The organism is Rhodoferax sp. LS1P39 (assembly GCF_056521425.1).
Genome location: NZ_JBWMAV010000005.1, coordinates 1 through 57,033, shown reverse-complemented (window position 1 = coordinate 57,033; position 57,033 = coordinate 1). Strand labels below are relative to the sequence as shown.

Here is a 57,033-nt window from a genome sequence, read left to right as displayed (position 1 = left end):
GGCAGTTCGGCCCAGGCGCGCAGCACGGCGTAGCTGCGCCAGGGTTTCCAGGCCTGGGATGCCGCCTCGGCTGCCACGCTGGCCAGGCGCACGTTCGGCGCATCCTGCACCCCAAGGGCTTTGTGCAGGGCCACGTCGCCTGCAGGAAACGCATCCGGCCAGCGCAGGGCGCGCATGGCGATGTACTGGGCCGTCCAGTCGCCGATGCCGGGCAGGGCTTTGAGTGCTTCGATGGTGGTATGTACTTGGACTCCGCCGTGCAGGGTGAGCTGGCCGCCATCCACCGCGCGGGCCAGCGCCAGGATGGCATTTTGCCGCTGCTTGACAATGCCGAGTTGGCCCAGCGCGTCGCCACTCAGCGTGGCCAGCACGGCGGCGCGGGGGAACAGCCGGGTCAGCGCGGGAAAAGGCGTGGCGATGGGGTCGCCAAATGCGTCCACCAGCCGTTGCGCCAGGGTGCGTGCGGCTGCCACGGTGATTTGCTGGCCCAACACGGCACGCACCGCCAGCTCAAAGCCGTCCAGCGTGCCGGGCACGCGCAGGCCTGCGCTGTCGGGAAAGCGGTGCTGCAGCACCTGGTGGATGGCTGCGGGGTCGGCATCCAGGTCCAGCCAGGCCCGCACCCGGCGGACCAGCAGCGGCAGCACGCCGTGCAGGCTGTCGCCCACCCGCAGCATCACGTGGTGGCGCTCTGGCACGAACGAGGCCTGCAGCCAGCCTGCATGGGTGGTGTTGCCGATTTTTATAGAAAAAGTGCGGCTGGCGCTTATTCCATCGGCGCAAGCAGCTATTGATTCAATAGCATTTACCTGCCGCTGAGCCAGAAATGCACCCATGGCTGCCACATCAAAGGGCGGGCGGTAGCCGAGTTGGATGGCCAGGCCTTGTGTGCGTGCTAAAGCGGAACCGCTGCGCCGCAGCTGCGAGGGGTTCAGCCCGTAGCGCTCCACAAACACGGTGTTGAAGCGCCGCACGCTGGCAAAACCGCTGGCCAGGGCGATCTGCGCCACGGGAAGCTGGGTGTCGGCCAGCAGTTGCTTGGCGGTGAGCAGGCGGCGGGTCTGCAGGTACTGCAGCGGGGAGACGCTGAAGTGGGTTTCGAAAATGCGCCGCAGGTGCCGGTCGCTGACCCCCAGGCGGGCGGCCAGCGCGGGCAGGGCGCTACCGTCCTCCGTGCTCCAGGCTTCGGGCTCGTCCAGCATGCGGGCGGCCTGGTGGGCCAGGATGCTGGTGGCATCCTGCAGGGACCAGGCCAGCGCGTGCGGTGCCAGCTCGGGGCGGCAGCGCAGGCAGGGCCGGAAACCCGCGCTCTCGGCCTGCGCCGGGTGGCCAAAGAAGCGGCAGTTTTCGGGCTTGGGGGTTTTGACGGCGCAGACCGGGCGGCAGTAGATGCCGGTCGAGGTCACGCCGGTAAAAAAGCTGCCGTCAAACCGGGCATCGCGGGCTTGCAGGGCGAGGTAGCAGGCGCTGGGGTCGTGCAGGATGTCGGGATTCATGCCCTGCATGTTACGCGGGCGCTGCGGTACAAATAGCCGTTTCCGGACCTGTGACCCGCAGCCAAAATCTGCCTCCGAACCGCCCTCAAATAACCAAACCCGACCCCTTGGCGGCCAGCAGCACCAGGCTGTTGGCGGGCAGCGGGAAGATGTCTTTGCCCTTGCCGACCCAGCCGCCCAGGCCACGTGGGTGCGTGCTGTCCAGCACCACCTGCCAGGACCCGGCGGGCAGCAGAAACGGGTCGATGGTGTTGCCCGCGTTGACCAGCAGCAGCAGGGGCGCTTTGGCCTTGCCGGGTTTGCCGATCAGGCAGCCCAGCGCGCGGTACTGCGGGTCGCGCCAAGCATCGCCCTCCAGGGGCAGGCCGCTGCCGCGCAGCCACGACAGATCGGGCAGGCCCAGCACGTCGGCCACGCCGCTGTACCAGTGGTTGGCAAAGGGCAGGGCCTGGCGGCGCAGGGCAATGGTGCGGCGGGTGAAGGCGATCAGGTCTTCGTCGGCGGCGGCCCAGTCGATCCAGGTGGTGGGATTGTCCTGGCAATAGGGGTTGTTGTTGCCGCCCTGGGTATGGCCCAGTTCGTCGCCTGCGCACAGCAGCGGTGTGCCTTGCGCCAGCAAGGTGGTCGCCAGCAGGGCGCGTTGCAGCTTGCCGCGCAAGGTGGTGACGAGCGGGGCGTCGCTGGGGCCTTCAGCACCGCAGTTGAAGTTGAGGTTGTGGCCGTGGCCGTCGCGGTTGTCTTCCAGGTTGGCCAGGTTGTGGCGCTGGTTGTAGCTGACCAGGTCGCGCAGGGTGAAGCCGTCGTGCGACACCACGTAGTTCACCGACTCGGCCGGGGCGCGCAGGCGTGGCTGGTACATATCGCTAGAGCCACACAGGCGCTGGGCCATGTCGGCACGGGTGTTTTCGGCCATGGGCGCACCGGCAGCGGCGGCAGTCTGGATCCAGAAGCCACGCATGCTGTCGCGGAAGTGGTCGTTCCATTCCAGCCAGCCTCGCGGGAAGCCGCCGGTCTGGTAGCCGCCGGGGCCAATGTCCCAGGGCTCGGCAACCATCTTCACCCGCGACAGCACCGGGTCTTGGGCCACAGCGGTAAAAAAGGCACTCTTGCGGTCAAAGCCCGTGTCGGTGCGGCCCAGCACCGGGGCCAGGTCGAAGCGGAAGCCGTCCACGTGCATGTCGATCACCCAGTAGCGCAGGCTGTCCAGCACCATCTGCAGCACACGCGGCTCGCGCACATCCACGGTGTTGCCGCAGCCAGAGTAGTTCTCATAAAAGGCCGGGGCTTCGGGCGGCAGGCGGTAGTAGCTGGCGTTGTCCAGGCCGCGGAAGCTGATGGTCGGGCCGCCGTCACCGGCTTCGGCTGTGTGGTTGTAGACCACGTCCAGCAGCACCTCCAGCCCGGCGGCGTGCAGGGCTTTGACCATGGCGCGGAACTCGTCGCGGGGCGAGACACCGTCGGCACCGCTGGCCAGGCGCGGGTCCACCGCGAAAAACCCCAGGGTGTTGTAGCCCCAGTAGTTGCTCAGGCCCATGCCGCTCAGGCGCTCTTCGCTAAGCGAATAGTGCACCGGCAACAGGCTGACGGCAGTGATGCCGAGTTGCTTGAGGTGGCTGACCGAGGCGGGGTGGGCCAGCCCGGCAAAGGTGCCGCGCAGGGCGGGAGGGATGTTTTCGTTCAGCTTGGAGAAGCCTTTGACGTGGCATTCGTAGAACACCGAGTCGGCCAGCGGCACGCGCGGGGCCTGGTCGCCCGCCCAGTCAAATTGGTCGAAGGTGACCCGGGCCTTGAGCGCCAGCGCGGCGTTGTCGCGGGTGTCCATGTGGCGCGGGTGCAGCCGGTCGCCCGCAAAATGCTCGTCGCGCCACTCGAAGTGGCCCACGATGTCGCGGGCGTAGGGGTCGAGCAAGAGCTTGGATGCATCAAAACGGTGCCCCCGGTCGGGCCGCCAGGGGCCGTGGGCCCGCAAACCGTACACCAGACCGGGCTGGGCAGCCGGCAGGTAGCCGTGCCACACGTCGCTGGTATGGGCGGGCAGCCGGAACCGGGCGATCTCGTGCTGGCCGCTGGGGTCAAAAATGCAAACGTCCATGGCCTGGGCATGGGCGGAAAACACCGCAAAGTTGATGCCGGTGCCATCAAAACTGGCACCCAGCGGCCAGGGCTGGCCGGCTTGCACTTCGGGCAGGGCGGGGCGGCCGGGGAGGGCCGAGGGAGGGGCAGAGGTCGTTGTCAGGCTTTCCATTCAAGCATCACTGTGGCCAGGGGAGGCAGGTTGAGCACTACGGAATAGGGTTTACCGTGCATGGACACTGCCTCAGCAGAAGCCGTGCCAAGTGGCGTGCCGACGTTGCTGCCGCCGTAGTGCGCCGAGTCGGTATTGAGCTTCTCGTAGTATGTACCAGCTTGCGGTACACCGAGCCGGTATCCATTCCATACATTGGGGGTGAAGTTGCATACCACCACGATGAAGCTGCTGTCGTCCACGCCCCGGCGGATGAAACTGATCACCGAGCGCTCGGCATCGTTGTGCTCGATCCACTCAAACCCGGCGGGTTCAAAGTCTTGCTGGTACAGCGCCGGGGTGCTGCGGTAGAGCTGGTTCAGGTCGCGCACCAGCAACTGCATGCCCGCGTGGGGGGCCTCGTCCAGCAGGTGCCAGTCCAGGCTTTGCTCAAAGTTCCATTCGCGGTCTTGGGCAAATTCGCAGCCCATGAACAGCAGCTTTTTGCCAGGGTGGCCAAACATATAGCCCATGAAGGCCCGCAGGTTGGCGAATTGCTGCCAGCGGTCGCCGGGCATCTTGTTCAGCAGCGAACCCTTGCCATGCACCACTTCGTCGTGCGAGATCGGCAGCACAAAGTTTTCGGTGAACGCATACACCAGGCTGAAGCTGATTTCGCCTTGGTGGTGCTTGCGGTAGATGGGGTCGCGCTCCATGTAGGCCAGGGTGTCGTGCATCCAGCCCATGTTCCATTTGTAGTGAAAGCCCAGGCCACCGGCGTAGGTGGGGCGCGATACGCTGGGGAAGGCGGTGGATTCTTCGGCCAGGGTGATGGACTGCGGCCGCTCGGTGCCCACCACTTCGTTCATGCGCTTCAAGAAAGCGATGGTCTCTAAATTTTCGCGGCCCCCGTGCACGTTGGGAATCCATTCCCCGGCCTTGCGGCTGTAGTCGCGGTACAGCATGGAGGCCACGGCATCCACGCGCAGGCCATCCACGCCAAAGCGCTCCAGCCAGTACAGGCCGTTGCCCACCAGGAAGTTGCTGACTTCGGTGCGGCCCAGGTTGTAGATCAGGGTGTTCCAGTCGTTGTGGAAGCCTTCGCGCGGGTCGGCGTATTCGTACAGGTGGGTGCCGTCAAAGTTGCCCAGGCCGTGCGCGTCGGTGGGGAAGTGGGCGGGTACCCAGTCCAGGATCATGCCCACACCTTCGGCGTGGCAACGCGCTACAAAGCGGGCAAAACCGGCGGCATCGCCAAACCGGGAGGTCGGCGCATACATGCCGACCGGCTGGTAACCCCAGGAGCCGTCAAACGGATGCTCGCTGATGGGCAGCAACTCAATATGGGTGAAGCCCATGTCGCGGGTGTAGGGCAGCAGGGTGTCGCCGAGTTCGTCCCAGTCCAGCCACTGGTTGCCTTCCTTGCGCCGCCAGGAACCCAGGTGCACCTCGTAGATGCTGATGGGCGCATTCAGTGCATTGGCCTGTTTGCGTGCGGTGGAGGGCGGCACAAACGGTTGCATGTTGGCCACTACGCTGGCCGTGGCCGGGCGCAGCTCGGCCTGCAGGGCGTAGGGATCGGAGCGGGCGGGCAGTACCGCACCGCTGCTGGTGCGAATTTCGTACTTGTACTTGGCGCCGACCTTGACGCCGGGCAGGAACAGTTCCCACACGCCGCATTCGCGCCGCAGCCGCATGGGATGGCAGCGCCCGTCCCAGAAATTGAAGTCGCCCACCACGCTCACGCGGCTGGCATTCGGGGCCCACACGGCGAACCGGGTGCCCGCCACGCCTTCCATGGACGAGGGTTGTGCGCCCAGCACCTCGTAGGGGCGCAAATGGGTACCTTCACCCAGCAGCCACACGTCCATTTCGCCCAGTACGGTGGGGAAGCGGTAGGGGTCGTCAATGGTGGCGCTGTGCCCGTCTGCCCATTGCACCTGCAGGCGGTAGGCCGCGCCGGGGGCCAGTGTGACCTCGCCCTCAAAGAAACCGGCTTCGTCCTGCAGGGCCAGCGGCCCCAGCACCATGCCCTTGGCCGATTCCACCACCACGCTTTGCGCGCCGGGGAGGAAACAGCGCACCGAGGTGGTGCCGGTGGCCAGCGCGTGCGGGCCAAGTACCGCAAAAGGATCTCCGTGGCGTGCGCCACCAATCATCTCAACATCATGGGCGTGCAGCATAAGAACCGATCTAGAGTGGGTTTACATGGAGTGAATCGCGTAATCGCGCTATTGCGGTGTTGTCTGTCACCGCAGTTTTGGTAGAACATGCGCAAGTCCCCCCGATTGCCCAGAGGGCATCGGGGGGCGCTGCGCATGTTCCATGTTTATAGCGCGTTCGGAGCGTCTGCCGCGATATGCCAGATTTGCTGGGCGTATTCGCGGATGGTGCGGTCGGAGGAGAACACCCCCATACCCGCCACATTGGTGATGGCCTTGGCGCACCAGGCGGACGGCTGGCGGTACAGGTCGTCTACCAGGGATTGCGTGGCCACATAGGATGCGTAGTCGGCCAGCAGCAGGTAGTGGTCGCCGCCCCACAGCAGCGAGTCCACCAGCGCGCGGTAGCGGCCGGGCTCATCCGGCGAGAACTGCCCGCCCGAGATTGCGTCCAGCACAGCCTTGAGGGCGGGTGTGCTGTCGTAGTAGCGCATGGGCTGGTAGCCGTGTTGTTTCAAAGCCTGCACTTCGGGGGTCTTGAGGCCGAAGATGAAGATGTTGTCGTCGCCCACGTTCTGGCGGATTTCGATGTTGGCACCGTCGTCGGTACCGATGGTCAGCGCGCCATTCAGGGCCAGCTTCATGTTGCCGGTGCCCGAGGCTTCGGTGCCCGCGGTCGAAATCTGCTCGGACAAGTCTGCGCCCGGCATGATGATTTCGGCCACCGACACGCCGTAGTTGGGCATAAACACCAGCTTGAGCTTGTCGCCAATACGCGGGTCGTTGTTGATCACGCTACCCACGTCGTGGATCAGGCGGATGATGGACTTGGCCGTCACGTAGCTGGATGCGGCCTTGCCCGCAAAAATCACGGTGCGCGGCACCCAGTTGGCGGTGGGGTTGGCCAGGATGGCCTGGTAACGGGTAACCACGTGTAAAACATTCAGCAACTGGCGCTTGTACTCGTGGATGCGCTTCACCTGCACGTCAAACAGACTGTCGGGGCTGACCTTGATGCCGGTGCTCTTCTCAATCGCGTTGGCCAGGCGCACCTTGTTGGCCCGCTTGACTTCCATGAAGGACTTCTGGAAGGCCGCATCGTCTTTTTTTGCCTTGAGCTTTTGCAGCTGGTCCAGGTCGAGGCGCCAGCCTTTGCCCAGGGTGCTGTCCAGCAGATTCGACAGGCCGGGGTTGGCCTGGGCCAGCCAGCGGCGCGGGGTCACGCCGTTGGTCATGTTGGTGAAGCGGTCGGGCCAGATGGCCGCGAAGTCGGCAAAAATGGTTTGCACCAGCAGTTCGGAGTGCAGGGCCGACACGCCGTTAACCTTGTGGCTACCCACGATGGACAGGTTGGCCATGCGCACGCGGCGCTCGCCCTGCTCGTCAATCAGCGACAGGCGCGCCAGGAAGGCGTTGTCGCCCGGGCGGTGCTGGGCCGCCATTTCCAGAAATTCCTTGTTGATGCGGAAAATGATTTCGAGGTGGCGCGGCAGCACGTGCTGCATCAGGCCCACGGGCCAGGTTTCCAGCGCTTCGGGCATCAAGGTGTGGTTGGTATACGAGAAGGTCTTGCAGCAGATAGCCCAGGCCTTGTCCCAGGGCATGCCGTGCTCGTCGCACAGCACGCGCACCAGTTCGGCCACGCCGATGGCGGGGTGGGTGTCGTTCAGGTGGATGGCGACATGCTCGGCCAGGTTGTCCAGCGAAGGGTGTTCGCGCAGGTGGCGCACCAACAGGTCTTGCACCGATGCGGACACGAAGAAATACTCTTGTTTCAGGCGCAGTTCGCGCCCGGCAGGCGTGCTGTCGTTGGGGTAGAGCACCCACGAGATGTTCTCGTACTCGTTTTTCATGCTCGCCGCACGGGCGTAGTCGCCGGTGTTGAAGGCGTTCAGATCGATGTGGGCGGGTGCCACTGCTTTCCACAGGCGCAGGGTGCTGACTTTTTCGGTACCGTGGCCGGGCACCACCATGTCGTAGGCCTTCGCCGCCACTTCACCAGCGTTGCGCCAGATGGGCTTGCCGTCGACGTGCTCGACCCAGCCGCCAAAGCGCACCGGGTAGCTGATGTCGGCACGGGGAAATTCCCAGGGCGTGCCGTTTTCCAGCCAGGGATCGGGGTACTCCATTTGCGCACCGTTCTGGATGTCTTGCGCAAACATGCCGTACTCATAGCGGATGCCGTAGCCAAAGGACGGCAGGCCGACGGTGGCCATGGAATCCAGAAAACAGGCGGCCAGGCGGCCCAGGCCGCCGTTGCCCAGGGCGGCATCGGGTTCGCGGTCGGCTACCGTCTCCAGGGTTTGGGCAAATTTTTGCAGGCCGGTGGCGGCTTCGCCACGGATGTCCAAAGCGCCCAGCGCATTGGACAGGGTGCGGCCCATCAAAAATTCCATCGACAGATACACCACACGGCGGGCTTTGGCGGCCTGGTCGCGGGCCTGGGTTTGCACCCAACGTTGGGACAGTTGCTGGCGTGCCACTTGCGACACGGCCAGCATGAGATCGTTCGGGGTGGCGTCTGCGGGGCTGACACCGACCGTGTCGAGCAAATGCTGCTCGATACCGGCTTGGATGGAGGTGGCTGTAGGGGCAATACGCTGGGTAATACTCTGGTTCACAGGGGCATCCTTTGTGTGGGTTGGCACAAGCCGGAATCCGATGTTCGGATGGCTTTTTTTCTAGTCTAAGCGCTTTGAATGCGGGTACACCGCTTATTTTCAGAATTCTCGCACGAGGTAACCAGCCGGTAACTGTTTTTTAAATCCTAGGATTAAGATGCTGGCGTTAACCTAAATCGCGGTCAACAATTAGCCCAGGAATTCCGGCAGTTCCCTTGTTCGCCCAGAAGGCATACCAGGGGCGCTGCGTAAATCCTAATCCCTTTTCTGGAGACAAAAAAATGCAGCAAAACAACTTAGCGCTCGGACTGGACCTGCCCAAACGGGCGATTGCACTGGTGCTCGCCGGCGGGCGCGGCAGCCGATTGATGAACCTGACGGACCGCCGCGCCAAACCTGCGGTGTATTTTGGCGGCAAGTTCCGCATTGTTGACTTTGCGCTATCCAACTGTTTGAACTCCGGTATCCGCCGCATTGGGGTCATTACCCAGTACAAATCGCACAGCTTATTGCGCCACATGCAGCGCGGTTGGGCATTTTTGAAGAACGAGATGAACGAGTTTGTTGATCTGTTGCCCGCACAGCAGCGCAACGACAACGAAAACTGGTACCGCGGCACGGCAGACGCGGTCTACCAGAACCACGACATTCTGGAAAGCTACGGTGCCGATTACATCGTGGTGTTGGCAGGTGACCACATCTACAAGATGAACTACGCCCTGATGCTGGCCGACCACGTGGCCCAGGGGCGTGAATGCACCGTGGGCTGCATCGCCGTGCCACGCGCCGAAGCCACTGCGTTTGGCGTGATGGCGATTGACGAGAACCGCCTGATCACTGAATTCCTGGAAAAACCCGCCGACCCACCGTCCATGCCGGGCAACCCCGACATGTCGCTGGCCAGCATGGGCATCTACATTTTCAACGCGGCCTTTTTGTATGCCGAGCTCGAGCGCGACATGGCCGACCCCACGTCCAGCCACGATTTCGGCAAGGACATCATCCCCCGTGCCGTGCGCAACGGCCTGGCCACCGCCCACCCGTTCTCCATGAGTTGCGTGCCCGATGCGGCCGAAGACGAGCCCTATTGGCGCGATGTCGGCACGATCGACGCGTACTGGGATGCCAACATCGACCTGACCGCCACCGAGCCCAAGCTCAACCTGTACGACACCCAGTGGCCTATCTGGACCTACCAGGCCCAGCTGCCACCGGCCAAGTTTGTCCATAACACCGACGACCGGCGCGGCATGGCGATCGAGTCCATGGTGTCGGGCGGCTGCATTGTGTCGGGTGGTGTGCACCGCTCCGTGCTGTTTTCCAATGTGCGGGTGCACTCCTATGCGGATGTCAAATGGTCGGTGCTCCTGCCCGATGTACAGATTGGCCGCGGTGCCCGCATCAACCGCGCCGTGATCGACCGCGGCTGTGTCATCCCTGATGGCATGGTGATCGGCGAAGACGCGGCGCTGGATGCCGAGCGCTTCCACCGCAGTGAAAACGGCATCACGCTGGTCACCTCGGCCATGCTCAAGAAGCTGGCGGGATGAAAGTACTGCAAGTAGGGGCCGAGGTTTTTCCTCTGGTCAAAACCGGCGGCCTGGCCGACGTGCTGGGGGCCTTGCCCCAGGCCCTGGTGGCTGCCGGTGCCGATGTGCGCCTGCTGCTGCCGGGCTTTCCCGCGATCCTGGCCGGTTTGAAAAAGCCGGTGGTGGTGAGCGAGATTGGCGCGGCATTTGGCGCAGCGCGCGTGCGCCTGCTGCGCGGCACCATTGCCGCCAGCGGCATTTCGGCCTATGTGGTCGATGCGCCCTATTACTACCAGCGCACGGGCAACCCGTACCTGGGTGCCGACGGCGTCGAATGGCCCGACAACGCCCAGCGGTTTGCCCTGCTGGGCTGGGTGGCGGCGCATGTGGCGGCGGGCGGGCTCGACCCAACCTGGACCCCGGACGTGCTGCACGCCCACGACTGGCACGCCGGTATGGCCTGCGCCTACCTGGCCTCCAACCAGGCGGCTACCGTGGCCACCGTCTACACCGTGCACAACCTGGCCTACCAGGGCCTGTTTGATGCCAAGGACTTCCACCTGCTAGGCCTGCCGGTGCGCTTCATGGACCCAACCCGGCTGGAGTACCACGGCAAGTTCTCGTTCATGAAAGCCGGGCTGACCCATGCCCAGCGTGTCACCACCGTCAGCCCCAGCTACGCCGCCGAGATTGCCACCAACGAGTTTGGTTGCGGTCTGGACGGCGTGGTGCGCTCGCGCGGTGCCGACGTGTCCGGCATCCTGAACGGTGTGGACGATGCGGTCTGGGACCCGGCGGTGGACAAAGACATCACCACCCCGTACTCTGCCACCGCACTGGCGGGCAAGGCCGTGTGCAAGGCCGCCTTGCAAAAGGAACTGGGTTTGCAGGTGGATGCCACGCGGCCTCTGTTCACCCTGGTGAGCCGCCTGACCCAGCAAAAAGGCCTGGACCTGGTGCTGGCTGCAATTCCTGAAATGCTGGCCGCCGGTGCGCAACTGGCCGTGCAGGGCAGTGGCGATGCCGCACTGGAAAAAGCCTTTACCGAAGCCGCCGCAGCCCACCCGGGGCAGGTGGCCGTGCGCTTGGGCTATGACGAACAGTTTGCCCACCAGATGATTGCCGGAGCCGATGCCATGCTGGTGCCGTCCCGGTTTGAACCCTGCGGGCTGACCCAGCTCTACGCCCTGCGCTATGGCACCGTGCCGGTGGTGCGCCGCGTCGGTGGGCTGATTGACACCGTGGTGGACACCAGCGAATCCAGCCTGCAGGACGATACCGCCACCGGTTTCATGTTCGGCCCGGCCAACAAAGAGGCTTTGGCCCTGGCGGTGCACCGCACCGTACAGGCTTTTGGCCAGCCGACAGTGTGGGCGCAGTTGCAGCAGCGCGGCATGGCGCAAAACTTTTCCTGGGCTGCAGCGGCCACACAGTATCTGGCCCTGTACCAGACACTGTGTTCGCCTGCCAAGGCTAAAAAATAGCCAAAAAGTGCCATGCGGGAGGCTGTCGGAAAAGCACGCAGGGCGTGACTACAATTCCGCCAGCACATCCGGCCGTCCCCTAGGGGGATGGCCGGGTTTTTGATTCACTGACTCCCTCTACCTCCTCCAAACCATGCACATCGCCAGCTCCATCTTCAAAGCCTACGATATCCGCGGCATCGTCCCCACCACGGTCGATGAGGCCGTTGCCGAAGGTATTGGCAAGGCCTTTGGCACGATTGCCCTGGCAGAGGGCGAAACCACGGTGGCGGTGGGCCGCGATGGCCGCCTGAGCGGCCCCTCGCTGGTGGCGGCGCTGATCCGCGGTCTGGTGGCGGTGGGTGTCGAGGTGATCGACGTGGGTACGGTGACCACGCCCTTGCTGTACTTTGCGGCCAACACCCTGTGCCGCAGCGGCATCCAGGTGACCGGCAGCCACAACCCCAAGGACTACAACGGTTTCAAGATGGTCATGGGGGGCCGCGCCATCCATGGCGATGAAATCCAGGCACTGCGCCGCATGATGGAAAGCGAGACCTGGCTGCCTAAAACCGGTGGTTCGGTGCGCAGCGTGGATGTGCTGCCTGCCTACACCGCCCGCATCGTCTCCGACATCAAACTGGCCCGCCCGATGAAGATCGTGGTCGATTCCGGCAACGGCATCGCGGGCGCATCGGCCCCCGACATCCTGCGCGCCATTGGCTGCGAGGTGATCGAACTGTTCAGCGAGGTGGATGGCAACTTCCCCAACCACCACCCCGACCCCAGCAAGCCCGAGAACCTGCTGGACCTGATCGCCGCCCTGAAAACCAGCGGTGCCGAGCTGGGCCTGGCTTTCGATGGCGACGGCGATCGCCTGGGTATCGTTACCCAAGACGGTAGCAACATCTACCCCGACCGCCAGATGCAGCTGTTTGCCGAAGACGTGCTGCGCCGCGTCCCCGGCGGCACGATTTTGTTTGACGTGAAATGCTCGCAGCGCCTGGCCCCGGCCATTGCCGCTGCCGGTGGCCAGCCGTTGATGTTCAAAACCGGCCACTCGCTGATCAAGGCCAAGATGAAGGAAATCGAAGCCGCAGGCGGCCAGGCCCCGCTGGGCGGCGAAATGAGCGGCCATATCTTCTTCAAAGAGCGCTGGTTCGGTTTTGACGACGGCACCTACGCGGGCTGCCGCCTGCTGGAGATCGTCAGCCAGTCGCCCGATGCCAATGTGGTGCTGCACGCCTTGCCGACCAGCTTCTCCACGCCCGAGCTGAACGTGGCCTGTGCCGAAGGCGAGCCGCCGGTGGTGGTGGCCAAGGCCCTGGCCATGGTGGATTTTGCTGCGCCTGCGGTGGTCAGCACCATCGACGGCCTGCGCGTGGATTGGCCCGATGGCTTTGGCCTGGTCCGCGCCAGCAACACCACGCCGGTGCTGGTGCTGCGCTTCGAAGGCCACACGCCCGAAGCCCTGGAGCGCATTCAGCACGACATGCTGGCCCTGCTGCGCCGCGCCAAACCCGATGCCACGCTGGCGGCCAGCGCACATTGATGCCTGTTGCCGCAACAGGGCAGGGCATGCGGGTACTGGTCGTCAAGCTGTCATCCTTTGGCGACGTGGTTCAGACGCTACCCGCCCTGCACGACATGCGCCAGGCTTTGCCTCTGGCCACGTTTGACTGGGTGATCGAAGAAGCCTTTGCCCCCTTGCTCCAGGCCCACGTGCCGCGCCTGGGCCGGGTCATTCCTTTGGCGCAGCGGCGCTGGCGCAAAGCCCGGTTCAGCGCCCGCGTGCGGGCCGAAAAAGCCGCTTTTGCCCAGAGCTTGCAGGCCGAGGCCTACGACGTGGTGATTGACCTCCAGGGCCTGATCAAATCCGCCCTGGTAGCCCGGCAGGCTAGGCTGGCCCCCGGTGGCTGGCGCACCACTTTTGGCAACCGCAGCGAGGACTGCGGCTACGAGTGGCCAGTGCGCTTCATGGTGCAGCGCCCCCAGCCCATGCCGCCGCGCATCCACGCCGTGCAGCGCTACCGCCACCTGGCCGCTTTGGCGCTGGGTTACCCGCCGCGCGAAGACGGCATTGCCTACGACGAATTGCAGGTGGTCCCCGTACAGCCCGATGGCAGCGTGATGCTGGTCCACGGCACCACCCGGGTCGAGAACGAATGGCCGCTGGACCGCTGGGTGCAGGTCGGTCGGCGCCTGGTGGCCCAGGGGCTGCCTGTCAGCGTGCCGCAGGCGAATGCCGCCGAGGAATCCTTTGCCCGCCAGCTCTGCCAGGCGATAGGCCCACAGGCCCGCATGCTGCCGCGCATGGATCTGGCCGCGCTGGCCGCGCAGATGGCGGGCTGTGTGGGCGTGGTGGGGGTGGATTCGGGCCTGAGCCATCTGGCCGTGGCCCTGAACCTGCCGCATGTGCAAATTTTCAGCCAGCCGCGCATCTGGCGCGCCGGACCGCTGGGCAGCCGCCACCAGGTGGCCGTGGGCGGGGCCATCGCACCCGGTGTAGACACCGTGTGGCAGGCATGGCAAGCTGTGTGGAGCGTGTTCCACAACCCTCAGGCTGTTCCTGCATGAATGTTTTGATCGTCAAACTCTCCTCTTTGGGGGATATGGTGCACGCCATGCCGGCGGCGCAAGACATCCTGCACGCGTTTCCGGGTGCGCTGGTGGACTGGGTGGTGGAACCCGACTTTGCGCCGCTGGTGCGCCGCTGCGCTGGTTTGCACCGGGTGATTGAATGCGACCTGAAGCGCTGGCGCGAGACGGTGTTCACCGCCGACACCCGCAACGCCTGGCGGGCTTTCTCGTCCGACCTGCAATACGAATGCTATGACGCGGTGCTGGACCTGCAGGGCATGAGCAAATCCACCCTGGTGGCCAAGATGGCCCGCCTGGGCTCGGACGGACTGCGCTACACCATGGCCAACCAGACCGAGGGCACGGTGTTCCAGGCCCCCACGCGCTGGGAGGCCGATGTGGCCGTGCCGGTGGAGTCGCACATCCATGCGGTCGACCGGGCACGGGTGATGTGCGCCCGGGCGCTGGTGTACGCCTTGCCAGAAAAAGTGTCTTTTGGGCTGCTGGCGCACGCCGATAAAGCGCGTCGTGCTTCCAAAACCATAGTAAATCAGTTTTTTGACGTAGGCCATGTAGAAGCCACGCCCCTGGTGGCCTTTTTGCACGGCAGCAACCGCGCCGACAAAAGCTGGCCCGAAGCCCATTGGCTGGAGCTGGGCCACCGCCTGAACGACCTGGGCTACACCGTGGCGTTTGCGCATGGCACCGACGACGAGCAGTGGCGCAGCGAAAGCATCGCCAACCGCCTGGGCCAGGCTGTCGTCTGGCCCCGCATGGCCCTGGGCGCGTTGACCGATGCGCTGGGTGAATGCGTGGGCGTGATCGGCGTAGACAACGGCACCAGCCTGATCGCCACCGCGCTGGATTTGCCGCTGGTCAAGATCTACAACTTCGACACCGTCTGGCGCACCGGCCCACAGAACCGCGACCACCAGGTCAGCGTGTTCTCCGACCCCACGCCCAGCGTCAACGCGGTGTGGAACGCCTGGATGCAAGCTTCCGCCCTGGCCGCACTACGGGACTCGGCGCATTGATCCTGCGTCTGTATTCCCTGCTGGTCTGGCTAGCAATTCCCGTGCTGCGCCGCAAGCTGCGCCGCAGGGCGTTGGCCGAGCCCGGCTACGCCGTGGCGGTGCCCGAGCGCTTTGGCCATTACAGCCAGCCACCCGGCCAGGGCTTTGTGTGGGTGCACGCCGTGTCGCTGGGTGAAACCCGGGCCGCGGCCATTTTGCTGGCCGCCTTGCGCCGCGAGATGCCGGGCCTGCGCCTGCTGCTGACGCATGGCACCGCCACGGGCCGGGCCGAGGGACAGGCGCTGCTGCAGCCGGGCGACGTGCAGGTCTGGCAGCCCTGGGACAGCGCGGGCGCGGTGCAGCGCTTTGTGCGGCATTTCCAGCCCCGTATCGGCATCCTGATGGAAACCGAGATCTGGCCCAATCTGCTGGCGGCCTGCCAGGCGGCGGGCGTGCCGGTGGTGCTGGCCAACGCCCGGCTCAGCGCCAAATCGTTGCGCCAGGCACAGCGGCTGTCGGCCCTGTCCCGGCCCGCCTTTGGCGCGCTGACCGCCGTGTGGGCGCAAACCGCTGCCGATGCCCAGCGGCTGGTGGAGGCGGGCGCTCCGGCCCCGGTGGTGCTGGGCAATCTGAAGTTCGACGCCACGCCCAACGCCGAACAACTCGCTGCGGGACGGGCATGGCGCAGGGCAGGGCGACCGGTGGTGCTGCTGGCCAGCGCCCGCGAAGGTGAAGAACTGCTTTTGCTGCAGTATTTACAGTCTTTTAGGCCTCCAGCGCTTATTCCATCAGCGCAAGCAGCTCCTAAATTAGGAGTGATGGATGTGCAGTGGCTGGTCGTGCCACGCCACCCGCAACGCTTTGATGCGGTGGCGGCGCTGGTGGTGGCGCAAGGGTTCAGCCTGTCACGGCGCAGCCAGTGGGCCGAGGGGCCTAAGCCTGCCGATGTGTGGCTGGGCGACTCGCTGGGTGAGATGGCGCGCTACTACGGCCTGGCCGATGTGGCCTTGCTGGGCGGCAGCTTCGCCGCTTTCGGCGGACAAAACCTGATTGAGGCCGCCGCCTGCGGCTGCCCGGTGCTGATGGGCCCCTCGACCTTCAACTTTGCCGAGGCCGCCGAGCTGGCCGAAGCTGCGGGCGCGGCCTGCCGCGTGGCCGACATGCCCGCCGCCGTGGACCAGGCCATGGCCTGGCTCAACGCGCCCGACACCCTGGCCCGGGCCGCAGCCGCCGGGCCGCAATTCGCCAGCGCACACCAAGGAGCCGCGCGGAAGACGGCTCTGGCAGTCAAAGCATTTTTAGAGTGAAAAGTGCCCTCCGTGCTTATCCTGTAAGCACGAGAAGCTCACTTATTGATAGCGCTCAGGTCGCTGGCGGATAAGTCGGCCTCCAGCGTGCGGCGCTCGTCGAACACGAAGCAACTGCCCTGGTAGTGCGTGCCGTCGGTTTCCTCGAAGTACTTCAGGATGCCGCCTTCCAGCTGGTAGACGTGGTCCAGCCCCTCCTCGCGCATCAGAATCGCGGCCTTTTCGCAGCGGATGCCACCGGTACAGAAGCTGACCACGGTTTTGCCCTGCAGCTCGGCCTTGTGCGCGCGCAGCGCGGCGGGGAACTGGCTGAATTTGTCGATACGCCAGTCGATGGCACCGTTGAAGGTACCGTGGTCCACCTCGAAGGCATTGCGCGTGTCCAGCGTGACCACGGGGCGGCCCTGGTCGTCCACGCCCTGGTCCAGCCAGCGCTTGACGGTGGCGGCATCTACTGCAGGCGCGCGGCCTGAGCTGGGCTGGATGGCCGGGTGGTCCATGCGGATGATTTCGTTTTTCACCTTGACCAGCATCTTCTTGAACGGCTGGGTGGCCGACCAGCTCTCTTTGGGGGCGATGTCGGCAAAGCGCGGGTCGGCGTGCAGGCGGGCGATGAAGCCGCGCACGGCGGCCTCAGGGGCGGCCAGAAACAGGTTGATGCCCTCACCGGCCAGCAGGATGGTGCCTTTGAGCTCTAGTGCGGTGGCCCAGCCGTGCAGCAGCTCGCGCAGGGCCGGGGCATCGGGCAGGGAGACGAATTTGTAAGCGGAGATGTTGAGGATGGAGTTCACCCGCCAATTTTAGGTTAGCGCTACGGCCCCACCCGCCTCCAGCCGGAAGGCGCTGACCAGGCTGGTCAGCCCCAGGGCCGAGCGCTTCAGGTTCTCGGCCGAGGCCGCGCTTTCCTCCACCAGGGCCGAGTTTTCCTGCGTCATCTGGTCCAGCCGGGCCACGGCTTCGTTGATCTGGCCTATGCCCTGGCCTTGCTCGGACGCGGCAGCGGTGATCTCGGCAATGATGTCGCTCACGCGCTGCACCTGGTTGACGATTTCGGTCATGGTGGTGCCGGCCTCCTGCACCAGCTTGCTGCCGGATTCGACCCGGCCCACGCTGGCATCGATCAGGCCCTTGATTTCTTTGGCCGCCTCGGCGCTGCGCTGGGCCAGCAGCCGCACCTCGCTGGCCACCACGGCAAAGCCGCGTCCCTGCTCACCGGCCCGGGCGGCTTCCACCGCGGCATTCAGGGCCAGGATATTGGTCTGGAAAGCGATGCTGTTGATCACACCGATGATGTCCACGATCTTGCGCGAGCTGTCGTCAATGCCCTGCATGGTGGTCACCACCTGGCCCACCAGGTGGCCGCCGCGTGCGGCTACGGTGGCGGCAGATGCAGCCAACTGGTTGGCCTGCCGAGCCGATTCGGTGTTTTGCGCCACCGTGGCGGTGAGCTCCTCCATGGCGGCGGCGGCTTCTTCCAGGCTGGCGGCGGTGCTTTCGGTGCGGGTGCTCAGGTCCATGCCGCCGTGGGCGATTTCGCTGCTGGAGTGTTTGATGTCCTGCGATGAGGTGCGTACCTCGCCCACCATCCGGCGCAGCGCTGTTTGCATGGACGAGAGGGCATCCTGCAGCGCGCCTATTTCGTCCTTGCGCGTAGTTTGTATATCGGCAGAAAGATTGCCCGCCGCCACCTCCTGGGCGATACGGGTGCAATGGGCAATGGGTTTGCGGATGCTGGCCAGCACCGGGCCCGACACCCAGACCAACACCCCCAGCGCCACAGCCAGCACGATCAGTGAGGTGCGTGACACATCTTTGCCCGTGGCGGTGAAGTCTGCAATCGAGGTTTCAGACAGTTTGCTCGCCACCAATGCAGTCTCGTCCACCCCGGCGCGGTGTTCCTGGTACAGCGCATGGGCTTGCACCAGTTGCGCTTTGGCAGCGGCCGCATCGTTTTGGGCCAGGGCGGGCATGACCTGGTCGCGCGCCGCGGCAATGAACTTTTGCGCCGCCAGATGCTGGCGGCCAAACAGCTGCTTCTCCAGGCCATAGGGTGGGTTTTGCGTCCAGTGGGCAACCCGGGCCTCGTACTCGCCCACCAGGCGGGCCACCTGCTTTTGCGCCTCGGCCACGGGCATGGTGCCCTCTACCGCCTGCGACAGCACCAGCCGCAGCTCGATCAGGTACATGGGCGGCGGCAGGATGTCGGCCACCACATCCTTGGCTACAAAGGTCTGGTTGGCGATGGCGTTGAGCCGGTTGAAGCCCACGTAGGACTGCAGGGCAATCACCAGGGCGGCCAGGATGCCTACGGCGGCCAGAAACAGGGTAGAACTGCGGATAGATCGGAACATGGTGTACCTCTCAATGGTTCAAAACTGCGGGTGGCGCTGGCGTGCAGCCCCAGCGTGGGCCTGGTAATCATCCTATCAGTTGTACACAAACTGTTTCAAATATTTCTTGAAAAATACACTTAAACCCTGGACGGGAAGCCCGCCAGCCGCAATGACCTCGCCCTTTAAAATGACACCATGTTTGTCCATCTCCGCCTCCATACCGAATTTTCTGTCGTTGACGGCACCAACCGCATCGACGACACCGTCAAGGTGGCCGCCAAGGACCAGCAGCCCGCGCTGGCCATCACCGACCTGAGCAACCTGTTTGGCGCGCTCAAGTTTTACAAGGAAGCCCGTGGCAAGGGTGTCAAGCCCGTCATCGGGGCCGAGATTTTCCTGGAAGGGCAGGGCCTGGATGCCACCGCCCTGTCGCGCGTCATCGTGCTGGTGCAAAACAAGCAGGGCTATCTCAATTTGTCGGAGCTGCTGGCCCGTGGCTTTACCCAAAATATTGTCAAAAACCAGGCCGTTATTAAATTTGCCTGGCTGCGCGAGCTGAACGCCGGGCTGATCTGCCTGGCCGGTGCCCAGGCTGGGCCGGTGGGCCAGGCGTTGGTGCAGGGCGATACCGTGCGGGCCGATGCGATGGCGCAGCAATTGGCGGACGTGTTCCCGCAGCGCCTCTACATCGAGCTGCAGCGCGCAGGCCGCACTGACGACGAGGCCCATGTGGTGGCCGCCGTGCAACTGGCCGCCCGGCTCCAGCTACCGGTGGTGGCCACGCACCCGGTGCAGTTCACCGAGGAAACGGATTACGAGGCGCACGAGGCCCGCGTCTGCATCTCGGACGGCGAAATCCTGGGCAACCAGCGCCGCGTGCGCCGCTTCACCCGCGAGCAGTATTTCAAGTCCAGCGCGCAGATGCTGGCGCTGTTTGCCGACATTCCTTCGGCCATTGCCAACACGCTGGAGATTGCCAAGCGCTGCAACCTGACCCTGGTGCTGGGCAAGCCGCAGCTGCCCGACTTTCCCACACCCCTGGTCGACGGCGTGCGCATGAGCCCCGAGGACTACTTCCGCTACGCCTCGCACGAGGGCCTGAAAGAGCGCCTGCTGCACCTGTACCCGAATGAAGCCAAGCGCGAAGAAGTGCGCCCCGGCTACATCGAGCGGCTGGAGTTCGAGATCACCACCATTTTGAAGATGGGTTTCCCCGGCTACTTTTTGATCGTGGGCGACTTCATCAACTGGGCTAAAAAGAACGGCTGTCCGGTGGGGCCAGGCCGGGGGTCTGGTGCGGGCTCGCTGGTGGCTTACGCCCTGAAGATTACTGACCTGGACCCACTGCAGTACAAGCTGCTGTTCGAGCGGTTTTTGAACCCCGAGCGCGTGTCTATGCCCGACTTTGACATCGACTTTTGCCAAGGCAACCGCGACCGGGTGATCGACTACGTGAAGGAAAAGTACGGCAAAAACGCCGTGAGCCAGATCGTCACCTTCGGCACCATGGCGGCCCGCGCGGCCATCCGTGACGTGGGCCGGGTGCTGGACCTGAGCTACAACTTCTGCGACGGCATCAGCAAGCTGATTCCCAACAAGCCGGGCATGTCGGTCACGCTGCAGTACCCGCCCGCCACCAAGAAGGAGGGCGACAAGAACAACTACGCCATCGAAATGGAGCCGGTGCTGGCCGCCCGCATCGAGGCCGAAGAAGATGTGCGCACCCTGATCGAGATGGCGCAAAAGCTGGAGGGCATGACCCGCAACGTCGGCATGCACGCCGGGGGTGTATTGATTGCGCCTGGCAAGCTGACCGACTTTTGCCCGCTGTACCAGCAGCCCGGCAGCGAATCGGCGGTGAGCCAATTCGACAAGGACGACGTGGAGGCCATCGGCCTGGTGAAGTTCGACTTCTTGGGCCTGGCCACGCTGACCATTCTGGAGATTGCCAAGGACTTCATCGTTGCCCGCCACAAGGGGCAGGAGAACTTTGCGTTCGAAAACATCGCGCTGGACGATGCCAAGACCTACCGCCTGTTCTCCGAGGGCAAGACCGAGGCCGTGTTCCAGTTTGAAAGTACCGGCATGCAGCGCATGCTGAAAGATGCCAAACCCACCCGCCTGGAAGACCTGATCGCCCTGAACGCGCTGTACCGCCCCGGCCCGATGGACCTGATCCCCAGCTTTGTGGCGCGCAAGCATGGCCGCGAAGTGGTGGAGTACCCGCACCCGCTGGTGGCCGAGATGCTGAGCGAGACCTACGGCATCATGGTCTACCAGGAGCAGGTGATGCAGACCGCGCAGATCCTGGGCGGCTACAGCTTGGGCGGTGCCGATATGCTGCGCCGTGCCATGGGTAAAAAGAAGCTGGAAGAAATGGCCGAACACCGCGCCATCTTCCGCGCCGGTGCCGCCAAGAACGACATCAACGAGGCCAAGGCCGACGAAATCTTCGACCTGATGGAGAAGTTTGCGGGCTACGGCTTCAACAAGTCGCACGCTGCCGCCTACTCGCTGCTGGCGTACCACACCGGCTGGCTCAAGGTGCATTACTGCGCCGAATTCTTCTGCGCCAATTTGACGGTGGAAATGGACGACACCGACAAGCTCAAACTGCTGTTTGAAGATGCCGGCAAGATGGGCCTGAGCTTCGAGCCGCCCAATGTCAACTTGGGCCGCCACCGCTTCGAGCCGGTCACCGACAAAATCATCCGCTACGGCCTGGGTGCCGTCAAAGGCACGGGCCAGCAGGCGATTGAGGCCATCGTGGCGGCGCGCGAGGCCGGTGGGCCGTTTACCAGCCTGTTCGACTTCTGCGTGCGGGTGGACAAGTCCAAACTGAACAAGCGCACCGTCGAGGCGCTGATCAAGGCCGGGGCGTTTGATGCCATCGAGATCAACCGCGCCGCACTGATTGCTTCGGTCGACCGCGCTTTCGCCTTTGCCGCCGCCACCCTGGCCAACGCCAACCAGGGCGGCCTGTTCGACATGGACGACAGCCACGGCTCCAGCACGCAAGAGCCCGAGTTGGTCGAAACCCCCATGTGGGGCATCAAGGAGCGGCTGACGCTGGAGAAAACCGCGGTGGGCTTTTATTTGTCCGGCCATTTGTTCGACGAGGTGCGCAAGGAAGTTCGCCGGTTTGCCAAACACGATCTGTCCCAGGCCGTGGATGGCCGCGACATCGTGATGTTTGCAGGCATCGTCAGCGACCTGCGCGTCATCAACGGCCAGCGCGGCAAGCTGGGCCTGTTCAGGCTCGACGACGGCACCGGCATGGTGGACGCGCGGGTCAGCGATGCGCTGATGCAGGCGAACAAAAACCTGTTCAAGGACGACGAACTCATCATCGCCATGGGCAAGGTGCAAACCGACCGCTTTGGCGGCGGTGGCCTGCAGATGAGCATTACCGAAGCCTGGGATCTGGCCACCGCGCGCTGCCGCTACGCCAAGTTTTTGCGGCTGCAGCTCCCGCCCAACGCCACCGGCTCCGGGCTGGATATTGCCCAACTGGTGAAAGATTTCCCGCCCCAGCGCGAAACCACCGAGCAGGGCGATGTGGTCTACGGCCTGCCGGTGCGCCTGTCGGTACAGCGCCAAACCGCCCAGGGTGGCGCGGTGGCGGTGCTGCAACTGGGCGAGCAGGCCCGGTTCTATCCGACCGATGCGGCCTTGGCCTACTGCCAGGCGCAAGCGGCCCAGGCGGTGGTGGCTTACGAAGAATAAGCCTGTGGCTGGATTTTTGGGTTTGCTATGGTAATAATAGCTTTCCGTGCTTATGCAATAAGCGCTGGAGGCCTAAAAAGCTTGTAAACCTGTTTTCACACCGTACGCACAAAGTCCAGCAAGGGCAGCTCGCTGGCCAGCACGCTTTGACCGATCAGCAGGTTCCAATGCGTCTCGGAGCCGTGGGCCATGCGCCACTCGTGCAGGCGGCGGGTCAGGAGTTGCAAATCGTATTCTTCGGTGACCCCGATCGCGCCGTGCAGCGCATGGGCGATGGCCGCCACCAACCCGGCGGCTTCGCTGGTGCGCGACTTGGCCATGGCGGCGGCCAGCAGCGTGGGGGTTGCGTCACTGGTATGAAACGCCGCCTCGGCGGCGATGGAGGCAGCCGCGGTGTGCTCGGCCATCACGCTCAGCTGGTGCTGCACCGCCTGGAACTTGCCCAGCGACTTGCCGAACTGGCTGCGGTCGTTGCAGTGCTGCAGCGTCATTTCAAACACCCGCGTCATGGCACCGCTGAGCAGGGCGGCGTGCAGGGCGGCCGCCCAGGCGGTCAGCGCGGCACCGCCCGTGGGCAGGCGGGTGGCGTTGCCGACATCGTTCCAGACCAGGGTGGCTGTCTGGCTGCGGTGCACGCCGGTAGGGGTGCACTGCGCGGTAGCCACGGGCAGCAGCAGCAGGCCGTCGCCGTCGCGGGCCAGCACGTAGTCGGCCACCAGGCCCAACGGGGTCAACGCGCAAATAGTCTGGCCGTCGGCTGTGCGGCGCAGGGAATTGGCCAGGGTGATGCGGCCTGCGGGCACGGCATGGGGCGCGAGCAGGCTGCGGGCCACGATGCTCTGGGCCACCGGCAGCGGCACGGCGTAGCGGCCAAAGCTGCTGAAAATAGGGAACAGATCGGGCAGGCCCAGCTCGGCGCCGCCGTCGGCTTCGGCGGCCAGCAGCTCCAGAAAGCCCGCTTCTTCAATGGCCTGCCACAGTGGGGCGGAAGGTCCGCCAGATTCAATCGCCCGCACGGTGGTGGCGGTGCATTGGTCTTTCAGGATGTCTTCAATGGCTTCTGCAAACATGGTGTGGGTTCTCCGTTTCAGCGCAGGCCGAGGCCGCGGGCAATCATGCCGCGCAAGATTTCGCGGGTGCCGCCGCGCAGCGAATAGGTGGGCGCGACCTGGCTGACATAGGCCAGAGTGCGGTACAGGTCGGGGTCGACCGGGGCATCGGGGTTGCAGGCGATGGCGGCTTCGATCAGGGCGGGAATGCTTTGCTCGAATTCGGTGCCAATGTCCTTGATCAGCGCGGCTTCGACCACGGGGCTTTCGCCCAGCACCAGCTTGTGGGTCACGGCGATGGACATGTTGCGCAAGGTGGCCAGGTGGGTGGCCAACCGGCCCACCGTCTCGGCATGGCGGGCGGCATCCGGGCTGCGGCGCAGGCAGCTGATCCAGTGCTCCAACAGCACGATGCTGGAGTAGACGCGCTCGGGGCCGCTGCGCTCGAAAGCCAGCTCGGCGTTGACCTGCTCCCAGCCGCTGCCTTCGGTGCCGATGAGGGCATCGTCGGCCAGCAGCACGTCGTCAAAAAACACTTCGGAAAAATGCGCGTCGCCCGCCAGGTCGTGGATGGGCCGCACGGTGATGCCGGGCAGCGCTAGGTCGATGATGAACTGCGACAGGCCTTTTTGCCGGTCTTGCGGCTCGCCCGAGGAGCGCACCAGGGCAATCATGTAGTGGCAGTGGTGGGCGTTGGTGGTCCAGATTTTGCGGCCATTGAGCCGCCAGCCGCCGTTAACGCCATCAACGCGGGTGGCGCGGGTGCCGACGCTGGCCAGGTCCGACCCGGCGTTGGGCTCGCTCATGCCGATGCAGAAAAACGCCTGCCCGGCGCAGATTTTGGGCAGGTAGAACTGGCGCTGCGCTTCGGTGCCGAACTTGTAGATCAGCGGGCCGCTTTGGCGGTCGGCGATCCAGTGCGCCGACACCGGTGCGCCGATGGCCAGCAACTCTTCCACCAGCACAAAGCGCGAAAACGCATCCAACTGGGCACCGCCGTATTGCGCGGGCAGGGTGACACCCACCCAGCCGCGGGCCGCCAGCTTTTGGCTGAAGGCGGCGCTGAAGCCCATCCACGAGCGGGCCCGGATATCGGGCGGCGTGGCATCCATATGGGTCTGGAGAAAGGCTTTGACTTCGGCCCGGAACGCGTTTGTTGCGGGCGGGAGTGTCGCGAGCCGAAAGGCGGACAACAGGTTGCTCAATGGATTCTCCTTCGGTGCAGGGCTGGCATGAAGGGCGAAGCATAGGCAGCCGTGAATGTGCCGTCCAATATTTAATGGTGGATAGTTGATAGTGGTTTGGTATCAGTGGCTAGCTAATTGCGGTAGTTCGTTGATACCACTTGGATATTGCTTAGCTTTATATTGATATTGGACAATAGACCTGCGATGGCCTACGCTGGCCGGTCTACCCACATCGCACAGGATTCCCGCCATGCCCAACTTTCTTCTGTATTCCCAGCAAGACCATGTAGTTACCTTGACCATGAACGAGCCCGAGCGGCGCAATCCGCTGACGGGCAATACGGCGGTGCCCGATTTTTTGGCGGCCATCGACCGTATCCACAACGACCGCAGTGTGCGGGCGGTCATTCTCACGGGTGCAGGCACGGCGTTTTCGTCGGGCGGTGACATCCGCGACATGGAGCGGCAGTCTTCGGGGGAGGTCAGCGGCATGCAGATCCGCCACGAATACCGCACTGGCATCCAGCAGCTGCCCCTGGCGCTGTTCAACCTGGAAGTGCCCATCATTGCCGCCGTCAATGGTGCGGCCATCGGTGCCGGGCTGGACCTGGCCTGCATGTGCGACATCCGCATTGCCTCCACCCATGCCAAGTTTGCCGAGAGCTTTGTGAAGCTGGGCATCGTGCCGGGCGACGGCGGGGCCTGGTTGCTGCCGCGTTTGATCGGGCTGTCGCGCGCCTCGGAAATGTCGTTCACCGGCGAAATGATCGGCCCGGACGTGGCGGCCAGCTGGGGCTTGGTGTCGCGCGTGGTGCCTGCCGATGAGCTGCTGGCCACGGCCAATGAACTGGCGCTGCGCATAGCAGCCAACCCGCCCCACGCCGTGCGCCTGACCAAGCGGCTGCTGCGCGAGGCCATGCACACCCGGCTGGACACGCTGCTGGAGATGTCGGCCGTGTTCCAGGCCATGTCGCACCAGACGGACGACCACAAGGAAGCCGTGGCCGCCTTTTTGGCCAAGCGGCCACCGGTTTTCAAGGGCTAAGGCCGTGCCAGGTGGCTCCGGTATGCTCACCCCTCCCATGGACCTGCGCCGCATCCGCCACTTTGTCACCCTTGCCGAGACGTTGAACTTCCGGCGTGCCGCCGAACGTCTGCACATGGCGCAGCCGCCGCTGTCGGTGTCCATCCAGAAGCTGGAAGCCGACCTGGGGGTCAAGCTGTTCAACCGCGAATCCACCGGCGTGTCGCTCACACCCAGTGGCCGTGCGGTGCTGATGGAGGCCAAAAAGCTGCTGTTCCACAGCGGGCAACTGCGGGAAACCGCCAAGAGCGTGCTGGACGGCACGGGCGGCACGCTGCAGATAGGTTTTGTCGGCTCGGCCAGCTACGGCATGCTGCAAACCCTGCTGCCGCTGTACCGCGCCCAGTTCCCCGGCGTGGAGCTGGTGCTGCGCGAAGCCACCTCGCTGGCCATCATGCAGCAGCTGGAAGACAACACGCTGGATATCGGCCTGGTGCGCGTGCCCCTGCTGCACCCCAGCAAGGCCACCCTGGTGCCGCTGCAGCGCGAGGACTACATTGCGGCCCTGCCGCGTGGCAATCCGCTGGCCGACAAGGGGCTGCTCAAGCTGGCCGACATGGCGGGCGAGCCTTTCATCATGTACGCGCCCACCCACGCCGCAGGCTTGCACAGTACGGCCATGTTTGCCTGCCAGCAGGCCGGGTTCATTCCCCGCGTGACCCAGCAGGCGGTGCAGGTGCAAACCGTGCTGGCGCTGGTGGAAAGCGGGCTGGGCGTGGCGCTGGTGCCGTCGGTGATGCAGCGCTTTGTGAGCGACAAAATCGTCTACCGGCCTTTTGTGGACTTCCCGGCCGAGGCGGCGATTGGTCTGTCGCTGGCCTACATGGCCGAGTCTGAAAGTGCATCGGCCAGCCGGTTCCGCATGCTGGCTGTACAGACTTATTTGAATTCCAACCAGGTTTGATCGTCGGCGCACAGGCGCTCGGCCGTCTGGGAAAAGTCCCACGTGGAGCCCACCATGCGGATGGCCTGGCTGGCCCGCTGGGGCTGCTGCGAGAAGCAATGCCCATTCGGTTGCGCGTGGGCCTGGTGGTCCAGGTTCATGCCTCTGCCCTTGGAGATACCCGTACAGCGCCGTAGCACCAGGGCGGCTTCGGCCTCGTCCTGCGACAAGGTGTTGAGCGCCCAGCGCGCCATGCCGTGGTACAGGTCGATTCCTGCGTAGGCTGCAGGCGATTCAATCACCGTGCCCTGCACCTCCCACGACAGCATCGGCACGCCGTCCCGCGCCAGGGTAGGCAGCGCACGCCCTTCTATGCGGGTGGGCACCTCCACGTCGTACTGGCGGCGTGTGATGCCCCGCGCCGCCGCCGCAATCGCCAGCCCGGCCAGCTCGAAAAGATGGGTGCACTGCTGGGTGGGGTCGGTCAGGCGCGTCACGGCGTGGGCTACGGGCGACAACTCCATGCCCAGCAGCACGTCGAGCTCGGCGATGGCGTGGCTGCACAGGGAGTAGGGGCGGCGGGGGGCCTCGGCCAGAATTTGGGTGACATGCCCATCCACGGCCACCACCTCGACGCGGAAATGGTGGAAGTCGTCTTCCAGCGCAGCCCGCACATGGCATTCCACCCCTTTGGTTTCACTGTGGAGGATGATGCGGCGTCTGAACATGGGCTGTCTTTCTACAAGCCTGACAGGGTAACTGCGGAGGCCAAATTTCTGGTTTTTTTACCTATAAATTGTACAATATATGAATATATGTTCAACAAATAAGGCTTCGCATGGGACTACTCCAAGACAGGATTGCAATCATTACCGGCGCAGGCGGTGGCATTGGCCGCGGTGTGGCCCGCGCCTTTGCACGCGAGGGGGCGGCGGTGGTGATTGCCGAGATCGATGAGGCCAGCGGCCTGCAGGTTGAGCAGGAGCTGAAAGAACTCGGTGGCCGCGCGCTGTTCATCAAGACCGATGTCACCAGCAAGGCATCGATCGAAGCCGTGGTGGCGGGCACCGTCGCGCACTTTGGGGCGCTGGACATTCTGGTCAACAACGCCTTTATTCCCACGCCCAATGTGCTGCTGGAAGACAAGACCGATGCCATGCTGGAGCAAACGCTGACCTCGGCCCTGTGGGCAACCTGGTGGTCCATGCGTGCAGCCATGCCGCATATGAAGGCGCGCGGCTGGGGGCGCATCGTGAACTTCTACTCCATCGACACCGAAACCGGTGCCTGGCTGCACGCCGACTACAACACTGCCAAGGCCGGCATCGTGGGGTTGACGCGCAGCGCGGCTTCAGAATGGGGTCGCTTCAACATCACCGTGAATGCGATCGCCCCCACCGCCATGGGCGCCACCTTCCACAAGCTGGCTGCCGAGAACCCCGGCTTTGCCGAGCGCTCTGCCGCTGCCCGCCCATTGGGCCGCTCCGGCGACCCCGAGGCCGACATTGGCCCGGCGGTGGTGTTCCTGTCGTGCGAGATGTCGCGCTATGTGACGGGCGAAACCCTGCACGTGGACGGCGGCCTGCACTTGCCTGGCTACAACTCCCGGCCACCAAATGTGCCGGTGCGCGAATACTGAAATATCTGAATGCAAACGGGGCCCGAAGGCCCCGTTTGTGAGGGTTTGACTCAGGTTTAGCGCTTCGCGACCTTGATGTCGGTGGCTTCCAGATCCCAGGTCGTTGCCGTCTTGCCTTCGTCGCGCAGCTGGTATTTCAAGATGCGGCCTTGCGGGTTTTTGGGCAAGCTGGTGCGGAATTCGATGTAGCGCGGTAGTGCGTAGTAAGGAACCGCCGAGGTAGACCATTGGAACAATGCCTCTGCCGTCAGGGTGGAGCCTTCATTGAGGATGGCCGTTACTTTGACATCGTCTTCGCCCTTGTCGGATGGCACGGCGTGCACCGCCACTTCGGCAATGTCCGGGTGGTTGGCAAAGGCCGATTCCATTTCGAAGCTGGAGATGTTTTCACCGCGGCGGCGCAGGTAGTCTTTTTTGCGGTCCACAAAGTAGAAGAAGCCGTTTTCGTCAAACTTGCCAATATCGCCCGTATGAAACCACATGTTGCGCATCAGCTTCAACGTATCTTCAGGCCTGCGCCAGTAGCCCATGAACATGATGTCCGGGCGCAGCGGGCGGCAGATGATTTCGCCGGGGGTGTTGACGGGCATTTCCCGGTCCAGATCGTCCACGATGCGCACGTCAAAGTCGGGCACCAGCTTGCCCGAGGAGCCTGGGGCGGCGTATTCACCCGCCGCCAGCGAGGTGATCACGCAGGCTTCGGTCAGGCCGTAGCCATTGCCACCGACCTGCTTGGCACCAAAGCGCTCGCGCCAGATGGCTTTGGTTTCTTCGGTAAACGGGTTGCCGCGCACGGTATGGATTTGGCCTACGCAGCGCTTGGCCGCATCGTTGTCAGCCGCATTGGCCAGCAGGCCTCCCATGCCGCCCAGAATAGACGCGATGGTGGCACCGCTGCGCTCGACTTCGGGCCAGAAGTTGGACACCGAGAAACGCGGAATGATGGCGACCCGCGCACCCACCAGAATATTCGACAAAATGCCCACCGCCAGCGCGTTCATGTGGAACAAGGGCAGGGGGGTGATGGTTACATCGTCGGCCGTTGCCGGGCCCGCACGCAGTTGCAGCCGCGCCAGGTTGCACATGAAGTTGTAGCTGATCATGCAGCCCTTGGACGGCCCGGTGGTGCCCGATGTGTAGATCAGGCAGGCCAGGTCCGAGGGGTTGGGTTTATCTGCCAGTGGCGTGAGATTGCTGCCTCGGTGGCTGTCCAGCGCGTCCAGCAACAGGTTGCCGCAGGTGGTGGCGCTGGTGCTACCGCGGTGCAATACCAGCTTCACTTCGGACAACTGGTGTGCAACTGCAGAAATCCGCTCGACATAGTCGGCTTCGCACAGCACCAGTGCGGCACCCGCATCGGCGATCTGGTGGCGCAAAAAATCCCCGCGCAGGCCCGTATTCACTGGTACGCTGACGGCGCACAGTTTATTGATAGCCAGCCAGCTGACGACGGCATCGATGTTGTTGTCGAACATCGTGACGACGGTTTGGCCTTTTTTTACGCCCAAAACGGCCAAAGAATTAGCCAAACAGGTCGAAAGTTGATCGACTTGACGATATGTGTACAGTTCTCCCGAGAAATCGAGTAAAACTCGGTCTGGATGTGCCGCGACAGCGCGCTCGAGTGCCGCTATTGCGGTGTCTTGTTGGCCAAGCGACCAGGTTTCAGATCTGTCCATGCTCACAATATCGTCCTCTTTTGAATGGCTTCACCGCTATGCTTTAAATTCTAATAACAGAATTTAATTCTATTGGTTGGATGATCAAAGCGTCATGCGGGAAAACCCGGACGTTGTTTTTTAAAGTGTTTTTTTACAAGGAGTCAGATGAAGAGCCCGAAAACTATGGCCGTTGCCGAACTGGCGCAGCCCCGTATGGTGGCCGATGCCGAGCCTGTAGCTCCAGCGCCGACAAAACCCAAAACCAAAGCGAAAGCCAAGTCCACCAGCATGGCTGAGTCCGGGTCGGTGCTGGCCGTGTCCGCGCCGTCTGCTAAGCCTGTCCGTCGGCGGGGTAACCGACGCTCGGAGCAAACCGTGGACAACATCTTCGAGGCCACCGAGCAGGTGATTTTGAAGTCGGGTGCCGACCGCATATCGATCCTGGAAGTGTGCAACGCTGCCAGTATTTCGCGGGGCACCTTCTACCGCTACTTCGCCTCGCAAGAGGAACTGCTGAGTGCGTTTTCCAAGCACAAGCGGGAGCGGTTCCACAAATCCCTGGCCGAAGCCCTGGCCCCGTGCACCGACCCGGACCAGCGCTTTGCCACCATGCTGACCTACCTGAACAACTACCTGGACATTGGCAGCTCGCGCCGTTTGCTGCTGGTGGCACCCGAATTTGCGCTGAACTTTTTCAAGCGTATTTTTCACGATGCCGTGGTGCGTTTCCAGGATCTGCTGGCCCCGGTATTTGATGCCTGGGACGACAGCCTGGATGCCAAGCTGGACCGGGAACTGGTCTGCGAGCTGATGGTGCGCCTGGTCTTGAGCGACCATCTGGTGGCCGACGGATCCGACCGCTTGGCGATGCCCCGCAGGATCGCGCGGCTGGTGGAATCCCTGCGCCGGGGTGGTGGAGGATTGGCTCGACGCTGAGGTGGAGGCAACTGGGTGGGAGTAGGTGGTTTTAAAAATTAGACACATTTGCAATATTTGTTTAATATTGGCATGATGCAGGTGTTTGGACAGGTTTTGATGCGCTTGGCTGTGTAGCGGCTGGGTACATGCACTGGTTCAGGCACTTACAACGCGGCGGATTGGCCGCCCCCATAAAACCCCAGGAGATCCACATGCTTATCGACCTTCATGCCCATGCCCCGCACCCGGACTACTACGACCAGAACCCGTACTGGGGCCCGGCTTTCGAGTCGCAACCGGACGGCGACATCAAATTGCGTGTGGGTGACTGGATCCTGTCCCTGGGTGCGCCAGAGCGTAAAGCCGCTTTGCGCAAGGCCAAGGCCGAAGGCAATGCCCTGAATGTGCAGGATTACATGTCGCGCTGGCGCGATCCGCAAACCCGCCTGGCCGGTATGGATGCTGCAGGCCAGAACGCCCAGGTAGTGTCGGTGCCGTCGCACTGCTACATGTACTGGACTGAGCTGGAGTACGCGATTCCGTTCGCCCGCAAGGTCAACGACGTGCTGGCCCAATACTGCTCGGGTGCCCCCGACCGCCTGATGTTCTGGGCGCAGGCCCCTCTGCAGAACCCCGTAGAAGCCGCCAAGGAAATCCGCCGTGCTTGCACCCAACTGGGTGCCAAAGGCCTGGGCGCGGGTGGCTCGAACTTCGGCGGCCTGGAGTTTGACTCCAAAGAAATGGACCCGGTGTGGGAAGCGCTGTGCGACCTCGATTTGCCGATGTTTGTGCACGGCTACAACCAGTCGGTCACCTGGGGCGACAAGGCCAACACCGATCGCTACGAGACCACGGCGATTGTCGGCATGAATTACGACGAAACCAAGGCCTTCTGGTATCTGATCAACGGTGGCGTGCTCGACCGTTTCCCCAAGCTCAAGATCTACATCACCCACGGCGGTGGTTTTGTGCCCTACCAGTTGGGTCGCCTGGCGCAGACCAACCCCAACCTGGACACCTTCCACAACAAGAAGCCCTTGATGGACTACTTGCCCAATTTCTACTTCGATGTCGAGCTGCACGAACTGCCCATGCGCCAGGCGCTGATCGAAGTGATTGGTGCGGACCGCATCCTGTACGGCAGCAATTTCGGCGGCAGCGATGCCGTGCGCCACGACCTGACCGACGGCCTGAAACTGTCGGACGACGATCTGCAAAAAATCCGCTGGAAAAACGCCTGCGAATTGCTGCACCTGGACCCCACCAAACTGGGTGCCCCCGTCAAGAAGCTGGCCACGGCATGAAAATCGCCCGCTGCACCGACGGCGCAGCGCCGTTTTGGGCCGTGGTGGATCTAGAGCGCGCCGAAATCAAGGCGATCCAGGGGGCGTTTGCCGAATGGGCTCCTGCAGTCACCCGCGGCGAAGGCCTGGCGGCGTTGACGCTGGTGGGCCCCGCCCGCCCGCTGAGCAGCGTGCGCCTGTTGCCCCCGGTCGAGAAGGTCAACCGCGTGGTGATTGCAGGTGCCAATTACGCCAAGCACCTGGCGGCCGACTTTGGCATGAAGAGCCACCACCAGCCGGTGGCCTTCTTGAAAGCCTATGGTGCCTTGATCGGCGCGAACGACCCCATCCGTTACCCACCGCTGACCCAGGAGCTGGACCACGAGGTCGAGCTGGTGGTGGTGGTGGGCGCGGAGAAGCTGGACCGGCTCGACCCCGAATCCAGCGTGCTGGGCTACACCGTGGGCAACGACGTGAGTGCCCGCGACCTGCAACGCAGCGGGCCACCGGGCGTAGGCATGGATTTGTTCAGCGCCAAGAGCCAGGACCGCAGCACCGGCCTGGGGCCGTGGATCGTGACCCGCGACGAGTTCCCCGCAGGCAGCCCCCGGCTGCGCCTGACGCTCAAGGTGAATGGCGAAACCCGCCAGGATGCCTCTTCCGGCGACATGACATGGAACGTGGCCGAGCTGCTGCGTTTTGTGGACGAGCGCTCGGTATTCGAGTGCGGCGACGTGCTCTTCACCGGCTCGCCCGAAGGCACCGGCCATGGAACCGGCCGTTTCCTGCACCCCGGCGATGTGGTGGAGGCCACGGTAGAGGGCATCGGCACGCTGCGTAACGTGGTGTCGGCTATTGACTCAGTATGAATGGAAAGCAAGTATGACCTTAAAGAACAACACCGTCGTGGTGGTAGGTGCCGGCCTGATGGGCACGGGAATCGCGCACGCTTTTGCCAGCTCGGGCTTTAACACCGTCTTGGTAGATACCAATGCCGTGGCCGTGGAGCGGGCCCAGCAAGCCGTTTACAAAATTCTGGATGACGGCGTGAAGCTGGGCAAGGTGGAAGCTGCTGCCGCGGATGCTGCCAAAGCCCGCCTGACCGTCCACACCGATCTGGCCGTCGCCGCCACTGGCGCGCACCTGCTGGTGGAGACCGTGTCGGAAAACCTGGCCGTCAAAAAAGCCGTGGTAGCCCAGGCCGCCGCGGTGATGGCCGCCGGGGCCATTTATGTCACCAACACCTCGGCACTCAGCGTGACCGAGATTGCCACCGCCGTCGCCAACCCGGACCGCGTGGTGGGCATGCACTTTTTCAACCCGGTGCACAAGATGAAGCTGGTCGAGCTGGTGCGCGGCCTGGCCACCAGCGACGAAGCCATTGCGCTGACGCGCGACTACTCCGATGCCATCGGCAAGACCTCCATTGTCGTCAACGAGTCGCCCGGCCTGACCACCAGCCGCATGTCGGCACTGGCAGGCAACGAGGCGATGTGGATGCTGCAAGAGGGTACCGCCAGCGCCGAAGACATCGATACCGCGCTGCGACTGGGCTTCAACCACCCCATGGGCCCGCTGGAGCTGGGCGACCTGACCGGCTGGGACACCCGGCTGGCGGTGTTGAAGTACCTGCACCAAACCCTGGGCGAGAAATTCCGCCCGTGCCCGCTCATCATCAAGATGGTGGCTGCAGGCCGCTATGGCCGCAAAACCGGCCATGGGGTGTACCAGTATGAAAACGGCCAGCGCGTGCCGGGCTCGGGCCTCAAAGGCAGCGCGTTATGAGCCGCGATGTGGTGATTGTGGCGGCCGTGCGCACGCCTGTGGGCAAGTTTCGCGGCAGCCTGGCCGGTGTGCGCGCCGACCATCTGGGCGCATTGGTCATCAACGAAGTGGTGAAGCGCGCGGGAATTACCCCCGATGCGGTGAACGACGTGATTTTTGGCTGCGTGACCCAGATCGGTGAGCAGTCGGCCAACATCGCCCGGACCTCCTTGTTGGGTGCCGGGTGGCCCATCACCATCCCCGGCCTGACCATTGACCGCAAGTGCGGCTCTGGCGAAGCTGCGGTGCATGTGGCGGCGGGTTTGATCGCCTGCGGTGCCGCCGATGTGGTGGTGGCCGGTGGGGCCGAGAACATGAGCCGTGTGCCCATGGGCAGCAACCGTGACCTGCACGGCGAAGCCTTTGGCTGGATGGCTGCCGAGCGCTACGAGCTGACGGGCCAGGGCGAAGCAGCCGAGCGCCTGTGCGACCAGTGGAACATCAGCCGCGAGCAACTGGATGCCTTTGCGGTCGAGAGCCACCGCCGTGCGTCCACGGCCACGCTGGCCGGTCGTTTCCGCCGCGAAACCGTGCCGGTGCCGGTGATGGCGCTGCGCGAAAAGGCGCTGGAGGAAGAAGTACCGGTATTTGCCGCCGATGAGACCATCCGCCCCGGCACCGCCGCCGAGAAACTGGCCACCCTGAAAACCAGCTTTCGCCCCGATGGCCGCCTGACCGGCGGCAATTCCTCGCAAATCTCGGACGGTGCGGCGGTACTGTTGCTGATGTCGGCCGACAAGGCCCAGGCACTGGGTGTGAAGCCCCGTGCCCGCATCTGCGCCATGGTGACTGTCGGGTCCGACCCCACCTTGATGCTCACCGGGCCGATTGCCGCCACCCGCCAAGTGCTGGCGCAAGCCGGGCTGACGCTGGAAGACATCGACCTGTTCGAGGTGAACGAGGCGTTTGCATCCGTTCCACTGGTGTGGATGCAGGAGCTGGGCGTGTCGCACGACAAACTCAACGTCAATGGCGGCGCGATTGCCTTGGGCCATCCTTTGGGGGCCAGCGGCTCGCGCATCATGACAACCTTGCTACACGAAATGGAGCGCCGGGGTGTGCGCTACGGCTTGCAGTCCATCTGCTGCGCCGGGGGCATGGCCACCGCCACCATCATCGAGCGGCTTTGAAGTAGCTTCCATCCCTTTACTTGAACAGGAATCCCTCCATGACGGAATCTGCGAACCCGGGCATTTACGACATCCCGCTGCAACGCCTGAACGGCGAAGCCAGCACCCTGGCCGACTACGCGGGCGATGTGCTGCTGGTAGTCAACGTGGCATCAAAATGCGGCCTGACCCCGCAGTACGTAGGTCTGGAAACCCTGCACGAAGACTATGCGGGCCGTGGTTTGCGGGTGCTGGGCTTTCCCTGCAACGACTTTGGTGCACAAGAGCCCGGTACCGAGACCGAAATTCAGGACTTTTGCCAGGCCAACTACGGCGTGCAGTTCCCCATGTACGCCAAGCTGCAGGTCAACAGCACGCCCCGCCATGCCCTGTATGCGCACCTGATTGCGGCCCAGCCGCAAGCCATTGCTTCCGGCAGCGACACGTTGCAGAGCACGCTGGCCAAGCACGGTCTGCTGCCCAAGCATGCGACGGACGTGATGTGGAATTTCGAGAAGTTTCTGGTCGGCCGTGATGGCCGCGTGCTGGCCCGCTTTGCACCCGATGTGGCCCCCACCGACCCGGCTTTGCTGGCAGCCATCGAGTCCGCGCTGGGCTAGGCATGGCGCTGCTGCCACTGGTTCCCCTGGCGGATTTTCCACCGGCCCTGGCGCAGGCGGTGGAGCAGGGCGTGCAGACCCGCATGCTCAGCTCTACCGTGCCCCTGCAGGTCTGGGCGCACCGCCCGCTGGTGGCGCAGGCGTGGCTGGCCACGCTGGACCAGTTGCACAACCACAGCATCCTGGATACCCGCCTGCGTGAGCTGGTGCGGCTGCGGATTGCCGCGTTCACCACCTGCCGGGCCTGCCAGATGGCACGTAAGGCGGGCGAGGTGAGCGAAGACGACATCGCCTGCCTGTCCTCTGATGACGCGCGGTTCAGTGCGCCCGAGCGTGCCGCCCTGCGCTACGCCGAGCTGTTTGCGTCGGACCCTTTAGGGATAGATGCCACCGTGTTTGCCGACCTGGGCCAGTATTTCAGCGTGCCGCAGGTGGTGGAGCTGAACATGTTCTGCGCCCTGATGCTGGCCGGGGGGCGCATGACCCAGGCCCAGCAGGCGTACCAGGCTTAGGTTTTCAGGCCGCCGAGGCCGCAAACCCCCGGAACTGTTCCAGCGCCACCTCCGCGCCCTCAGGCGGCTTCAGAAAGTAGCAAATCGACAGACTGCCCGCGTCAAAGCGGTAGGTCTCTATGCTTTCAATCACCAGCGCGGTCCCGATGATGCAGTTGCGGTGGCGCACTGCCACTTCCTGGCCGTTCTGTATTGAGGTGACGACTTCCAGCCGGAACTGGTGGTTGTGCTTGTCCCACATTTCTTCGATCACCAGCCAGCCGTCGTTCTGGCGTTCGCGGCCCGCGTACTGGATGTCCAGCATGACGGGGGCCATTTCCCGGTACAGGGCCATGAATCCGGCCTTGTCGTGGCCGTTCCAGCAGAGCACCTGGCCCTGCATGAAACGCTCGATGGCCTCGGATGTCGCAGTAGTGTGCATGGTGTTGCTCATGGTTGGCGGATGAAGTAGCGCACCAGCAGGCGGCCCGCATCAAAGTGGTAGAGCTCAATGGTCTCGATGGCCAGGGTGGTGCCGCGCACCTTGTTCAGGTTGTGGCAGGCCACTTCCTGGCCGTTGATGATCATGGCGACCTCTTCGATCTCGATCTTGGCGCTTTGCTGGGCCCACATGCCCTCCAGCACCGGCCAGCCGTCGCTGGCAGGTTTGCCTACGTACTCGATTTGCAGCCCCTGGGGGGCGGCCTGTCGGTAGGCGCTGAAGAAGCCTTCCTTGTCGCCTGCGTTCCAGGCTTTGACCTGCGTGTGCAGGAAGTTTTCAATGGCAGTTTTGTCCATGTGTTGCTCCTACAGCTCGGCACCCAACACATTGCGGGCCGTGCCATTGCGGCGGTCGGACTCGCCCCAGCCCAGCCAACGGTCGGGCTCACGGGTGTCGCCCACTTTGCGCCAGCGGCCTTCTTGCTGCGCAGTGATGGGGAATCCCCCCACGAAGTCGATCATCTCGCCCTTGGGGCAGGGCAGGTATTCCCACTCTTCCTGGCCGTCCAGCACGATGCGCGCGGTGTCCACAAAGTAGCTGCCGTCCTTGTGCTTAACGCTGCCTTCGATGTGGGTGGTAGTGCGAACTTCGCCCTTCTCGTTTTGGAAAATCGCGTAGCCCAGCTTGTCGTGGCCCACCATGAAGGAGCCCGAATCCCAGGTGCCGTCTTTGTAGATGGTGGCAAACGACCACCAGATGACATGCATCTTGTTGTTCACCACCAGGTCTTTCTGGAAGTGGATGGCGCCGCCTTCGGCCATGTAGGCCTGGTCAAAGCACATCAGCCCCTTGACCTTGCGGCCATCGCAGACACCGGCAATGTCATAGATTTGCGACACGTAAAAAGTGCCCCAGTCCACACCCGGCAGGTACCACTGCATGCCCTGGCCCAGCAGGGGGCCGCCTAGCTCGAACAGGCCGTCTTCCTTCCAGCTCAGGCGTTCGCCTGAGGCGGTGATCTTCCAGGGCTGGCCGGGTTCGCCGTCCAGGCTGGACCAGCAGGCGGTGTCATCCTCCAGCCAGCGCTTGGGGAACAGCGTCAGTGCGCGCGGTTCCATCTTGGATTTGTCCACCCGCAGGTGCTTGCCGTCCACGCGAGTGGACTGGTAGAGAAACTTGGTGGGGTTAGGCGTGCTGCCGGGCTCGTTGACGGCGCGCACAAAGGCGTAAATCTCGCCTTCTTCGTCACGCACACAGCCAAAGGGCATGCCCTTGGTGATCTTCAGGCCGAAGTAGTCGCGCAGCTCGTGCATGGCGCGGCCGCTGACCTTTTGCGGGCCCACCAGGGTTTGGTAGGCGAAGTCCGCGCGGTTGGGGATGGTTTTGAAATGGTTCATGTTGGATGTCTCTTTGTTGTTAGGTCAGGCTCAATCCCAGATCACGGGTACCGACTTGGCACCCCGCAGCTGGGCACCGGCGATCTTGGGTGCGGGCTTGCTGGGGTCGAGCCGCACATTGGGGAACAAATCCAGAATGGCGTTGATGGCGCAGACCATCTCCACCTTGGCCACAAACTGACCGATGCACATGTGCGTGCCAAAACCAAAGCCAAACGAGGGCTTGGGGCGGCGATCGATGTCGAAGGTGTCGGCGTTCTCAAAGGCTTCTTCGTCGCGGTTGGCCGAAATCACCATGCACTGCACCAGGCCGCCCTTGGGCACCACAATGCCGCCAATCTCCACCTCTTTGGAGGTCTGGCGCACCTTGAAGGTGGCTACCGGCTCGAAGCGCACGGTCTCGTCGATCAGCTTGGGGATCAGCGTGCGGTCGTTGCGCACCCGCTCCACCAGTTCGGGGCGCTCCAGCAGCAGCGTGATGGCCGAGCTGAAGGTGCGCGAGGTGGTTTCGCCCGCCGCAGGCAGCAGGGAGCGCACAAAGGTGGTCACCTCGTGGTCGTCCAGCCGGTGGCCTTCAAATTCAGCGCGCAGCAGGCGGCTGATCAGGTCGTCGCCCTGGGCCCCTTCGGCGCGGCGTTGCACCACGGCTTCCTTCACCGCGTCGTACAGGTTCTTCACCGCCGCCATGGCAATCGGGCCGTAAATCTTGATCTTTTCCGGGTCGATCTGGTTGCCTGCCACCATTGACAGCGCCCAGGTGGCGTACTGGTTGAACTTGGCCGTGTCGTCGCTGGGAAAGCCCATCAGCGCGTACATCTCGCGGATCGGGAAATACAGGCCGAAATGCATCAGCTCGGCCTGCTTCTGGGCGACCATCGGCTCCAGAAAGTCTTCGCGGATCACGCGGTCGATCTCGGGCCGCCAGCGGTTCACTGTCTCGGGCATGAACACCGGCTGTAACAGCGCACGGGCCTTGCGGTGGGCATCGCCGTCCATCGCCAGAATGATCAGGCCGTCGAAGAACGCGCCCAGGCCCTCGGCGATGAAGCCGCTGGTGTAGGTGGTGGAGTCGCGCATCACCGCCATGACGTCCTTGTACTTGAACAGCGTGACCGCACATTTTGCGGCCTTGGCCCCGGCATTGGTGGGTACGCCCAGGTAGGTGGCCACAAAGTCTCCTTCCATGACCGGGCTGTTGCGGCGCATCTCGGCGCACAGGGCGTGGATGTCTACGTCGTTGCCGCGGAACGTGTCCGATACCGCGTGGTAGGCGGCCTCCAGGTCCAGGGCGGGGGTTGCCAGTGTCGTGCTCATATGTCTCCTTCTTGTGGGTTGTGCTGCTATGTTTCGAATGTTAGACAGTATTTAAAATAATGTATAAACTTTTGTTTGACTCACGGTATCAAGCAAGACACAACAAGGGACACGCAATGCAATCCATCCAAGGCAAGGTCGTCATGGTCACCGGTGCCAGCAGCGGCATCGGCGAAGCCACCGCACGCGCGCTGGCACGGCACGGGGCCAGGCTGGTACTGGCTGCCCGCCGCACCGACCGGCTGGCCCGGCTCGCCACGGAGTTGGGCGACCAGGTGCTGTGGGCCGCCACCGATGTCACGCAATTGGCCGATCTGCAAGCCCTGGCCGAGCAGGCCGTAGCGCGCTTTGGCCGCATCGACGTGCTGGTCAACAACGCGGGCATCATGCCGATCTCCATGCTGGCCCAGGGCTGCGTGGACGACTGGGACCTCATGATCGATGTCAACATCAAAGGCGTGCTCTACGGCATCCACGTGGTGCTGGGCGGCATGCTGGCGCAGGGCGCGGGCCACATCATCAATATTTCGTCGGTGGCGGGTTTGGCGGTGGGGCCGGGCGGGGCGGTGTACTCCGCCACCAAGTTCGCGGTGCGCGCCATCACCGAAGGCCTGCGCCAGGAGTGCGTGGGCAAGGTTCGAGTGACTTCCATCTGCCCCGGCCTGGTGACCAGCGAGCTCACCGAGAGCATCACCGTGCCTGCGTTCAAGGAGCGGGCGAACAAGCTGTACGAGGGTGCGATGTCTGCCCAGGCTGTGGCCGACGCGGTGCTCTACGCCATTGGCCAGCCCGACAACGTGGCGGTCAACGAGATCGTGGTGCGCCCCTTATCGCAAGGTTTTTAATGCAAGGTTTTTGAGGGCAGACCGGGTGGAGGCGCGGCATAGAATCCGCCGATGATCCCGCTCCCCCCCGACACCAAAACCCCCGCCTCACCGTCCAAAAAGCGCGCCACGATCACGCGGGTGCTGAAAGAAGCCCGGCAGGCATTTTCCGACAAGGGCCTGGCCGGTGCGCGGGTGGACGACATTGCCCGGGCGGCGGGCGTGACCAAGCAGCTCATCTACCACTACTTCGACAGCAAGGAGCAGCTGTTTTCCAGCGTGCTGCACGAGTCCGCCATGGGCGTGCTGGCCGAGTTGCTGGCGCTGGAGCTGGACCATTTGCCGCCCACCGAGGCGCTGCAGATCTTTTTGGAATATGCCTTTGACCAGTACCGGCTGGACCCGGCGCTGGGCTCCCTGGCGCAGGAAAGTCTGCGCTTTCACGAGCACAACGCGGTGGAGCGCAACCATTTCGCCGATCTGGCCCCGGCCCTGGTGGCGCAGATGGACCGCATTTTGCGGCGCGGTGTGCAGATCGGCGAATTCCGTGCCGGTATCGATGCCCACCTGTTTTACGCGGCCTCGGCACTGCTGACCACCGGCGGCTTCACCAACCGCTACACCGTGTCTGCCGTGGCCGGATTTGACACCACCTCGCCCGAGGGGATTGCCGCGTGGCGGCAGTTTTCGGTGAACTTTGTGTTGTCGGTGGTGCTGGCAGGGGAGCGTCCGTCGCTGGCGCGCCCGGCCATGGCCTGAGCAAGGCTATTCAGCCTATTTTTCTTGTCTTTCCTGGCTAATTGAATCACAATTTGAAATTGTGTTCAATAAAATGCACTAACCCGCGCAGTACGAGTGTTTTGCGCCCACGTTAACCAGAAAGACGAGACAGCCATGAGCAACCCCGACCAGACCACCCTTGAAAGCGCCTTTGCGGGCGTGGCCAGCAACTACCGCGGGACCGACGTGGATTTGCATGCCGTCTACCGGGACATGCGCAAAAACTCGCCCGTCATGGCGGGCGACTTCATGGCCCAGCTGGGCGTGCCCACCATTGCCGGGCTGGATGCCAACCGGCCCACCTTCACCCTGTTCAAGTACAAGGATGTGATGGCGGTGCTGCGCGATGCCAACAACTTCACCAGCGGCTTTATTGCCGAGGGCCTGGGCTCGTTTTTTGACGGATTGATTTTGACCGGCATGGACGGCGATGCCCACCGCCGCGCGCGCGGCCTGCTGCAGCCGGTGTTCATGCCCGACGTGGTGAACCGCTGGCGCGACGGCAAGATGGAGCCGATTGTGCGCAACGAGTACATCGCCCCCATGGTCGCCCAAAAGAGCGCCGACCTGATGGAGTTTGGCCTGCATTTCCCGATCCGGTTGATTTACTCGCTGATTGGCTTCCCCGACGAACACCCCGACAAAATCCAGCAGTACGCTGCCTGGGCGCTGGCGATTCTGGCCGGCCCGCAGGTCGATGCCGAGAAAGCCAAGCTGGCCCGCAAGGCCGCCATGGATGCCGCCCAGGCGCTGTACGACGGTGTCAAGGAGGCCGTGGTCCAGGTGCGTGCCGCCGGGGTGGACGGCGACGACCTCATCAGCCGCCTGATCCGCGCCGAATACGAAGGCCGCCGCCTGGACGACCACGAGGTGACCACTTTTGTGCGTTCTCTGCTGCCTGCAGCGGGTGAGACCACCACGCGCACTTTTGGCTCGCTGATGACCCTGCTGCTGGAGCGCCCCGAAGTGCTGGAGCGGGTGCGCAACGACCGCAGCCTGGTCGGCAAGGCCATCGATGAAGCCGTGCGGCTGGAGCCGGTGGCCACCTTCAAGGTGCGCCAGGCAGCCAAGGACGTGGAAATCGGCGGCTTCCAGATTCCCAAGGGTGCGATGGTGCAGTGCATCGTGGCCTCGGCCAATTGCGACGAAGATGCCTTCGAGAACAGCGAAAGCTTTGACATCGACCGCAAACCCAAGCCCTCGTTCGGCTTCGGTTTTGGCCCGCACATGTGCATCGGCCAGTACATCGCCAAGACCGAGATGCAGGTGGCCGTGAACGTGATTCTGGACCTGCTGCCCAACCTGCGCCTGGACCCCAGCAAGCCCGCGCCCAAGATCACCGGTGCGCAACTGCGTGGCCCGCACCACGTGCACGTGGTCTGGGACTGATTCTGAGTTGCTCCTGTTTTTGATGTCAAAAATAGGAGCTGCTTGCGCCCAAAGAATAAGCGCAGGAGGCTGATTTTTAGGTTAAAAATAGCCTTAAAAACCAAAAAAACGCCACCGGCTGTTGAAGCCGGTGGCGTTTTGCTTGGGGTACTGGGTTAGATCTGGCTGGCAGGCAAGTGCACCACCAGCCCGGCGAGCTCGGGGCCCATGGGCAGCATGCACGACAAGCGGCTGTTGGCGCGGCGGGGTTCGGCCGTGCAGTCCAGCATGGCGTCTTCCATCTCGTCCATGGGCGGCAGCTTGGCCAGCCACGACTCTTCCACAAACACATGGCAGGTGCAGCACTGGCAGGCACCACCGCAGTCGCCATTGATGCCGGGAATGCCGCGTTCCAGCGCGGTCTGCATCACGGTGCTGCCGTTGGAGACCTCCACTTCGGAGTGCTGGCCGTCGTGGCTGATGTAGGTGAGTTGGTGCATGCGGGTCTCCTGCGGGTTGAATGCCAAGCGCTTACAGCGACCGGCTGATGATTTCTTTCATGATCTCTGAGGTGCCGCCGTAGATGCGTGCCACCCGGGCGTCGACCCAGGCGCGGCCCACCTTGTATTCGCTCATGAAGCCGTAGCCGCCGTGCAGTTGCAGCAGCTCGTCCAGCAGCTTGCCCTGCATTTCCGAGCCCAGCAGCTTGCACATGGCGCCCACTTCGGCGGTCAGCTCGCCGCGCATGGCCTGGGCCAGGCAGTCGTCCACAAACACGCGCAACATGGTGGCCTGGGCTTTCACCTCGGCCAGCTTGAAGCGGGTGTTCTGGAAGTCGAACACCGTCTTGCCAAACACCTTGCGGTCGCGGGTGTACTGGATGGTTTCTTCCAGCAGCGCGTCGATGCAGGCGGCGGCGCGGATGCCGATGATGGTGCGTTCCCAGGCCAGCTGGTGGGTCAGGTACTTGAAGCCCTGGTTTTCTTCGCCCAGGCGGTTCTCTACCGGCACCCGCACGTTGTCGAAAAACAGCTCGGAGGTGTCCTGGCCTTTCAGGCCGATTTTTTCCAGCAGCTTGCCTTTGGAGAAGCCGGGGCGGTCTTCTTCCACGCAAATCAGGGTTAGCTCTTTGGCCTGCGGGTCCAGCTTGGTGGCAGTGACCATCAGGCCCGCATTGCCACCGTTGGTGATGAAGGTTTTTTGGCCGTTGACGATGTAGTCCGTGCCGTCGAGCCGGGCGGTGGTGCGCATGGCGCGCAGGTCGCTGCCGATGCCGGGTTCGCTCATGGCGATCACGCCAATCAGCTCGCCGCTGGCCATGCGGGGTAGCCAGCGGTGTTTTTGTTCTTCCGTACCGTAGGCCACGATGTAGGGGGCCACGATTTCAGAATGGGTGGTGAAGCCGATGGCGGTGGCGTTGACGCGCGCCAGCTCTTCGATCATCACAGCCGAGTGGCCAAAGTCGCCGCCCGAGCCGCCGTATTCTTCGGGCACGGTGGAGCACAGCAGACCGGCTGCGCCCGCCTGGGTCCAGACCTCTTTGGGGACGATGCCGACTTTTTCCCATGCGTGCAGATGGGGCACGATTTCTTTTTCGATAAAGCGCCGCGCCTGCTCTCGGAATAGTTCGTGGTCTTCTCGGAATACGGTCCGCATGGTGGTGTCCTGGAGTTCTGGGATATGTGTCGTGGGGATGCAGAACCGCTCTGCGGCGGCCTGGGCCGGCCGTAGAGCGGGTTCGGGGGCCAGGTTACAGAACGGTTTCTGCGTTGGCGTCGGCGAACATGCGGTTGATGTCACCCGAGGTGACCGGCTTGTTCGGGTCGCGCACCGGTGCGGCACCGCCCATGCCCAGCGCGGGCTCGATGCTGACGTGCTTGGCCTGGGCCTTCAGCGCGCCGACCGTGCAGTTTTCGCGGCCCAGAATCGAGAACGGGTCGTACGAGAACTCGCGCATGGCGTTCAGGTGGGTGATCTTGTTGATCACATCGTCGCTCAAGTGCTTGGCTTGCGAATAGAACACATCGGCCGAATTGGGCCAGGTGCAGTCCGAGTGCGGGTAGTCGCATTCCCAGGTGACCTTGTCCACGTTCATGGAGTCCAGGTTCTTCAGGCCGAACGCATCTTCAATAAAGCAAGTAATGAAGTGCTGGTTGAACACGTCGCTGGGCTTTTTGCCGTCAAAGTTGGACATGGTCCAGGCGTTGTGGTGGCTGTGCGTGAAGTCGGCGCGTTCCAGCAGGTAAGGAATCCAGCCGATACCGCCTTCGGACAAGGCCATGCGCAGCTTGGGGAACTTCTTCCACATGGGGGCCCACAGCCAGTCGGCGGCGGAGTTGGAGATCGAGATCGGCATGGAGGTAATCCAGGCATCGATAGGCGACTCGTCGGACGCGTGCGCAGCCGTTACGCCACTGCCGATGTGGCAGCAGATCACCACATTGTTGTCCGAGCAGGCTTGCCACAGCGGATCCCAATGGGCGTTGTGGATGGACGGGTAGCCGTGCACCGTGGGGTTGTCGGACATGGTCACCGCGTGCACGCCCAGCTTGGCCATGCGGGTCACTTCGGCCGCTGCTGCTTGCATATCCCACCAGGGGATCAACATCAGCGGCATGAAACGGCCGGGGGCCGCATTGCACCAGTCGTGGAAGTGCCAGTCGTTGTACGCCTGGATGGCGGCCAGCGATACGCCACGGTCGGCATAGCCCTGGAAACGCTGTCCAGCAAAACCGGGGAAGGTGGGGAAGCACATGGAGCCCAGCACGCCGTTGGCGTTCATGTCTTCCACGCGGGACTTGATGTCCCAGGTGCCCAGGCGCATGTGGTCGTAGCCCAGGGGCTCCATGCCATATTCTTCCTTGGGGCGGCCCACCACCGAGTTCAGACCCATGTAGCCGGTGGCCTTGTCTTCAAACAGCCAGACATCGCGGCCATTTTTCTTGACCACATGCGGCTCGCGGCCTTTGTACTTGGCAGGCATGTGGCGGGTGAATGCGTCGCGTGGCTCGATCGCGTGGTCGTCTACGCTGACAAGGATCAGGTCTTCCAGTTTCATCGGTTTCCCCTAGTGGAGTTGGCAGCCAGCAATGCGGCTACAGGTGTGGTTATGGGCTTGGAAACCGGATGTTAGTCAAAAAATTAAACACAATCAATATTTATGTTCAGTTTAAGTAGGTAAAACTGCTTTTCCTAGGGTTAACGAGAGTGTTTTTGGCACCGGACACGGCTGCGCCACGCAAGGATGAATCCATGCGCAGCACGTGGTTTATCGAGGGGAATAGGGCCGCTGCGAACGGGCGGCCCGGTGCGAAAACGGGAGGCGAGTACTAAAACAGCACAGATGCGAGCCGAATGCCTACATCGCGCACGGCTTCGCCCAGCACTTCGACCTGGTCTTCACCCCGGTCGCCGCGGATCATGATGGTGGACACGGTGAAAGCGATGTTGCCCGACGGGTCGCACACCGGGGCCGCAATGGCCAGCACGCCGGTGGAGAAATAGCCGTCGTCCACCGCCCAGCCGCGCCGCCGTCCGCGGTTGACTTCGCGCAGGTAGGTGTCGAACGAGATCGAACGCGCCCAGCGGATTTGTTCAAATTCTTCGCGCAGCTTTTCGTCGCTGATGCCCAGGCGACCGGCGAACAGGCGGCCACTGGCACCCATCAGAATCGGCAGGCGCTGGCCAGCGGGCATGTCGATGTGCAAATTGGTCGGGCTGGACTCGGAGCTGACCAGCACGATGCGGTCGCTGCCCAGCCGCCGCCACAGGCTCACAGTGACACCAAACTCGGCCGCCAGGTCGTGCATCAGCGGCACGGCGCGCTGGATCTTCTGGCCTTGGGTCACCAGTTGCTCCACCAGCCGCGCCAGGCCCAGCCCGGCGGAGTAGGTTTTGGACAGCCCGTTGAAGTCCACCACATCCTCGGCCACCAGGGTACGCAGGATGTTGAAGCAGGTGCTGGGGTTGATCGACAGGTGTCGGGCGATGTCGGCTGCGCGTTCGGGGGCGCCGGTGTGCGTCAGGTAGCGCAGGATGCGCACGGCGTTGACCACCGGCTTGACGATGACGGCGCCGGTGGCCGTGCGCGATTCAGTCGCCGAGGTGGCGGGCTCCTCGGAGTTCTTTGCCGCCAGAGTCTGGTCGCTCAAGGTGTCTTCTGGGTTCATGGTCTTTTAGCAGTTGCTCTGGTTGCCATTTGGATAGCGGTCTATACGTTGAATGTGCGCCGCAACCATTCTAGTTCCGGGTGTTCCATTCTGAAATGGGAATAATGACTTTGCATTTGGCAACATCTTGGCAGGATTTTTGGCATCCAAACTAGGGTCAACCCCAATCAAAATGTCAACACTTTTTAAATATATGTGCATATACTAATCTTCATAACCACCCACGAGCAAGCGCTGAAGGAGACGATATGGAACCAGAAAAGAAAAAAGTGTTGCGTGTAACCGCCGACCGCGACCGCTGCTGCGGCTACGGCCTGTGCGCGCAGTTCTGCCCCCAAATCTACAAGCTGGACGAGAACGGCCTGGTGTATCTGGATGCCGACACCTTTCCGGCTGAACTGGAAGAAGAGGCGCGCGAAGGTGCCGCCTCTTGCCCTGCCGAAGCCTTGGCGGTTGAAGTCGTGTTCGTTTGAAGACTTGTTTGAAGATTTAACAGAGGTGTAGCGCATGGGACGTTTGAATGGCAAGGTGGCGCTGATCAGCGGCACAGGTGGCGGCCAGGGCCGGGCAGCGGCGCTGCGGTTTGCCCGCGAAGGCGCACGCATCTTCGGCTGCGACGTGCACGCGGCGGCGCAGCAGGAAACCATAGACCTGCTGCGTGTCGAGGGCCTGCAGATGGCGGGTACGGGAGCGGTGGACCTCAGCGACCCCGCCCAGGCCCAGGCCTGGGTAGATGCGGCGGTGGCGGAATACGGCCAGATCGACATCCTCTACAACAACGCCTCGTCCGCCCGCTTTGGCTCGGTGGCCAGCATGTCGGTAGAAGACTGGCACTACACCCTGCGCAATGAGCTGGACTTGGTGTTTTTGCCCAGCAAATTTGCCTGGCCGCACCTGGCGGTGCGCGGCGGGGTGATCATCAATATTTCGTCCGTGGCGGCCTGGGGCGCGTCCACCGTCACCGGCATCGGGGCCCACTCTGCCGCCAAGGCCGGGGTGGTGGCACTGACTCGCCAGATGGCGGTGGAAGGCGTGAAACAGCGCATCCGTGCGGTCAGCATCAGCCCGGGCGTGGTGGCCACCCCCGGCACGCTGCCGTTTCTGAACAACCCTGCCACCCGCGCCATGCTGCTCGACGGCATCCCGATGGACCGCCCCGGCGAGCCTGACGAAGTGGTGGCAACAGCCTTGTTTATTGCCTCCGACGACGCCTCCTACATCACCGGCACCGACATCGTGGTGGACGGTGGCATGCTGGCGGTTTGATATTTACCTTGCAATAAAAAAGAGACACCATGGACATCCTCGGCCTGGGCTACCTCGGTTTTGAATCCACCAAGCTGGACGAATGGCGCACCTACGGACCCGAGGTTTTGGGTTTCCAGATAGGCAAGTCGCCCGAGGCGGATGGCGAATCGCTGTACTTCCGCATCGACGACCGCCGCCACCGCTTCGCCTTCCACCCCGGCAAAGTAGACCGGATTGCGTATCTGGGCTGGGAAGCCAAAGGCAAGCTGGAGTTCCAGGCGGCCACCCTGCGTCTGCGCGAAGCCGGTGTGGAAGTCACGGTGGGCGATGCGGCGTTTTGCGAGCTGCGCGGGGTCAAGGAAGTGATCCGCTTCCGCGACCCGGTGGGCTTCCAGCACGAGCTGTTTTACGGGCAGAAGTGGATGCCCCGCTCCTTTGTGCCGGGCCGCCCACACGGTGGCTTTGTGGCCGATGGGCGCGGCCTGGGCCACGCGGTGCTGATCACCCCCGAATTTCCCCCGGCGCTAGAGCATTTCCTGACCCAGGTGATGGGCTTTCGTTTTTACGGCGCGGGTGCGGGCAAGGGCAAGACAGCCTTTTACAGCGCCAAGCTCAATACCCTTACCAGCCACGACATTGCCTACGGCCACGGCCCCAACAAGGCGGGCATCCAGCACATCGGTCTGTTCGTCAAAACCCTGCGCGACGTGGGCGAAACCTACGACATCGTCAAACAGCGCCAGTTGCCGATGATGATGAAGCTGGGCCAGCATGCGCAAGACCCGCACGTCTCGTTCTACCATTTCTCGCCCGGCGGTTTTGCGTTTGAAATCATCACCGAGCTGGAGCCCTGGCACCACGACGGCTTTGAACTCAACCCCGAAAAGCTCAGCACCTGGGGCCACGAACTGGTCGGCCCCATCCTCGGCCCCAGCGTGCGCACCCCGGAAGAGGTGATGGACGCAGAAGGCCTGGCCATCCTGGCCCGCCTGCGCGAGACCCCATGAAGCTGGCGCGGCTGCGCGATGCCTCTGGCGACTGCTTCTGGGCCAAGCTGGATGCGGACTTGCACAGCGCCCAGCGCATCACCGCCCCCTATACTATTTGGGCCCCTGCGCTCATCCAGTATGGGGAGTCTGCTATGGAATTGCAAGCAAAGCGAATTCCATTGGACAGCGTGCAACTCTGTGCCCCGGTGGAGCCGGGTGCGCGGGTGTTTGGCGTGGGCTTGAACTACCTGACCCATTTGACCCGCCTGGGCCGCACCGTGGCACCGCCGCACACCATTGCCTATATCAAACCCGCGTCTGCCGTGGTGGACCCCGGTGGCGAGGTGCAGTACCCCGCCATTACCGGGCAACTCGACTACGAGGTGGAACTGGTCGCCGTGCTGGCCCAGCCTCTGGGTGATACGCCCCAGGCCAGCGCCTGCCTGCTGGGCTACACCGTGGGCAACGACATCAGCGCGCGCGACGCGGGCAAGTTGCTGGGCTCGCTGGATCTGTTTACCCAAAAGGCCCTGGACCGCACCGCCCCCATTGGCCCGTGGATCACCACGCTAGACGAATTTGGCGGTGCCGGGCAACCCCGCGTCATGCTGAGCCTGCGCATCAACGGCGAGCTGCGCCAGCACGACTGCACCGACCAGATGATTTTCCCCATGGACGAGCTGCTCAACTATGTGGATGCCCGCATCGCACTGCGCCCTGGCGACCTAGTATTTACCGGCTCCACCTGCGGCGTGGGCCTGGAAGATGGCCGCTTCTTGAAACCAGGCGATGTGGTGGAAGCAGAAATCGAGCGCATTGGCGTATTGCGCTGCACCATCGGCCCCCAGCGGGTACTGGCCCCCGCCCGCGCGGTTGGCCGACTGGGCTACCCCGTGACCATCTAGACCGGTTGCGCTGCCGCCAAGTTGCGGGCGTGCATGCTGTCGATGAAGTCGCGCTTGAGCGTGGGGTAGTAGGCAATCTGCCCACCCATGCCGCCCGCAATATCGATCGATGCCGCGCTGATGAAGGCGGCGTACTCGCTGGCCAGAAACAGCGCCATGCCGGCAATGTCTTCGGGTTTGCCAAAGCGGCCCAGCGGCACCACCTTGAGCACCATGGCATCAAACTCTGCGCGCGAGGTGCCGGGCGGCATTTCCTTGAAGTGGCGGTCCCATTGCCCGGTGTCGATCCAGCCCATGTTCAGCGTGTTGACCAAAATGTTGTCCTTGGGCAGCGACATGCCCAGCGACTTGGACATGGCAATGCAGGCTGCCCGGTTGGTTACCGACGGTATGCCGTCCGGCGTGATCTGGGTGCCCGCCAGCGCGTTGATCTCGATGATGCGGCCCCAGCGCTGGGCACGCATGTGCGGCACCACGGCCTGGATGAAGCGGAAATGGCCCATTTGCAGGATGTTGGCGTGCTCCAGGATCTGCTCGGGGGTCAGGGTGTCCAGGTTGCCGCCCCGGCCCTGGCCCGCGTTGTTGACCAGCACGTCCACGCTGCCCCAGGTCTGCGCGATCTCTTCCACAAACTGCTTCACTGCTGCTGTGTCGGTCACATCCACGGCGCGGGCGATAACGGCCTGGGCTCCGCGTGCCAGCAGGTCCGCACCCGCCGCTTGCACGTCGGTTTCGGTGCGGGCGCAAATGGCCACGCGCGCGCCTTCGGCGGCAAAAGCGCGGGCGATGGCCCGCCCAATGCCACGGGACCCACCGGTCACGATGACCCGCTTGTCGGTTAGTTGGATGTGCATGTTTTGTCTCCTGAGAATGTGGATGGTGCTTGTAATCACCAATGTTTTTTAATTTTAAACACAATGTAGAAAAATGTTCAGTAAATGGCTGCTTTACTGGACTCGTCCAGTGCCGGTTGCTGAAGGGCGCTGGCCAGGAATTCCCGGAACACCTCCGCACAGGCAGAAAGTTCGCGCTGCTGGCCCCAGGCCAGGCCGACCTCCATGGCGGGCAGCTCGGCGGCCATGGGCAGGGTCTGGATGCGCCGCCCGTCCAGCGACCAGGGCCGAAACACCATGTCCGACAGAATCGTCACGCCTATGCCCAGCGCCACCATCTCGCGCAGCGCCTCCATCGACGAGGTGCGTATCCAAGAGGCCGGGCTGTGGCCCGAGGCCTGCCAGTAGCGGGTGGCGTTGACATCCCCCTCGTCCACCATGGGCAGGATGTAGGGGTAACGCGCCAGCTCTTCCCAGCCCACGCTGGCGTGGCTGGCCAGCGGATGGTGGGACGACACCCAGAGCTGGCGGCCCGAGCGGGTCAGTACACGGGTGTTCAACTGCGTGGGTTGCTCCAGGTTGGACAGCAACACCACTGCCAGCTCCAGCGTGCCTTCGCGCAGCCGCTGCTCGATCTCGGGGCGCGGCAGCTCCACCGGCACGATGTCCACCAGGGGAAACAGTTTGCGAAAGCGGGCCACGGCGGGCAGCAAAAAATAGCCTTGCACGGTGTAGGTGGCGGCAATTTCAAAGCGGCCACTGACATCGGTGCGGCGGTGGAACGGGAAACGCTCGGCCTCCTGTGCGGCCTGCAGCACCGCCTCGGCCTGCTGCAGGAAGGCGTGGCCTTCAAAGGTGAGCGTTACGCCGTGCCGCCCGCGCTCAAACAGCGCCGCGCCCAACACCTTCTCCAGCGCCGCAATCGCCAGCGTCATGGCCGACTGCGAGATGTTCACGTTGGCCGCCGCCACCGAAATTTGGCTGCTGCGTGCCACGGCCACAAAGTAATGCAGTTGCCGCAAGGTGAAGCGGGGCGCGGGGTAGGTGGGCAGTGACATTTAAGAAATCAATGTGGGGCACAAAAAATTGAATTGGACTATGCCACCTATTATGAACATAATTGCGAAAAATGTTTATAAACGTGGCTAAAGACAAGCCCAACAACTCCCACATCCCCATGCCCCAAGACGTTCGCCTGAGTGACAAGTACGAGCTGCCCGCGGGCCGCGTGTACATGACGGGCACCCAAGCCCTGGTCCGCCTGCTACTGGCCCAAAAAGCCCGCGATGCCCGTGACGGCCTCAACACCGAAGGCTTTGTCTCGGGCTACCGGGGCTCGCCTCTGGGCGCGGTGGACCAGGAGCTGTGGAAGGCCAAGAAGCTGCTCGATGCCCACCACATCCGCTTCCAGCCCGGACTGAACGAAGAACTGGCTGCCACCGCGGTCTGGGGCACCCAGATGGTCGCCCTGGACCCGAAAGTGCGGGTCGATGGCGTGTTTGCCCTGTGGTACGGCAAGGGGCCGGGCGTGGACCGCAGCGGCGACGTGTTCAAGCACGGCAATATCGCGGGCTGCTCGCAGCACGGCGGTGTGCTGGTGGTGGCGGGCGACGACCATGCCTGCAAGTCCTCCAGCCTTCCGCACCAGAGCGAGCATGCGCTGATTGCGGCCATGATTCCGGTGCTCAACCCCTCGGGCGTGCGCGAATTCATCGAGATGGGCCTGCACGGCTACGCCATGTCGCGCTACTCGGGCTGCTGGGTGGGCTTCAAGGCCATCAGCGACACCATCGAGTCTTCGTCGTCGCTGGACATCGACCCCATGGCGGTCGAGATCCGCATCCCGGACAGCTTTCCTATCCCCGCCGACGGCTTTTCGATCCGCTGGCCCGATCCACCGCTGGAGCAAGAAAACCGCCTGCAGCGCGAGCGCCTGTACGCGCTGCTGGAATACGTGCGCCTGAACAAGCTGAACCGGCAAGACTGGGAGGCCCCGGCCGCCCGCATCGGCATCTGCACCGCAGGCAAAAGCTACCTGGATGTGCACGAAGCCCTGGCCATGCTGGGCATCGACGAAGCCATGGCCATACGCCTGGGCCTGCGCCTGCTGAAAATCGGCGTGGTCTGGCCGCTGGAGCCACAGTGCATTGTGGAATTTGCCCAGGGCCTGGACGAGATTTTGGTGGTGGAAGAAAAGCGCCAGGTGCTGGAATACCAGATCAAGGAGCACCTGTACAACGAACCGCACCGCCCCCGCGTGGTCGGCAAGTACGACGAATCGGGCGAATGGGTCAAGGTGCCCAGCAGCGGCATTTTGCTGTCGCCCAATGGCGAGCTGACGCCCGGTGCCATTGCCGACGTGATCGTTGCCCGCCTGGCCAAGGTGCTGGGTGCCGACGCACTGCCCGAGCAGGCCCGCGCCTGGATGGGCCGCTGTGCGCTGGCCACGGCCATCGCCAAGGGCGAACCCGGTTTGCCCCAGCGCGGCCCGTATTTTTGCTCTGGCTGCCCCCACAACACCAGCACCAAGGTGCCCGAAGGCTCGCGTGCGGTCGCTGGTATCGGCTGCCACTACATGGCCATGTGGATGGACCGCAGTACTGAGACCTTCAGCCAGATGGGCGGCGAGGGTGTGTCCTGGATCGGCCAGGCCCCTTACACCGACACGCCGCACGTGTTTGCCAACCTGGGCGACGGCACCTACATGCATTCGGGTTCGCTGGCCATCCGCGCTGCGGTGGCGGCCGGGGTCAACATCACCTACAAAATTCTGGTCAACGATGCCGTGGCCATGACCGGCGGCCAGCCGGTGGAAGGCGCGCCGTCGGTAGCGCAAATTCTGCGGCAGGTGGCGGCCGAGGGCGTGCAGGTGCTGCACCTGGTGACCGACGAGCCTGAGCTGTTTGCGCAAGCCACCGATCTGCCCCCCGGCACCCACATCGCGCACCGCGACACCATGGACACATTGCAAAAGCACTTGCGCACGCTGCAGGGCGTGTCGGTCATCGTCTATGCGCAGGTGTGCGCTGCCGAAAAGCGCCGCCGCCGCAAGCAAAAGAAGCTGGTGGACCCGGCCCGCCGCGTGGTCATCAACGAAGCCGTGTGCGAGGGCTGCGGCGACTGTGGCGTGCAGTCCAACTGCGTGTCCATCCTGCCGCTGGAAACCCCGCTGGGCCGCAAGCGCACCATCGAGCAAAGCTCGTGCAACAAAGACTTCTCCTGCGTCAATGGCTTTTGCCCCAGCTTCATCACGCTGGAAGGCGCTGAGCTGCGCAAGCCCGAAAAGAACAAGGTCACGCCCCCCACCGGCCTGCCCGACCCGGTGCTGCCGTCGCTGGACCAGCCCTGGAACGTGCTGATTGCCGGCGTGGGCGGCACCGGCGTGGTGACCATCGGGGCCTTGATGGGCATGGCCGCGCACATCGAAGACAAGGGTGTGCTGGTGCTGGACATGGCCGGGCTGGCGCAAAAGGGGGGGGCGGTGATGTCCCACGTGCGCCTGGCCGCCCACCCGGACCAGTTGCACGCCGCCCGCGTGGCCCGCTCCCAGGCCGACGTGGTGCTGGGCTGCGATGTGATGGTCAGCGCCAGCGCCGATGCCTTGTCCACCATGGCCAAGGACCGCACCCGCGCCGTGATGAACAGCGACGTGGCCCCCACCGGTGCCTTCACCCGCGACACCGAATGGCAGGCCGAACCCGAGCGCCTGATCGCCAAGGTGCAGAGTGCCGTCGCGCACATCGAGACGCTGGAGGCCACCCGCCTGGCCACCGCGCTGATGGGCGATGCCGTGGCCACCAACGTATTCGTGCTGGGCTACGCCTGGCAAAAAGGCTGGGTGCCCTTGCTGGAAGCCTCGCTGATGCAGGCCATCGAGATCAACGGCGCAGCGGTGGCCATGAACCGTGCCGCCTTCGCCTGGGGCCGCCAGGCTGCGCTGGACCTGGACACGGTGCGCACCGCCGCAGGCGTGAAGCCCGGTGGCGTGGTGATCTCCATGCCCCAGCGTACATTGCGTCTCGAAGAAGTGCTGGCCGACCGCACCCAGCGCCTCACCGATTGGCAAAACGCTGCCTACGCCGAGCGCTACCAGCAGTTTGTGCGCAACATCGCCCGCATCGAGCACGAGCGCACCGGCGAAGAGCGCTTCAGCCGCGAAGTGGCGGTCAGCCTGTTCAAGCTGATGGCCTATAAGGACGAATACGAGGTGGCCCGCCTGTACACCGAAACCGGTTTTCTGGACACCTTGAAAGAGCGTTTCACCGGCGACTTCAGCCCGCGTTTCCACCTGGCACCGCCGCTGCTGGCGCGCAAAGATGCCAACGGCCACCTAGTCAAGAAAACCTACGGCCCCTGGATGCTCAACGTCATGCGCTGGCTGGCCAAAGCCCGTGTGGTGCGCGGCACGCTGATGGACCCGTTCCGCTACACCGCCATCAGCCGCGCCGACCGCCAGGCCATCGCCGACTATGAAGTGCTGGTGAACCGCCTGGTGGCCGAGCTCGATACCCGCCGCCGCCCGCTGGCACAAGAGTTGGCACGCCTGCCACAAACCGTACGCGGCTTTGGCCACGTCAAAGACCGCAACGCCGAAATCGCTCTGGAGAAGCAGGCCGAGCTGCTGGCCCGCTGGGAATCGCCGGTCAGAGAAGCACTCGCGGCATAACCTTTACCTTTACACCTAAAAAAGAGACTCTATGAAAGCTTTAGTCGCCGTAAAACGCGTTGTAGATTACAACGTCAAGGTCCGCGTCAAAACCGACGGAACGGGCGTAGACATCGCCAACGTCAAGATGAGCATGAACCCCTTTGACGAAATCGCCGTCGAAGAAGCCGTGCGGTTGAAAGAGAAGGGCGTGGTCACCGAGATCATCGCCGTCTCCTGCGGTGTCACCCAGTGCTCCGAGACCCTGCGCACCGCCATGGCCATCGGCGCCGACCGTGCCATCCTGGTCGAAACGGCCGAAGAACTGCAACCCCTGGCTGTCGCCAAGCTCCTCAAAGCCCTGGTCGACAAGGAACAACCCGGCCTCGTCATCCTGGGCAAGCAAGCCATCGACGACGACTGCAACCAGACCGGCCAAATGCTCGCCGCCCTGGCCGACCTGCCCCAGGCCACCTTCGCCAGCAAGATCGAGGTCGCCGATGGCAAAGCCAGCGTCACCCGCGAAGTCGACGGCGGCCTGGAAACCCTCAGCGTCTCGCTGCCCGCCGTGGTCACCACCGACCTGCGCCTGAACGAACCCCGCTACGTCACCCTGCCCAACATCATGAAGGCCAAGAAGAAACAGTTGGATGTCTTCAAGCCCGAAGACCTGGGTGTGGATGTGTCACCGCGCATCAAGACGCTGCAAGTCTCCGAGCCGCCCAAACGCAGCGCCGGTATCAAAGTCCCCGACGTGGCGACGCTGGTTGCGAAATTAAAAACTGAAGCCAAGGTGATCTGACATGACGACTCTCGTAATAGCCGAACACGACAACGCCAGCGTCAAAGGCGCAACCCTGAACACCGTGACCGCCGCACTCGCCTGCGGAGGCGATGTGCACATCCTCATTGCCGGTAGCAACGCTGCAGGTGCTGCGACCGCTGCTGCCCAGATCGCCGGAGTCGCCAAAGTGCTGCACGCCGATGCCCCAGGGTTTGAACACGGCCTGGCCGAGAACGTCACCGCCCAGGTGCTGGCCCTGGCCTCCGGCTACAGCCACATCGTCTTCCCCGCCACCGCCTCGGGCAAGAACATCGCCCCCCGCGTGGCCGCCAAGCTGGACGTGGGCCAGATCAGCGATGTCACCAAGGTCATCAGCGCCGACACCTTCGAGCGCCCCATCTACGCCGGTAACGCCATTGCCACCGTGCAAAGCCTGGACGGCACCAAGGTGCTCACCGTGCGCACCACCGGTTTCGACCCCGCAGCCGCCACCGGTGGCTCTGCCCCCGTGGAAGTGCTCAGCGCCGCCGCCGATGCCGGCAAGTCCAGCTTCCTGGGCAGCGAGATCGCCAAGAACGACCGCCCCGAACTCACCGCCGCCAAGATCATCGTGTCCGGTGGCCGGGCCCTGGGCAGTGCCGAGAAGTTCAATGAAGTCATGGTGCCGCTGGCCGACAAGCTGGGTGCCGCCCTGGGTGCATCGCGCGCTGCGGTGGACGCAGGCTACGCCCCGAACGACTGGCAAGTGGGCCAGACAGGCAAGATCGTCGCGCCGCAGTTGTACGTGGCCGCCGGTATCAGCGGCGCCATCCAGCACTTGGCGGGCATGAAGGACAGCAAGGTCATCGTGGCGATCAACAAGGACGAAGAAGCGCCGATCTTCAGTGTGGCCGACTACGGGCTGGTGGCGGACTTGTTTGTGGCTGTTCCAGAACTGGTGGCTGCGCTGTAGCCAAAATAAGAGTCTTTATGGCCTCTAGCGCTTATTCCATAGGCGCTAGCAGCTATCAAAACTGCCTGATTAGCTACCTGCCTCAGACCTACTTGCAATTTAGACTGGATGCGTAAATACTGTGTTTATTAACAGTTATTTGCGAAGTGCCCCATGTCCATGAACCGCATCCAGTTCCAGC

47 protein-coding genes (1 of these 47 only partly in view) are annotated in these 57,033 nt (G+C 63.5%); 27 read left to right on the top strand and 20 right to left on the bottom strand.

Features of this window, described 5'->3' with window-relative positions; genetic code table 11:
• From AC097O_RS10315 to AC097O_RS10300, 4 genes are all read right to left on the bottom strand, one after another.
• Positions 1 to 1,496, bottom strand: partial view of a DNA-3-methyladenine glycosylase 2 family protein gene (locus AC097O_RS10315; protein WP_479592691.1) — the 5' portion only. It extends 43 nt beyond the left edge of the window; 1,496 of the gene's 1,539 nt are visible here — the first part of the coding sequence; its start codon is at positions 1,494 to 1,496; its stop codon lies beyond the left edge, outside the window.
• A gap of 85 nt (positions 1,497 to 1,581) precedes the next feature.
• Entirely contained in the window at positions 1,582 to 3,741 is a 2,160-nt protein-coding gene (gene glgX, locus AC097O_RS10310; protein WP_479592690.1) for a glycogen debranching protein GlgX, read from the bottom strand.
• On the bottom strand, positions 3,729 to 5,903 hold the full coding sequence (gene glgB, locus AC097O_RS10305; protein ID WP_479592689.1) for a 1,4-alpha-glucan branching protein GlgB: 2,175 nt from the start codon (positions 5,901 to 5,903) through the stop codon (positions 3,729 to 3,731). The genes glgX and glgB overlap by 13 nt, the downstream gene beginning before the upstream one ends.
• Positions 5,904 to 6,049: 146 nt before the next feature.
• Positions 6,050 to 8,503, bottom strand: coding sequence for a glycogen/starch/alpha-glucan phosphorylase (locus tag AC097O_RS10300; RefSeq protein ID WP_479592688.1), 2,454 nt, complete (start codon positions 8,501 to 8,503; stop codon positions 6,050 to 6,052).
• 281 nt (positions 8,504 to 8,784) lie between these two features.
• On the opposite strand from AC097O_RS10300, the gene glgC reads away from it, so the two are divergent.
• The 6 genes from glgC to AC097O_RS10270 all read left to right on the top strand — a co-directional run bounded on the left by glgC (position 8,785) and on the right by AC097O_RS10270 (position 16,395).
• Positions 8,785 to 10,053, top strand: a complete 1,269-nt coding sequence (glgC, locus tag AC097O_RS10295) for a glucose-1-phosphate adenylyltransferase (RefSeq protein ID WP_315189721.1) — start codon at positions 8,785 to 8,787, stop codon at positions 10,051 to 10,053.
• A complete protein-coding gene (glgA, locus tag AC097O_RS10290) occupies positions 10,050 to 11,516 on the top strand; it encodes a glycogen synthase GlgA (RefSeq protein ID WP_479592687.1) in 1,467 nt (488 codons plus the stop codon). Before glgC ends, glgA begins: the two co-directional genes overlap by 4 nt.
• A gap of 133 nt (positions 11,517 to 11,649) precedes the next feature.
• A complete protein-coding gene (locus AC097O_RS10285; RefSeq protein WP_479592686.1) occupies positions 11,650 to 13,047 on the top strand; it encodes a phosphomannomutase/phosphoglucomutase in 1,398 nt (465 codons plus the stop codon).
• Positions 13,047 to 14,072, top strand: a complete 1,026-nt coding sequence (gene waaC / locus AC097O_RS10280; RefSeq protein ID WP_479592685.1) for a lipopolysaccharide heptosyltransferase I — start codon at positions 13,047 to 13,049, stop codon at positions 14,070 to 14,072. Before AC097O_RS10285 ends, waaC (AC097O_RS10280) begins: the two co-directional genes overlap by 1 nt.
• Positions 14,069 to 15,109, top strand: a complete 1,041-nt coding sequence (waaC, locus tag AC097O_RS10275; protein WP_479592684.1) for a lipopolysaccharide heptosyltransferase I — start codon at positions 14,069 to 14,071, stop codon at positions 15,107 to 15,109. The genes waaC (AC097O_RS10280) and waaC (AC097O_RS10275) overlap by 4 nt, the downstream gene beginning before the upstream one ends.
• Positions 15,106 to 16,395: a 3-deoxy-D-manno-octulosonic acid transferase gene (locus tag AC097O_RS10270; RefSeq protein ID WP_479592683.1), complete on the top strand. Its 1,290-nt coding sequence runs from the start codon at positions 15,106 to 15,108 to the stop codon at positions 16,393 to 16,395. The genes waaC (AC097O_RS10275) and AC097O_RS10270 overlap by 4 nt, the downstream gene beginning before the upstream one ends.
• A gap of 38 nt (positions 16,396 to 16,433) precedes the next feature.
• On the opposite strand, the gene AC097O_RS10265 is transcribed toward AC097O_RS10270, so the two are convergent.
• Together AC097O_RS10265 and AC097O_RS10260 are read right to left on the bottom strand one after the other, a co-directional pair.
• Complete coding sequence (locus AC097O_RS10265; RefSeq protein ID WP_479592682.1) at positions 16,434 to 17,186, bottom strand: sulfurtransferase; 753 nt, start codon at positions 17,184 to 17,186, stop codon at positions 16,434 to 16,436.
• A 9-nt stretch (positions 17,187 to 17,195) separates the two neighbouring features.
• A complete protein-coding gene (locus AC097O_RS10260; protein WP_479592681.1) occupies positions 17,196 to 18,746 on the bottom strand; it encodes a methyl-accepting chemotaxis protein in 1,551 nt (516 codons plus the stop codon).
• Between the two features lie 177 nt (positions 18,747 to 18,923).
• Between AC097O_RS10260 and dnaE the strand changes: the two genes are divergently transcribed.
• Complete coding sequence (dnaE, locus tag AC097O_RS10255; RefSeq protein ID WP_479592680.1) at positions 18,924 to 22,454, top strand: DNA polymerase III subunit alpha; 3,531 nt, start codon at positions 18,924 to 18,926, stop codon at positions 22,452 to 22,454.
• Positions 22,455 to 22,549: 95 nt separating this feature from the next.
• Here dnaE and AC097O_RS10250 read toward each other — a convergent pair whose 3' ends face one another.
• Together AC097O_RS10250 and AC097O_RS10245 are read right to left on the bottom strand one after the other, a co-directional pair.
• Complete coding sequence (locus AC097O_RS10250; RefSeq protein WP_479592679.1) at positions 22,550 to 23,524, bottom strand: acyl-CoA dehydrogenase family protein; 975 nt, start codon at positions 23,522 to 23,524, stop codon at positions 22,550 to 22,552.
• 17 nt (positions 23,525 to 23,541) lie between these two features.
• Entirely contained in the window at positions 23,542 to 24,708 is a 1,167-nt protein-coding gene (locus AC097O_RS10245) for an acyl-CoA dehydrogenase family protein (protein ID WP_479592678.1), read from the bottom strand.
• A 232-nt stretch (positions 24,709 to 24,940) separates the two neighbouring features.
• Here AC097O_RS10245 and AC097O_RS10240 point away from each other — a divergent pair, with 232 nt between their 5' ends.
• Together AC097O_RS10240 and AC097O_RS10235 are read left to right on the top strand one after the other, a co-directional pair.
• Positions 24,941 to 25,735: a crotonase/enoyl-CoA hydratase family protein gene (locus AC097O_RS10240; RefSeq protein WP_315189753.1), complete on the top strand. Its 795-nt coding sequence runs from the start codon at positions 24,941 to 24,943 to the stop codon at positions 25,733 to 25,735.
• A gap of 22 nt (positions 25,736 to 25,757) precedes the next feature.
• A complete protein-coding gene (locus tag AC097O_RS10235) occupies positions 25,758 to 26,678 on the top strand; it encodes a LysR substrate-binding domain-containing protein (RefSeq protein ID WP_479592677.1) in 921 nt (306 codons plus the stop codon).
• On the opposite strand, the gene AC097O_RS10230 is transcribed toward AC097O_RS10235, so the two are convergent.
• Positions 26,654 to 27,385, bottom strand: coding sequence for a DUF2889 domain-containing protein (locus tag AC097O_RS10230; protein ID WP_479592676.1), 732 nt, complete (start codon positions 27,383 to 27,385; stop codon positions 26,654 to 26,656). The genes AC097O_RS10235 and AC097O_RS10230 overlap by 25 nt on opposite strands.
• Positions 27,386 to 27,495: 110 nt before the next feature.
• On the opposite strand from AC097O_RS10230, the gene AC097O_RS10225 reads away from it, so the two are divergent.
• Positions 27,496 to 28,296 carry an SDR family NAD(P)-dependent oxidoreductase gene (locus tag AC097O_RS10225; RefSeq protein WP_479592675.1) on the top strand — a complete coding sequence of 267 codons (801 nt, stop codon included), beginning with the start codon at positions 27,496 to 27,498 and terminating at the stop codon, positions 28,294 to 28,296.
• Positions 28,297 to 28,352: 56 nt separating this feature from the next.
• Here AC097O_RS10225 and AC097O_RS10220 read toward each other — a convergent pair whose 3' ends face one another.
• Positions 28,353 to 29,975, bottom strand: coding sequence for an ATP-dependent acyl-CoA ligase (locus AC097O_RS10220; RefSeq protein ID WP_479592674.1), 1,623 nt, complete (start codon positions 29,973 to 29,975; stop codon positions 28,353 to 28,355).
• Between the two features lie 147 nt (positions 29,976 to 30,122).
• Here AC097O_RS10220 and AC097O_RS10215 point away from each other — a divergent pair, with 147 nt between their 5' ends.
• From AC097O_RS10215 to AC097O_RS10185, 7 genes are all read left to right on the top strand, one after another.
• Complete coding sequence (locus AC097O_RS10215) at positions 30,123 to 30,893, top strand: TetR/AcrR family transcriptional regulator (RefSeq protein WP_479592673.1); 771 nt, start codon at positions 30,123 to 30,125, stop codon at positions 30,891 to 30,893.
• Positions 30,894 to 31,087: 194 nt separating this feature from the next.
• Positions 31,088 to 32,179: an amidohydrolase family protein gene (locus AC097O_RS10210; RefSeq protein ID WP_315189770.1), complete on the top strand. Its 1,092-nt coding sequence runs from the start codon at positions 31,088 to 31,090 to the stop codon at positions 32,177 to 32,179.
• Positions 32,176 to 33,027 (top strand): fumarylacetoacetate hydrolase family protein, encoded by an 852-nt coding sequence (locus AC097O_RS10205; protein WP_479592672.1) that lies wholly within the window; start codon positions 32,176 to 32,178, stop codon positions 33,025 to 33,027. Before AC097O_RS10210 ends, AC097O_RS10205 begins: the two co-directional genes overlap by 4 nt.
• 13 nt (positions 33,028 to 33,040) lie before the next feature.
• Positions 33,041 to 33,943 carry a 3-hydroxyacyl-CoA dehydrogenase gene (locus AC097O_RS10200; protein ID WP_479592671.1) on the top strand — a complete coding sequence of 301 codons (903 nt, stop codon included), beginning with the start codon at positions 33,041 to 33,043 and terminating at the stop codon, positions 33,941 to 33,943.
• A complete protein-coding gene (locus AC097O_RS10195) occupies positions 33,940 to 35,112 on the top strand; it encodes a thiolase family protein (RefSeq protein ID WP_479592670.1) in 1,173 nt (390 codons plus the stop codon). Before AC097O_RS10200 ends, AC097O_RS10195 begins: the two co-directional genes overlap by 4 nt.
• A 38-nt stretch (positions 35,113 to 35,150) precedes the next feature.
• Positions 35,151 to 35,711, top strand: coding sequence for a glutathione peroxidase (locus AC097O_RS10190; protein ID WP_479592669.1), 561 nt, complete (start codon positions 35,151 to 35,153; stop codon positions 35,709 to 35,711).
• 2 nt (positions 35,712 to 35,713) lie between these two features.
• Positions 35,714 to 36,223: a carboxymuconolactone decarboxylase family protein gene (locus tag AC097O_RS10185; protein WP_479592668.1), complete on the top strand. Its 510-nt coding sequence runs from the start codon at positions 35,714 to 35,716 to the stop codon at positions 36,221 to 36,223.
• Between the two features lie 4 nt (positions 36,224 to 36,227).
• On the opposite strand, the gene AC097O_RS10180 is transcribed toward AC097O_RS10185, so the two are convergent.
• From AC097O_RS10180 to AC097O_RS10165, 4 genes are read right to left on the bottom strand one after another with little or no spacing between them, the layout of a single operon-like run.
• Positions 36,228 to 36,644, bottom strand: coding sequence for a nuclear transport factor 2 family protein (locus tag AC097O_RS10180; protein WP_479592667.1), 417 nt, complete (start codon positions 36,642 to 36,644; stop codon positions 36,228 to 36,230).
• Between the two features lie 8 nt (positions 36,645 to 36,652).
• The gene (locus AC097O_RS10175) at positions 36,653 to 37,000 is read right to left on the bottom strand and encodes a nuclear transport factor 2 family protein (protein ID WP_479592666.1); all 348 of its coding nucleotides are present in this window, start codon (positions 36,998 to 37,000) and stop codon (positions 36,653 to 36,655) included.
• Positions 37,001 to 37,009: 9 nt separating this feature from the next.
• Positions 37,010 to 38,041 carry a hypothetical protein gene (locus AC097O_RS10170; RefSeq protein WP_479592665.1) on the bottom strand — a complete coding sequence of 344 codons (1,032 nt, stop codon included), beginning with the start codon at positions 38,039 to 38,041 and terminating at the stop codon, positions 37,010 to 37,012.
• A 30-nt stretch (positions 38,042 to 38,071) separates the two neighbouring features.
• Positions 38,072 to 39,355, bottom strand: a complete 1,284-nt coding sequence (locus tag AC097O_RS10165) for a cytochrome P450 (RefSeq protein ID WP_479592664.1) — start codon at positions 39,353 to 39,355, stop codon at positions 38,072 to 38,074.
• A gap of 116 nt (positions 39,356 to 39,471) precedes the next feature.
• Between AC097O_RS10165 and AC097O_RS10160 the strand changes: the two genes are divergently transcribed.
• From AC097O_RS10160 to AC097O_RS10150, 3 genes are all read left to right on the top strand, one after another.
• Positions 39,472 to 40,200 (top strand): SDR family oxidoreductase, encoded by a 729-nt coding sequence (locus AC097O_RS10160; protein ID WP_479592663.1) that lies wholly within the window; start codon positions 39,472 to 39,474, stop codon positions 40,198 to 40,200.
• 51 nt (positions 40,201 to 40,251) lie between these two features.
• Complete coding sequence (locus AC097O_RS10155; RefSeq protein WP_479592662.1) at positions 40,252 to 40,938, top strand: TetR/AcrR family transcriptional regulator; 687 nt, start codon at positions 40,252 to 40,254, stop codon at positions 40,936 to 40,938.
• Between the two features lie 135 nt (positions 40,939 to 41,073).
• Positions 41,074 to 42,348: a cytochrome P450 gene (locus tag AC097O_RS10150; RefSeq protein ID WP_479592661.1), complete on the top strand. Its 1,275-nt coding sequence runs from the start codon at positions 41,074 to 41,076 to the stop codon at positions 42,346 to 42,348.
• A 155-nt stretch (positions 42,349 to 42,503) separates the two neighbouring features.
• Here the strand turns inward: AC097O_RS10150 and AC097O_RS10145 are convergent, their stop codons facing one another.
• The 4 genes from AC097O_RS10145 to AC097O_RS10130 form a co-directional block, all read right to left on the bottom strand.
• A complete protein-coding gene (locus AC097O_RS10145; RefSeq protein WP_479592660.1) occupies positions 42,504 to 42,827 on the bottom strand; it encodes a 2Fe-2S iron-sulfur cluster-binding protein in 324 nt (107 codons plus the stop codon).
• Positions 42,828 to 42,858: 31 nt separating this feature from the next.
• Entirely contained in the window at positions 42,859 to 43,983 is a 1,125-nt protein-coding gene (locus AC097O_RS10140) for an acyl-CoA dehydrogenase family protein (RefSeq protein ID WP_315189871.1), read from the bottom strand.
• A 94-nt stretch (positions 43,984 to 44,077) separates the two neighbouring features.
• Positions 44,078 to 45,385: an amidohydrolase family protein gene (locus AC097O_RS10135; protein WP_315189874.1), complete on the bottom strand. Its 1,308-nt coding sequence runs from the start codon at positions 45,383 to 45,385 to the stop codon at positions 44,078 to 44,080.
• 271 nt (positions 45,386 to 45,656) lie between these two features.
• Positions 45,657 to 46,496 (bottom strand): IclR family transcriptional regulator, encoded by an 840-nt coding sequence (locus tag AC097O_RS10130; RefSeq protein WP_479592659.1) that lies wholly within the window; start codon positions 46,494 to 46,496, stop codon positions 45,657 to 45,659.
• Between the two features lie 248 nt (positions 46,497 to 46,744).
• On the opposite strand from AC097O_RS10130, the gene AC097O_RS10125 reads away from it, so the two are divergent.
• Genes AC097O_RS10125 through AC097O_RS10110 form a run of 4 tightly spaced genes read left to right on the top strand, consistent with a single transcriptional unit; the run spans position 46,745 to position 49,638 of the window.
• Positions 46,745 to 46,969, top strand: a complete 225-nt coding sequence (locus AC097O_RS10125; protein ID WP_315189881.1) for a ferredoxin — start codon at positions 46,745 to 46,747, stop codon at positions 46,967 to 46,969.
• A gap of 34 nt (positions 46,970 to 47,003) precedes the next feature.
• The gene (locus AC097O_RS10120) at positions 47,004 to 47,762 is read left to right on the top strand and encodes an SDR family NAD(P)-dependent oxidoreductase (RefSeq protein ID WP_479592658.1); all 759 of its coding nucleotides are present in this window, start codon (positions 47,004 to 47,006) and stop codon (positions 47,760 to 47,762) included.
• Between the two features lie 29 nt (positions 47,763 to 47,791).
• A complete protein-coding gene (locus AC097O_RS10115) occupies positions 47,792 to 48,751 on the top strand; it encodes a VOC family protein (RefSeq protein ID WP_479592657.1) in 960 nt (319 codons plus the stop codon).
• A complete protein-coding gene (locus AC097O_RS10110) occupies positions 48,748 to 49,638 on the top strand; it encodes a fumarylacetoacetate hydrolase family protein (protein WP_479592656.1) in 891 nt (296 codons plus the stop codon). The genes AC097O_RS10115 and AC097O_RS10110 overlap by 4 nt, the downstream gene beginning before the upstream one ends.
• Here AC097O_RS10110 and AC097O_RS10105 read toward each other — a convergent pair.
• Both AC097O_RS10105 and AC097O_RS10100 read right to left on the bottom strand, forming a co-directional pair.
• Positions 49,635 to 50,492, bottom strand: coding sequence for an SDR family oxidoreductase (locus AC097O_RS10105; protein ID WP_479592655.1), 858 nt, complete (start codon positions 50,490 to 50,492; stop codon positions 49,635 to 49,637). The two genes, AC097O_RS10110 and AC097O_RS10105, sit on opposite strands and share 4 nt — an antisense overlap.
• A gap of 77 nt (positions 50,493 to 50,569) precedes the next feature.
• On the bottom strand, positions 50,570 to 51,529 hold the full coding sequence (locus AC097O_RS10100; RefSeq protein ID WP_479592654.1) for a LysR family transcriptional regulator: 960 nt from the start codon (positions 51,527 to 51,529) through the stop codon (positions 50,570 to 50,572).
• 119 nt (positions 51,530 to 51,648) lie between these two features.
• Between AC097O_RS10100 and AC097O_RS10095 the strand changes: the two genes are divergently transcribed.
• Genes AC097O_RS10095 through AC097O_RS10085 form a run of 3 tightly spaced genes read left to right on the top strand, consistent with a single transcriptional unit; the run spans position 51,649 to position 56,852 of the window.
• Positions 51,649 to 55,137 carry an indolepyruvate ferredoxin oxidoreductase family protein gene (locus tag AC097O_RS10095; protein ID WP_479592653.1) on the top strand — a complete coding sequence of 1,163 codons (3,489 nt, stop codon included), beginning with the start codon at positions 51,649 to 51,651 and terminating at the stop codon, positions 55,135 to 55,137.
• Between the two features lie 31 nt (positions 55,138 to 55,168).
• On the top strand, positions 55,169 to 55,918 hold the full coding sequence (locus tag AC097O_RS10090; protein WP_479592652.1) for an electron transfer flavoprotein subunit beta/FixA family protein: 750 nt from the start codon (positions 55,169 to 55,171) through the stop codon (positions 55,916 to 55,918).
• Position 55,919: 1 nt separating this feature from the next.
• Positions 55,920 to 56,852, top strand: a complete 933-nt coding sequence (locus AC097O_RS10085; protein WP_479592651.1) for an electron transfer flavoprotein subunit alpha/FixB family protein — start codon at positions 55,920 to 55,922, stop codon at positions 56,850 to 56,852.
• The last annotated feature ends 181 nt before the right edge of the window (positions 56,853 to 57,033 follow it).

Coding starts and splice junctions, on each gene's coding strand:
- AC097O_RS10185 (WP_479592668.1), top strand. CDS start 35,714: ATGGCGCTGCTGCCACTGGTTCCCCTGGCGGATTTTCCACCGGCCCTG.
- AC097O_RS10095 (WP_479592653.1), top strand. CDS start 51,649: ATGCCCCAAGACGTTCGCCTGAGTGACAAGTACGAGCTGCCCGCGGGC.
- AC097O_RS10175 (WP_479592666.1), bottom strand. CDS start 37,000: ATGGACAAAACTGCCATTGAAAACTTCCTGCACACGCAGGTCAAAGCC.
- AC097O_RS10130 (WP_479592659.1), bottom strand. CDS start 46,496: ATGAACCCAGAAGACACCTTGAGCGACCAGACTCTGGCGGCAAAGAAC.
- AC097O_RS10155 (WP_479592662.1), top strand. CDS start 40,252: ATGATCCCGCTCCCCCCCGACACCAAAACCCCCGCCTCACCGTCCAAA.
- AC097O_RS10105 (WP_479592655.1), bottom strand. CDS start 50,492: ATGCACATCCAACTAACCGACAAGCGGGTCATCGTGACCGGTGGGTCC.
- AC097O_RS10190 (WP_479592669.1), top strand. CDS start 35,151: ATGACGGAATCTGCGAACCCGGGCATTTACGACATCCCGCTGCAACGC.
- AC097O_RS10230 (WP_479592676.1), bottom strand. CDS start 27,385: ATGTTCAGACGCCGCATCATCCTCCACAGTGAAACCAAAGGGGTGGAA.
- AC097O_RS10160 (WP_479592663.1), top strand. CDS start 39,472: ATGCAATCCATCCAAGGCAAGGTCGTCATGGTCACCGGTGCCAGCAGC.
- waaC (WP_479592684.1), top strand. CDS start 14,069: ATGAATGTTTTGATCGTCAAACTCTCCTCTTTGGGGGATATGGTGCAC.
- glgA (WP_479592687.1), top strand. CDS start 10,050: ATGAAAGTACTGCAAGTAGGGGCCGAGGTTTTTCCTCTGGTCAAAACC.
- AC097O_RS10165 (WP_479592664.1), bottom strand. CDS start 39,355: ATGAGCACGACACTGGCAACCCCCGCCCTGGACCTGGAGGCCGCCTAC.
- AC097O_RS10100 (WP_479592654.1), bottom strand. CDS start 51,529: ATGTCACTGCCCACCTACCCCGCGCCCCGCTTCACCTTGCGGCAACTG.
- AC097O_RS10150 (WP_479592661.1), top strand. CDS start 41,074: ATGAGCAACCCCGACCAGACCACCCTTGAAAGCGCCTTTGCGGGCGTG.
- AC097O_RS10135 (WP_315189874.1), bottom strand. CDS start 45,385: ATGAAACTGGAAGACCTGATCCTTGTCAGCGTAGACGACCACGCGATC.
- AC097O_RS10210 (WP_315189770.1), top strand. CDS start 31,088: ATGCTTATCGACCTTCATGCCCATGCCCCGCACCCGGACTACTACGAC.
- AC097O_RS10125 (WP_315189881.1), top strand. CDS start 46,745: ATGGAACCAGAAAAGAAAAAAGTGTTGCGTGTAACCGCCGACCGCGAC.
- glgB (WP_479592689.1), bottom strand. CDS start 5,903: ATGCTGCACGCCCATGATGTTGAGATGATTGGTGGCGCACGCCACGGA.
- glgX (WP_479592690.1), bottom strand. CDS start 3,741: ATGGAAAGCCTGACAACGACCTCTGCCCCTCCCTCGGCCCTCCCCGGC.
- AC097O_RS10220 (WP_479592674.1), bottom strand. CDS start 29,975: ATGGACAGATCTGAAACCTGGTCGCTTGGCCAACAAGACACCGCAATA.
- AC097O_RS10285 (WP_479592686.1), top strand. CDS start 11,650: ATGCACATCGCCAGCTCCATCTTCAAAGCCTACGATATCCGCGGCATC.
- dnaE (WP_479592680.1), top strand. CDS start 18,924: ATGTTTGTCCATCTCCGCCTCCATACCGAATTTTCTGTCGTTGACGGC.
- AC097O_RS10120 (WP_479592658.1), top strand. CDS start 47,004: ATGGGACGTTTGAATGGCAAGGTGGCGCTGATCAGCGGCACAGGTGGC.
- glgC (WP_315189721.1), top strand. CDS start 8,785: ATGCAGCAAAACAACTTAGCGCTCGGACTGGACCTGCCCAAACGGGCG.
- AC097O_RS10170 (WP_479592665.1), bottom strand. CDS start 38,041: ATGAACCATTTCAAAACCATCCCCAACCGCGCGGACTTCGCCTACCAA.
- AC097O_RS10140 (WP_315189871.1), bottom strand. CDS start 43,983: ATGCGGACCGTATTCCGAGAAGACCACGAACTATTCCGAGAGCAGGCG.
- AC097O_RS10250 (WP_479592679.1), bottom strand. CDS start 23,524: ATGTTTGCAGAAGCCATTGAAGACATCCTGAAAGACCAATGCACCGCC.
- AC097O_RS10115 (WP_479592657.1), top strand. CDS start 47,792: ATGGACATCCTCGGCCTGGGCTACCTCGGTTTTGAATCCACCAAGCTG.
- AC097O_RS10200 (WP_479592671.1), top strand. CDS start 33,041: ATGACCTTAAAGAACAACACCGTCGTGGTGGTAGGTGCCGGCCTGATG.
- waaC (WP_479592685.1), top strand. CDS start 13,047: ATGCCTGTTGCCGCAACAGGGCAGGGCATGCGGGTACTGGTCGTCAAG.
- AC097O_RS10215 (WP_479592673.1), top strand. CDS start 30,123: ATGAAGAGCCCGAAAACTATGGCCGTTGCCGAACTGGCGCAGCCCCGT.
- AC097O_RS10195 (WP_479592670.1), top strand. CDS start 33,940: ATGAGCCGCGATGTGGTGATTGTGGCGGCCGTGCGCACGCCTGTGGGC.
- AC097O_RS10235 (WP_479592677.1), top strand. CDS start 25,758: ATGCTCACCCCTCCCATGGACCTGCGCCGCATCCGCCACTTTGTCACC.
- AC097O_RS10085 (WP_479592651.1), top strand. CDS start 55,920: ATGACGACTCTCGTAATAGCCGAACACGACAACGCCAGCGTCAAAGGC.
- AC097O_RS10225 (WP_479592675.1), top strand. CDS start 27,496: ATGGGACTACTCCAAGACAGGATTGCAATCATTACCGGCGCAGGCGGT.
- AC097O_RS10090 (WP_479592652.1), top strand. CDS start 55,169: ATGAAAGCTTTAGTCGCCGTAAAACGCGTTGTAGATTACAACGTCAAG.
- AC097O_RS10145 (WP_479592660.1), bottom strand. CDS start 42,827: ATGCACCAACTCACCTACATCAGCCACGACGGCCAGCACTCCGAAGTG.
- AC097O_RS10205 (WP_479592672.1), top strand. CDS start 32,176: ATGAAAATCGCCCGCTGCACCGACGGCGCAGCGCCGTTTTGGGCCGTG.
- AC097O_RS10260 (WP_479592681.1), bottom strand. CDS start 18,746: ATGTTCCGATCTATCCGCAGTTCTACCCTGTTTCTGGCCGCCGTAGGC.
- AC097O_RS10180 (WP_479592667.1), bottom strand. CDS start 36,644: ATGCACACTACTGCGACATCCGAGGCCATCGAGCGTTTCATGCAGGGC.
- AC097O_RS10110 (WP_479592656.1), top strand. CDS start 48,748: ATGAAGCTGGCGCGGCTGCGCGATGCCTCTGGCGACTGCTTCTGGGCC.
- AC097O_RS10240 (WP_315189753.1), top strand. CDS start 24,941: ATGCCCAACTTTCTTCTGTATTCCCAGCAAGACCATGTAGTTACCTTG.